A 49,672-nucleotide genomic window follows, 5' to 3' on the forward strand; every position below is an offset into this window, starting at 1 on the left:
CGGCGAAGATGGCCGGCGCGCGGCTCTTCGGCCGCGACTTCGGGGACCAGCGGAACGCCGCCGAACTGATGGCTGCGCTTGGCGGTCTCAAGGGTCCGATGATGAAGCTTGCCCAGCTTCTGTCGACCGTGCCGGATCTGCTGCCGCCGGAATATGCCGCCGAACTCCAGAAGCTCCAGTCCTCGGCGCCACCGATGGGGCCGGCCTTCGTCAAGCGGCGGATGCGGGCGGAACTGGGGCCTGACTGGCGCGGGCGATTTGCGTCTTTCGACGACGCTCCTGCCGCCGCCGCCTCGCTCGGCCAGGTCCACCGCGCCGTCGGCCTCGACGGTCGCGATCTTGCCTGCAAGCTGCAATACCCGGACATGCAGTCGGCGGTGGAGGCGGATCTCGGCCAGCTCGGCGTGATCTTCGCGCTGCAGCGGCGCTTCAATCCCGAGATCGACACCACCGAGATCGCCAAGGAGCTGTCGGAGCGGCTGCGCGAGGAGCTCGACTATCGTCGCGAGGCGCGCAACGCCGCCCTCTACGGCGTGGCGCTCGAGAAGGAGGCCTTGATCCGGGTGCCGGACACCGTTTCCGATCTCTCGACCGGTCGCCTGCTGACGATGACGTGGCTCGAGGGATCGCCGCTCCTGTCCTTTCTCGAACACAGCCTCGACGACCGCAACCGGATCGCCGAGGCGATGTTCCGCGCCTGGTGGCATCCCTTCGCGACGCACGGGATCATCCACGGCGATCCGCATCTCGGCAATTACAGCGTCTTCCAGGAGGACGGCCGCCCCGGCGGAATCAACCTTCTGGACTATGGCTGCATCCGCGTCTTCACCCCGCGCTTCGTCAGCGGCGTCGTGGAGCTTTATCACGGCTTCCTCGACGACGACCGCGACCGGGTCGTCGAGGCCTATCGGCGCTGGGGCTTTGCCAGGCTCAGCGACGAGCAGATCGACATCCTCAATATCTGGGCCCGCTTCATCTACGCGCCGCTGATCGACGACAGGGTGCGGACCATCGCCGACGGCATCGACCCGCAGGCCTACGGCCGCCGCGAAGCCTGGAAGGTCAAGCAGGGGCTGAAGGCCGGCCCGCCGATCACCGTGCCGCGGGAATTCGTGCTGATGGATCGCGCCGCGATCGGGCTCGGTTCGGTGATGCTCCATCTCAGGGCGGAGCTCAATTTCCACCGTCTTTTCGCCGAAGCGATCGGCGATTTCGACGAAGACAAGCTCGCCCGGCGCCAGGCGAGGGCGATCGAATCCGCCGGGTTGCCGGCCTCTTCCTGAGGGGAGCGTCGGGGCGGCGAATACCGGACGCCGTCCGCGTGTTAGATTCTGTGCTGTCGCATTGGAGGAGACCAGTCGATGCGCCTGATCTTTCCAGGACTCGCCCCGATCTACGCCGTCCTGTCCGAGCCGGCCTATGCGTTGACCCGGTTGGTGGCCGGTGCCTTCCTGGTTCCCCACGGCCTGTGGAAGCTCTTCGGCATCACCGGCAGCCAGGAAGAGATGATCGCCTTCTTTCACGCGATCGGCCTGGAGCCGGCGGTGCCGTTGATGATCGCCGTCGGGCTCGTCGAGGTCCTCGGCGGGGCTTGCATCGCGGTCGGCTTCCTGACCCGGCCGGCGGCGCTTGCCGCGGCGGTCACCACCGGGACGGCCGCGCTCACCGTCCACCTGCCGCTGGGCTTCTACGTCGAGCCGGGCGGCGTCGAATTCTCCGGGCTGTGGGCGATCGTCCTGCTCATGTTCGCGGTCAAGGGCGGCGGGCGCATATCCGTCGATGCGCTGGTCGGGCGCGAATTCTAGCGCGCCGCTTCCAGTCTGCTAGTCCCGCCCGGAAAAGGGGCCGACGACGCGACGGCTGTGCTCGATCTGGAAGACATTGGAATTGAGCGCGGCGATCCACTGTTTGCCTTCGGTGGTCAGCTCCAGATAGTGCAGGGCCGGCCCGATATACGGCTGGACGTGGCTCCAGAAGAATTCGGGATATTTGTCGATGAGGTCGGCGGGATTGTCGTAGCCGAGCCGCTTCGCGTCGCCGGTCTCGACGAATTCCAGGTACAGCGCGTTGATCTTGCGGTGGTAGAACGGGTCGGCCATCTGGCCGATCAGGTCGGCGGCGCGGACCAGGGAGCCTTCGGTCTCGGTCGCCGTGTGGATGGCGTCCTCGGGGACGGGAAATCGCGTCATCTCGATCGCGGCCGCTATGCGCTCGGCGTCTATGTAGGGGGAGGGGCCGAACCGCTCCAGGGCGTAGATCTTGCCGCGCTCGACATGCCACGGCGTGAGGAAGGCGTCGGAGGCGCCGCGCGGGGGGCAAACCGTCTTGCCCTTGTCGTTGATGACGATGCAGTCGGCGGTGTCACCCTGGCAGATGCCGCGGACATAGCCGATGTCGTGTATCAGGCAGGCGCAGGTGTAGTGGAGCCAGTCCTCCGGCGCCAGCGCCTGTGCGAGCAGTCGGCCACGGAAAATCTCCTGGCCGACCTGGGTCACCATGATGGTGTGCTCGACGTTGTGGTAGAGCGCGTCGGAATTGCCGATCCTCTGCAGCACGAGCCGCGCCGCGCCGCCCATATAGGTCGCGTATTCCGGGTTCCGGTAGGCGAAATATTGCAGGTATTGGCGCGACAGGTAGTCGCCGAAGCTTTCGGCCAGGATCGAAATAGGGTTCAGCATGCCGAGTTCCCCTGCCACGTCGCTCCGCTCGTGCGGGCCGGTCCTATTCTATTAGCTGCTGTTGATGACGGGTGCATGTTTTGCGATCAGGTCGAGCCTCGCTTACGACTGGCTGCGACCCGATACACGATTGTCGCCCGCCAAGGTTTTGCTATAAAAGCCAGCCTCCCGGGACGCTCTGAAGGAGATCGCCATATGGCTCAGCATGTCACTGCCGAACTGGAAACCGCAACCGGCACCGAATATGCCGACCATCTCCGGACCTATGAAGGGTTCATCCACCTCGCCAAATACGGGACGATCGCCGTCGTCATCATCCTGATATTGATGGCATTTTTCTTGCTGTGATCGGGCGCAGCCATTCTTGTCGCCAATGGCGGACCATCGAAGCCCCGCCCTCCACCATCCGGGCGCGGCCGGAATGAAATGTGCCGCCAGCTCGCCTAGACGGATCGGGAAACGCTTATGAAGATCGTCGTCCCCACGGAAACCGACAAGCATGAGCCGCGGGTCGCCGCGACCCCCGAGACCGTGAAGAAATTCGTTGCGCTGGGCGCGGAGGTCGCGGTCCAGAGTGGCGCCGGGGCAGGGTCCCGCATCCCCGACGAGGACTATGAGGCGGCCGGCGCGACGATCGCGAAGACCGCGCCGCCAATGCTGAAATCCGCGGACATCGTCCTCAAGGTTCGCAGGCCCGGCGCCGGCGAGATCAAGAATTTCCAGTCGGGCGCTATCCTCGTCGGCGCGCTCGACCCCATCGGCCATGACGATGTCGTCCAGGCGCTGGCCGAGGCGGGCGTCGGTGCGTTCGCCATGGAATTCCTGCCGCGAATCACCCGCGCCCAGGGCATGGACGTCCTGTCGAGCCAGGCCAACCTCGCAGGCTACCAGGCGATCATCGATGCCGCCGAGAATTTCGGCCGTGCCTTTCCGATGATGATGACGGCGGCGGGCACGGTGCCGGCGGCGCGGGTCTTCGTCATGGGCGCCGGGGTCGCCGGCCTTCAGGCGATCGCCACCGCGCGCCGCCTCGGAGCGGTGGTCACCGCGACCGACGTCCGGCCGGCGGCGAAGGAGCAGGTCGAGTCGCTCGGCGCCAAGTTCGTCGCGGTCGAGGACGAGGAATTCAAGCAGGCCGAGACGGCCGGCGGCTACGCCAAAGAGATGTCGAAGGAGTACCAGGCGAAGCAGGCCGAGCTGGTGGCCGAGCATCTCAAGAAGCAGGACGTCGTGGTGACCACGGCTCTGATTCCCGGCCGTCCGGCGCCGAAGCTGGTGTCGAAGGACATGGTCGCCTCGATGAAGCCGGGTTCGGTCCTTGTCGATCTCGCGGTCGAGCGTGGCGGCAATGTCGAGGGGGCGAAGCCCGGCGAGATAGCCGAGGTCGGGGAAGTCAGGATCGTCGGTTATCTGAACAGCCCGGGGCGGATTCCGGCGAGCGCCTCAGCGCTCTATGCGCGTAATCTCTATGCATTCGTCGAGACGATGATCGACAAGGAGAGCAAGGCCCTTGCGATCGACTGGGACGACGAGCTGATCAAGGCGACGAACCTCACCCGCGACGGTGCTGTCGTCCACCCGGCCTTTGCCGACAAGGGAGCCGAATGATGGCATCGATGACGCCGGAAGACGCCGCGGCCGCGGCCCAGGCGGCCGCCGACACGGCCAAGTCCGCCGCGCAGACGGCGGGCGAAGCGGCGACCGCCGCCCAGGGATTCGCCGACCAGGCGGCCGACGCCATAGGCGGGGCCGTCCATGCGGCGACCGGCGGCGCGATCGATCCCTTCGTCTTCCGGCTGGCGATCTTCGTGCTGGCGATCTTCGTCGGCTACTACGTCGTCTGGTCGGTGACGCCGGCGCTGCATACGCCGCTGATGTCGGTCACCAACGCCATCTCGTCGGTGATCGTGGTCGGCGCCCTGCTGGCGGTCGGCGTCAGCGTCGCCGACGCGGTTTCGGGCGGAAGCACGCTGTCCAAGGTATTCGGCTTCCTTGCCCTGATCCTCGCCTCGGTCAACATCTTCGGAGGCTTTCTCGTCACCCAGCGCATGCTGGCCATGTACAAGAAGAAAGAGAAGGCCTGATCCGATGTTGCGCGACATGCTGCCCGCGATCTTCCAGCTCGCAACGGGTCTCGGCTTCCTCATCTTCCTCGGGACGGCGATCCTGGCCCCTGCCGCCAAGACCACGACCTGGGGACGACTGCTGCTTGTCGCCTTGCTGCTGGTGCCGCTCGGCTTCCTCTTCATGTCGCAGGGCGTCGGGCAGTCGACCTTGGGGCGCGCGGCGCCGATGCTCGTCGCCGGCGGCGTGGCATTCCTCATCGCGGCGGTGTTGACCGCGGCCGGCGTGCTGGTGCTGGCCCGTAGACCCGAAACCGGGAACCGGACGGCATGAACGCGAATCTCACCGCACTGCTCTATCTGATCGCCGGCGTCTTCTTCATCCTGGCGCTTCGCGGGCTGTCGAGCCCGGAAAGCTCGCGCCGGGGCAATGCCTTCGGCATCGCCGGCATGGCGATTGCCATCGTCACCACGCTGTTCGTCGCGGCGCCGGGATGGGGCTCGTTCTTCCTGATCCTCCTCGGCATCGCAATCGGCGGTGCGATCGGCGCGGTGATCGCGCGCCGCATCCCGATGACCGCCATGCCGCAGCTGGTTGCTGCCTTCCATTCGCTGGTCGGCCTCGCCGCGGTGCTGGTTGCCGCGGCCGCGCTTTACGACCCCTACGCCTTCGGCATCGGATCTCCCGGTGCGATCCACGGGTCGAGCCTGATCGAGATGTCGATCGGTGTGGCGATCGGCGCGCTGACCTTCACCGGTTCGGTGATCGCCTTCCTGAAGCTCGACGGGCGGATGTCGGGAGCGCCGATTCTCCTGCCGATGCGGCATGTGGTGAATGCCGGCCTCGGCGTCCTGCTGGTCGTGCTGATCATCATCTTCGCCAGCAGCGAGAGCCACTTCGCCTTCTGGCTGGTCACCATCGCGGCGCTTGCCCTCGGCGTGCTGATCATCATCCCGATCGGCGGCGCCGACATGCCGGTGGTGATCTCGATGCTGAATTCCTATTCCGGCTGGGCGGCGGCGGGCATCGGCTTCACGCTGGGCAACACGGCGCTGATCATCACCGGCGCGCTGGTCGGCTCCTCGGGCGCGATCCTTTCCTACATCATGTGCAAGGGGATGAACCGCTCCTTCATCTCCGTCATCCTCGGCGGCTTCGGCGGAGAGGCGGCCGCGGCTTCCGACGACGGTGTCGTTCGCACCGTCAAGCAGGGCTCGGCCGACGATGCGGCCTTCATCCTCAAGAATGCGTCGAAGGTGATCATCGTGCCGGGCTACGGCATGGCGGTCGCCCAGGCGCAGCATTCGCTTCGCGAGATGGCCGACGAGCTGAAGGAGGCCGGTGTCGAGGTCAAATACGCGATCCATCCCGTCGCCGGCCGCATGCCGGGCCACATGAACGTGCTGCTTGCCGAGGCGAATGTCCCCTATGACGAGGTCTTCGAGCTCGAGGACATCAACTCCGAATTCGCCCAGGCCGACGTCGTCTACGTGATCGGCGCCAACGACGTGACCAACCCGGCGGCCGAGGACGATCCCTCGTCGCCGATCTACGGCATGCCGGTGCTCCAGGTGTGGAAGGCCGGGACGGTGATGTTCGTCAAGCGGTCGCTGGCCTCCGGCTATGCCGGTATCGACAATCCACTCTTCTATCGCGACAACACCATGATGCTGCTCGGCGACGCCAAGAAGATGACCGAGGGCATCGTCAAGGCGCTGGCCTAGCGGCGGATATTCAACCCAAGGATTTCCGGCACCGTCCTTCGCCGTGATCGACTTCGGGCGGGAAAGCCTTGCCTTGTCGCGCCGGCCGTTCCATCTTCCTTTTCCGCTGGCATGGTTGCATGAGGCGAGAATGAGCCCGTCCGACATCTTCGAGTGGCAACCGATGAAAACCGCCCCGCGGGACGGGTCGCGGATTCTCGTCACTGTCCGGGCGAGCGAGCAGGGACCGGCGGAAGTCGATGTCGTCAAGTGGACACGGCTGCACGGCGCCGTCGAGCCTGGATGGACCGCGACCGACTCTGACGCGGAGGCGCCGGTGATGTACGGCCAGGGTGAGCTTGCCTCGTGGATGCCGCTCCCGACAGCCCTTGCCGGTCGCGCAGCGCGGCCGGTCAGGACTGATTTGCCGCCACCGGATCCGGGCGAGGTCGACGGTTCGGCGATCTGAACGAGACTATCCCTTCGGGTCGATGAACCGCTTCTTGACCCGGGCAGCGAAGGCGCCGGGGTTCCTTGCGGCGTCGGTTTCCCGTGCCATCTGCCTGAGCTCGTCCCGCGTCGCCTCGAGCTTCGGCTTCGCCTTCCGCCAGGATTCGGCGGCGCGCGGCTTGACCTCTTTTTCGAAAACGTCGGCTGCCCTTTCGCGGATGCGCGGGTCGTTTGCCAGACGCGTCGCGGTCGAGATGAACCAGCGGCTGATAATCGCCATGACGGGCAAGTCACCTATTCTCTGGTCGGTTCGCGACTCTCGCACGCCCGTGGTGGCCGCCTCAACCGCGGGGGGGGGGGCAGCAGGCGCTAGATGTCCTTCTCGGGTACCTCGACGATCAACGCGCGCTCGCGCAGGAAGGGATCGATCTCCACGGCCTCACGCAGGATCGCCTGGGCCTGACGGATGCGCCCCTGTTGCGTCAGGATCAGCGCCATCCCGGCCATGGCGCCGAAGTGGCGGGGCTCGCGCTGCAATGTCTCCTCGACGTCGGCGAGCGATCCGGTGAAGTCGCCTTGCATGAATCGGATAGTCGCGCGCTGGTTCCAGGCTTCGGCCCAGTCAGGAGCGGTCACCACCAGTTCGTCGAGGATCTCGACCGCACCGGCGAGGTCGTAGTTGCCGCGCCGTTCCATCGCCTGAGCCATGAGGCTGGCCGCGGTCGGGTCGGGGGCGCGGAACCAGTATCGCCAGATCTCGTCCTCGACCTGCCGGGCCTCGGCTTCGGTGCCGGCCCGGGCGAGGTAGCCGAACAGGCGCCCGCCCTCTTCCCGATAGGCGGCCTCGTCGCCCCTCAGTGGCAGATCGTCTTCCGCCGCTTTCACGGCTCGGAGACCGACGGCGAAGGCCGCCATCAGGGCGAAGGCCGCCATCACGGCGAGGTATTGGCGTGGCAGGGTCTGCGAGGCCATTTTCGGATGCTCCGGCCGGATCGCTTCTCCGGTCGATCTATGTCCGGATCGCCCGGCGTCAAGCGTCTAGAGCGAGCGGACCAGTTCCGGCAGGCCGCCGAGGTCGACGAGCTGGCGGTAGCGCGTGTCGGCTTCCGGCGGCTCTGCATTCTCCAGCACCCAGGTCAGGTCGTGCGGGACATAGACGCCCCAGCTTCCCGCCTCGATCGCCGGCAGGATGTCGGAGCGCAGGGAATTGCCGACCATCATCGCCCGTCCGGCGCCATCGCCGTATTGCGTGAAGATCCGGGTGTAGGTCTCCGCCGTCTTGGCGCTGACGATCTCCACCGCATCGAAGAGCTCGCCGAGTCCGGACTGGGCGAGCTTGCGCTCCTGGTCGAAGAGATCGCCCTTGGTGATCAGGATGATGCGATAGTCGCCGGCGAGGGCTTCCAGGGTCTCCCGCGCATGCGGCAGGGTCTCCACCGGGTGGCACAGCATGTCGCGGCCCGCCGACAGGATCGCGCCGATCACCGAAGCCGGCACGTTGCCGTCGGTTACCTCGATCGCGGTTTCAATCATCGACAGCGTGAACCCCTTGATGCCGAAGCCATAGGCGGCGAGGTTGCGCTTCTCCGCCTCGAGCAGCCGCGCCGACAGGTCGGTGTCGCCGGCATGACCGCCAAGGAGGTCGCGGAACCGTTCCTCGGTCATCCGGTAGAAGGTCTCGTTCTCCCAGAGCGTATCGTCGGCATCGAAGCCTATGGCCGTGAGGCTGTTCGGATGTGTCGGCATTGGAATCCTGGTCCCGCGCGGGCGCCGCGACATGGCGGCGTCACGGGAGTCTGTTTATCAAAGCGGCGGATCGTTTGTCGCGGGTGACCCGCCTGGACCATTTCGCATAATATCCCCCGCGTGCGGCGACATCCGAGTCGCCGAAAGGGGGTGGGCGCGGCCCATCCCGATCTCGAGGACACGAAAGGGGCTGAGATGACATACCCACGATTTCTCACGATTGCGGCCACCGCGGCCGCCGTTTTCGTCGGTGGCGAAGCGGCCCTCGCTTTCGTGGCATTCTCCAACGCCGACCTGAACCTCCGCAGCGGCCCTTCGACCCACTACCCGATCGTCGCGACCACCAACCACAAGGATCGCCTCGACGTCAGCGGCTGCCTGGAGGACGTATCCTGGTGCGTCGTCAGTTGGGGCGGAGTCGAAGGCTGGGCCTCGGCGGAGTATATTGACGTCGATGAAACCGACGGCGTGAAGACCCTGCCGCTCGCCAAGAACGACATGGGTATTCCGGTCGTTACCTACACGGCGGTCGACGCGGTCCAGCCGACCTTCGTCGGCACGGTCACGCCGGTCAGCGCCTATGTCGAGGCGATCAGCCCGCCCGCGGCGGTCACGGCTTTCGTCAGCGCGCAGACGATCGAAACCGTCCATGTCCAGGGCGAGGTCGTGGTTGGCGCGGTGCTGCCCGAGACCGTACCGCTCTTCGCGATCCCGCAGTCGAAATACACCTTCTCGCGGGTCAACGGGCAGAACGTGGTGGTTGACACCAGCAGCCGCCAGGTCGTCTACGTCCATCGCAGCATCTAGCCCCCGCGCGCGTCCGCGGCACGGCCACCCGCGCCGGCCCCGGACGTCCGTCGGACGCTCAGGTGGTGCGCGGATTGCCGCTCGGCGAGGTCCGCTTCATGCCCGCCTTGGCGGGAGCGTAGTTGGGATTGAGATTTGCCGCCTTGGCAAAGGCGGCAAAGGCGCGCTCCCGGTCGCCGAGCTTCTCCAGTGCCAGCCCCTGGTTGGTCCAGGCGGCGTAGGATTCACGATCCAGGGTGACCGCCTCGTTGAAGTCTTCCAGGGCCGCGCGGTAGTCGCCCATTGCCAGATAGGAGAGGCCACGGGCGTCGAACGGCTCGGCGTTCTTGGGCGACATGGCGATCGCCTTGGAGAAATCCTCGACCGCCTGCTTGTGGTTGCCGGACGCCTGATAGAGCAGGGCACGGTTGTGGTAGGCGCGCGGATCCGGCGTATCGAGGGCAATCGCCCGGTTGAGATCGGCGAGCGCGAGGTCGACCTGGTTCCGCTGGCGGTACAGGTTGCCGCGGCCGATATAGGCGACCGCGTAGGCGGGATTGATCTGGAGGGCGCGGTTATAGTCGGCCAGGGCCTTGTCATCCTGGCCGAGCCGGCGCTCGACCAGCGCACGGTTGGCGTAGGCCTGGTAGAAATTGGGGTTGAGCTTGATCGCCGTGTCGAAATCGGCGACCGCCTCGCGCAGCTTGCCGGCCTTGCCGTAAGCGGTGCCGCGGACATTGTAGCCGTTGGCATCCTGCGGGTTCTGTGAAATGACGGTTGACAGGGAGCTGATGTTGACGGCCGAGCCGGTCGCGGGATCGATGTCGGCGCTGGTGAAGGCAGTCGGGCTGGTCTGACAGCCGGCAGCGACCGTCAGGCCCGCGATCAGCAGGGCCGTCGGCACACGTGCAGTCTGATGAATCAATTGCGCGAGCATCCCCGCCGCCGCTCCTCGAGGCTGCTGCTTCCGGACTCTGGTCGGAAGGCGCCCGCCGATTCTGCTTCCACTACGGTATAGCGGAACGTCCAAAGCCGGCGATTTGAGGGCGCTTGCCCGCCGGCCGGCGTCGATCCCGGCAGACAAATGGCCGGATGGTGCCCGTCCAGCGACGACCGAACGGGCGCCGTGCTTTATCAGAACACTTGCGAGACTGTCAAAACGCGGTGTGGTCAAGGGCCGCTTCGCGGACTGATGCGATTGACGTGGCCCATCTTGCGTCCGGGGCGGCTTTCCGCCTTGCCGTAGAGGTGGAGCCGCGCTCCGGACTCGCCGACGATCTCCTGCCACCGCGACGCGTCGTCGCCGATCAGGTTGGTCATGACCGCGTCGCTGTGGCGGGCGGTGTCGCCCAGCGGCCAGCCGGCGATGGCGCGAATATGCTGCTCGAACTGCGAGCAGAGGCATCCATCCGTCGTCCAGTGGCCGGAATTGTGGACGCGCGGGGCGATCTCGTTGACCAGCAGCCGATCGGCGCCGCGTTCCATGACGAAGAGCTCGACCGCGAGGACGCCGACATGGCCAAGCGCCGCGGCAATACGCTCGCCTATATCCATCGCCTGTTTCGTCAGGTCAGGTGCCAGGTTGGCCGGGACGGTCGAGGTGGCGAGAATGCCGTCCTTGTGGACGTTTTCGACGACGTCATAGGCACGCGTCGTCCCGTCGCGGGCGCGGGCCAATACGACGGAGACCTCTCGGGCGAAGGGCACGTGAGCCTCGAGGATGGCGGGCGCCTGGCCGATAGCCCGCCAGGCGCCGACCGGGTCGTCGCCAGCGCGGATCGCCGCCTGCCCCTTGCCGTCATAGCCGAAGCGACGGGTCTTGAGGACGGCCGGACGCCCCGTCCTGGCAAGTGCGGAGTAGATATCCGCCTGTTCCGCGACGGGCGCGAAGGGCGGCACCGGGATGCCGATGTCGACGATGAGCTGCTTTTCGCTGAGCCTGTCCTGGGTCGGTTCGAGCGATGCCGGCCCCGGCAGGACCGTCACCCGCTCGGCCAGGAAGCGGAGCGTCTCCGTCGGGATATTCTCGAATTCGAAGGTGACGATATCCACCGATTCGGCAAATGCCGCGAGCGCGGCCTGGTCGTCATAGGGCGCGATCGTCCGGCTCGCCGCCACGGCGAAGGCCGGGCTCTTCTGATCGGGGCAATATATGTGACAGGAGAGGCCGAGCTCGGCGGCGGCGAGCGCCAGCATGCGTCCGAGCTGACCGCCGCCGAGGATGCCGACGATCATGCCTGGCTTGACAGGCGGCTCGTCATTCATCGTCGATCGGCCGCTCGTCGACCGCGGCCGACTGAGCCATGCGCCAGCCATCGAGCCGGCTGGCGATGTCGTCGTCGGTCAGGGCAAGGACGGCCGTTGCCAGCAGTGCGGCGTTGATCGCTCCCGAACGGCCGATCGCCAGCGTGCCGACCGGCACGCCGGCCGGCATCTGGACGATCGACAGCAGGCTGTCCTGGCCGCCAAGCGCCTTGGATTCCACCGGGACGCCGAAGACGGGAAGGGGCGTCAGTGACGCGCACATGCCGGGAAGATGCGCCGCGCCGCCGGCCCCGGCGATGATCACCTTGTAGCCGGCCCGCCGGGCGCCCTTGCAGAAGGTGATCATCCGGTCCGGCGTCCGATGCGCCGAGATGATGCGGTCGTCATGGGCGATATCGAGGGAATCAAGCGTGTCCGCGGCATGACGCAGCGTGTTCCAGTCCGATTGGCTGCCCATGATGATGGCAACGGGCGGCGTCGGCTCGAGCATGAAATTCCGTGTCCGTTCGAGAAGGTTGACCGGGAGCTATGGATTATAAGGACCGGCCGATGCTCCGCAAGAAATTGCGCTGGGCGGTCCCGGCGATTGTTGCATCGATCAGGCAATGATGTCCGGCAACAGCTGGTCCTCCAGCGCCGCGATCCGGTCCTTCAGGGCGAGTTTCCGCTTCTTCAGCCTCTGGACGCGGATGGTGTCGGGCGACGCCGCCCCGACCATGCTGTCGATGGCGGTGTCAAGATCGCGATGTTCCTGGCGCAATTCCGCCAGCTGGTTACGGATTTGCTGCTCTTCCTCGGACGTTATGCGCCGACTACCCGACGGCATCTTCTTGTTTTCCCGTGCTGTCAGGCGACTTTCGTTGGTCGCCGATCCTTCCACCGAGAATAGCACGAAGCGGGGCAAACCCAACGGTCGTGGCGGCGGCATCTTGAAACTCCGGAATCCGTCCTCAAATCAGAACTGTGAACGACAGTGGAAAAGCGTGTTTTTGCAGCGCAACAACCGCTTCGACATGTTCGACAGCTTTTCGGGCTTATGCCAGACTGTCGTCGTGACTCGGTCAACAGGAGGCCTTGCCGATGCCCATGAATTCGCATCTTGTCGAGCTTGAACGCCGTCATCAGGCGCTCGAAAAGAAAATCGAAGACGCGATAACCCATCCGGGCACCGACGATCTCGAGATCGCCGATCTGAAGAAACGGAAATTGCTGCTGAAGGACGAAATCAATCGCTTGAAGGGCGAAGAGGCGCTGCACTAGGGCGCCGTCCGCGGATCCTCTTTCGGGAAGGACGGAAACGCCGTCTCCCGGCGTTCCCGTCAGGTTACCCATAAACAGCCGGGCGTCATCGCTCGTCCGGGGCAGGCTATGCCATCCTGGCAGCAGCCCCGTTGGCGTAGCGGGCTTTTTCCGTCATCGTCCGTGGACGACTGGCCATTGAGTCGGTCCTGGCGCAGGATGACGGGGACCCCATGGGCTTGGATCTGCAGAACCTCATCAACGAATTCGTGATGATGTATGTGCTGATCGATCCGATCGGCACATTGCCGATCTTTCTCATGGTCACCGCGCATATGAAGCCGGAGCATCGCTCGATGATGGCGGTGCGGGCGACCCTGATCGCCGGTTGCGTCCTTTCCGGCTTCCTGATCGGCGGGAAGCTGCTCCTCCAGCTTCTCGGCATACCGCTGCCGAGCTTCCAGATCGCCGGAGGTATTGTCCTTTTCCTGTTCGCGTTGACGATGATCTTCGGGCCACCGAAGGCGGAGCAGGAGAAGGAGGATGTGGCGACCCTCGAACGGGCGCGCAGCATCGCGGTCTTTCCGCTCGCGATTCCGGCGATCGCAAGCCCCGGCGCCATGCTCGGGGCGGTGCTCCTCAACGATTCCGACACCTTCTCGCTGACCGAAACGGTCGTCGACCTGGGGATCACCTGGCTGCTGCTCGGGATCACCCTGGCGCTGCTCTTCTCGGCCAAGCCCATCCTCCAGACGATCGGCGATTCCGGCGTCAGCGTGCTCAGCCGGATCATGGGGCTGATCCTCGCGGCGGTGGCGGTCGACAGCGTCCTGGTGGCCATCGCCCAGTTCTTCAAGATTTCGGGGATTGGCCAGCAGGGCCTGATGTAGGGGCTCAGAGCGTCCCGTAGATGCTCTGGCCGATCAGGAAGACGCCGACGATGAAGACGATGGCGTAGATCGCCTGATAATAGATCTTCGGATCAGTCCGTCTGACCAGCCAGACGCCGAAGAGGGTCGCCGGGATCGAGATCGGCAGCAGGACGGCGGAAGCCAGGAGGTTCTGCCCGTCGAACTGGCCAAGGAAGAAATACGGGATCAGCTTGATCGCATTGACTATGGCGAAGAATACCACGGCGGTACCGGCGAATATCCGCGGCGGCAGTTTCAGCGGCACGGCATAGACCTGATACGGCGGTCCGCCGGCGTGGCTGACGAAGCTGACGAAGCCGGTCACCACTCCCCAGAAGGCACCCTTGGCGGCGTTCGGCTTGGTCGCCTCGGTCCTGGTCCTGTGCCGGAACCAGTAATCGAGGGCGAAGACGACCGCGACGAGGCCGACGATCAGGCGAATCTGGGATTCGCTCACCCATGCCGCGGTCAGCCAGCCAATGCCGATACCGAGAAGTGCTCCCGGCAGCATGGCGGACAGCACGCCCTTGTCCCACTCGCGCCAATAGGAATAGACCGCCACCAGGTCGCTCAATATCAGGATCGGCAGCGTGATCCCGGCCGCCTGGACCGGAGATATCGCGATCGACAGGATGGGGACCGTCAGAATCCCGACGACGCCGAATCCGCCCTTGGCGAGGCCAAGGATGAGCATTGCCGGCACGGCGGCAGCATAAAACCAGGGGTCGGATATCATCGGATGTGGTGTCGGGGAGACGGACGGGCGGGTTGTGGCGTAATGATACTCCGAGCCACACCCGCGGGACAACCGCGCTACAATCGCGGGCCTGAAGCGCCACATCGGGAGAGCTTTCAATGTTGCTCGAAAACAAGGTCGCGATCGTCACCGGCGGCGCCCGCGGGATCGGATATGCGATCGTCCGGCGCTTCCTCGAAGAAGGCGCCCGGGTCGTCATCGCCGACATCGACCACGTCGCCGGACCCCGCGCGGCGGCGGAATTGTCGACCTTCGGGCCGGTGAACTACTTCGAATGCGATGTCGGCGAACGCCTCGATGTCCGCAACATGCTCGCCGCGACGATCGAGGCCTTCGGCGATGTCGATGTGTTGGTCAACAATGCCGGAATCCTGGTCCAGGCGGATCTGCTCGATCTCGAGGAGGCCGATTTCGACCGCGTGCTGCGGGTCAATCTGAAGGGCGCCTTCCTCTGTTCGCAGGCCGCGGCGCGGCATATGGTCGAACGGATCGAGGCAGGCGGTACCGCGGGCGCCATCGTCAACCTCTCGTCGGTCAACGCGATCTTCGCGATCCCCAACCAGGTTCCCTATTCGGTGTCGAAGGGCGGGCTGAACCAGCTCACCAGGGTCATGGCCCTTTCGCTGGCGCCGCACGGCATCCGGGTCAACGCAATCGGTCCGGGCTCGATTGCGACCGAGATGCTCGATTCGGTCATGGCCGACGCGGAGCAGCGCAACAGGATCCTGTCGCGGACGCCACTGGGACGGATCGGGGATCCGCAGGAGATCGCGGCGATTGCCGCCTTCCTCGCTTCGGACGAGGCAAGCTACATCACCGGCCAGACGATCTATGCCGACGGCGGCCGCCTGCCGCTGAACTACACCGTTCCGGTCGAGGAGTAGCCGTGCGCCGAGCGCGGCCTGTGTCCTGCGCCGAGCTCGTCACGGTCCACGGACCGCGACGGGCTCCTGACAGAATGCTGTCAGGAGGGGTATGAGAGCCTTGCATGGTCCAATCCTGAGGAGAGAGTGCCATGACCAAGCAATCACCACCCAATGTCGCCGTCTGGTTTGAAATCCCGGTCACCGACATGGAGCGCGCCAAGGCCTTCTACAACACGGTCCTGCAGACCGAATTGCGTGACGACAATACCGGCCCGAACCCGATGGCGATCTTCCCGGCGGCGGAGAATTCCGGCGTCGCCGGCCATCTCTATCCGGGCAAGCCGTCGTCCGCCGACAGCGGCAACACCATCCATCTCGCCGCGCCCGATCCGCTCGAGGATGCACTCGTGCGCGTGCGCGAGAATGGCGGCGCGGTGCTCAGCGAGGTGATCACCATTCCGGCCGGACGCTTCGCCTATTGCCGCGATCCGGACGGTAACAGCGTCGGCCTCTTCGGCCGCTGAGCGCCGATGCGTCGCGCCGACCGGCTCTTCGAAATCATCCAGCAACTGCGCGGCAGCCGGTTGGTCACGGCCAACCGGCTGGCCGAGCAGCTCGAGGTGTCGGTTCGCACGGTCTATCGGGACATCCGGGACCTGCAGGCTTCCGGGGTGCCGATCGACGGTGCGGCCGGCGTCGGCTACATCATGCGGCCGGGATATCACCTGCCGCCCCTGATGTTCCTGCCGTCGGAGATCGAGTCGCTGATTGTCGGCGCGCGCATGGTCGAGGCCTGGGCCGGCCGGTCGCTGGCTGCCGCGGCAACCGAGGCACTGGTCAAGATCGGCGCCGTGGTGCCGGCCGAGCGGATGCGCGCGGCCGAGCGCGTGCCGATCTTCGCGACCGGGCGCCAGGTCCAGGAGGAGGAGCGGCGCAATCTCGACGAATTCGCCAAGGCGATCGACGAGCGGCTCAAGGTGGCGTTCGCCTATCGTGACGCGGACGGCGGCGATACCGAGAGGACCGTCTGGCCGCTCGCCCTCCATTTCTGGGGACGTGTCTGGACCCTCGCCGCCTGGTGCGAGCTGAGGGATGACTTCCGGACCTTCAGGGTCGACCGGGCGGAGAGGCTTGCCCTCTCCGAGGACCGGTACCCGCGGGTCGAGGGGCGGATGCTGGAGGACTATCTCGCCCGTGTCACCTGCGCTCCCTGACCCTCAGTCCTGATCCTCTTCGGGCTCGGGTCCCTTCATCGATTTCAGCTTGGCGAAGACCGCATCCGCCTCGGCCTCGGCCTCGCGCTCGACATCGGGGGCCGACGCCGCGGCGGCGGTCGCCAGCGATGCCGGCGTCGCCGTTTCGCTCGCCGAAAGCAGCGTGGCGCCGCCTTCGCTCTCGGCAACCTTCGGCGCGTTCTTGGCAGCCTTCTCGACCTCGAAATCGAGGTCGATCTGCGAGCAGAGGCCGAGCGTCACCGGGTCCATCGGGGTGAGGTTGTTGGTGTTCCAGTGGGTGCGGTTGCGGATCGCCTCGATCGTCGGCTTGGTCGTGCCGACGAGCCGCATGATCTGAGCATCCTTCAGTTCGTCGTGGTTGCGAAGGAGCCAGAGGATCGCGTTCGGCCGGTCCTGGCGACGCGACACCGGCGTGTAGCGGGGGCCCCTCCGCTTGGCCAGCGGCACGCGCACCTTGCTCTCCGCCATCTTCATCCGATAGGCGGGATCGGCCTGGGCCTTCTCGATCTCCTCGCGGGTAAGCTGCCCGGTCAGGATCGGATCGACGCCCTTGATAGTGGTCGCCGATTCGCCGTCGGCGATGGCGCCGACCTCGAGCGGATGAAGCCTGCAGAAGTCCGCGATCTGGTCGAACGACAGCGACGTGTTATCGACCAGCCAAACGGCGGTCGCCTTCGGCATGAGTGGCGTATTCATAAACCTCTCCCGGCTGCTTCGCCGCGAATCAGGCGACAAAGCGTTTGTCCACATTCGGGGTGATGGGGATAGCCGCTTATATAGGGCGCGATTGTGACCGACGCAATCCGCCTCGGGTTTTCGCGTGGATATGTCGACCGGGCTCCCCGCCAGGCCCGTTAGCCGTCGCCCACGGTCAGGACGATCCGGCCGACATGGTCGCCGGCGTCCATCCGGGCGTGGGCATCGGCGGCGCGGGCAAGCGGATAGGTCGAGCCGATAATCGGCGCGATCCGGCGCGCCTCGAAGAGCGGCCAGACCCTCTCGTGCAACGTCTCGGCGATCCGCGCCTTGAAGGCAACCGACCGGGGCCGCGGGGTCGAACCGGTGTGCCGGAGCCGCTTCATCATCAGCCGCCGCACATCCACCTCCGCCCTGGCGCGCTGCATGATGTCTGGCCGGTTGACGCCCGCCGCATGGACCCTGATCAGGATTTCGTTGTCGCCCGGACGCGGCAGCGGCCGTTGTTCGGGGACCAGCATTTCGGGTTCCGCCCGGTGCCCGGATCGCAATCGCGGTCATCGTGTCGGGAAGCACGGCCATGATCGGATGCTCGTCGGTTTGGCTTCCGCCTGTCGATTGGCCCGATCTACCGGTTGCCCGCCGCGATGACAATCGGGCCGCGGTGGATTAGCTTCTCCCGCCGGAGGGGGAGCCGCCCATGACCATGTCCGAGGATGATGCGCCACAGAAGAAGCCCGCCAGGCACCAGGTCGGCGAGGACCTGTCGGCGCTGTCGGTCGACGAGCTGAACGAGCGCATCGCGCTTCTCAGGAGCGAGATCGCCCGGATCGAGGAGGCAATCGGCGCCAAGCGCGCCAGCGCCGATGTCGCGGCGTCCTTTTTCAAGAAATGACGCCTGGGCCCTTCCCGCAATGGGACATGAGCGCATCGGCGCCTTGCCTCGACGGGTGAGATTCCGTTAACCCGTTAACCTGATCTTAAGCTTTACGGGCGTTTACTGAAATTCGTCCAGTCATCTGGATTCGAGTGGCTCCTGTCCACTCTGTTTGACGCCTCCCTGTTTAAACTCTTCAGAGCCGCTTTTGAGCGGCTCTTTTTTTGCCTTGTCACGCCGTGCCCAACGTGGGACGACGGCACGGGGCTTGCGACATGAGCCGGTATGTGTCCCGATCGGGGACGGTCCGGACCTGTTGCGACTAGATTCCAGATGGCCGACAAGCAGACTGACATCAACCAGCCAATCGTTTTCGCCCAGCGGCTTGCGGGTTCGGACGTCTTCCGCGCGCTGTTCAAGGAAGGGATGGCGCTGGTCGAGGAGACCGCCAACTATCTCGACGGAGACGGCCGGGCGGAATCGCGGGCCCTGTCGCGGTCGGGGTCGCTCAGCTATGCGACGGAATCGATGCGCCTGACGACGCGGCTGATGCAGCTTGCCTCCTGGCTTCTCCTGCAACGCGCGGTGAATGACGGGGAGATGTCCGCGGAGCAGGCGAGCCTCGAAAAGGCCAAGGTGAAGCTCGGCGGCATGGCGACGGCGACCGAGGGACCGGGATGGGATGAACTTCCGGAACGGTTGAAGGAGCTGGTCGTCCGCTCGATCACCCTGCGGGAACGGATCCGGACGATCGAGCAAGCCTCCCGCTCGGGCATCCAGACGGAATCGACCGATAATCCCGTGGCGCGGCAGCTCGACCGGATCGCGCGCGCCTTTGGTTCCGAGTAAGGCCGTCCGGCAAGCGCGGCCAACAAAAAAGGACCCGGTTCGCGGGTCCTTTTCTTTTCGGTCTCGAAGCCGTGTCGGGATCAGTTCCCCATCAGCCCCTTGTACCGGTTCTTGAAGCGCGACACGCGGCCACCGCGATCGACCAGGTGCTGACCGCCGCCGGTCCAGGCCGGATGGGTCTTCGGATCGATGTCGAGCGTCAGGGTATCTCCCGCCGAACCGAAGGTCGAGCGGGTGGTGTATTCGGTCCCGTCGGTCATCACGACCTTGATCTCGTGATATTCGGGATGGATGTCTTTCTTCATGGCAAAAGGCCCTTGAATCCGGGGTCGGCGCGGAAGCCGCGCGCGGAGTTGGCGACGATATAGCGGAGCCGGCGCCGCGCGTCTAGCGTTCGGTCAATTTGAGCTCGATCCGGCGGTTCTTGGCGTAGGCTTCCTCGGTATCGCCTTCCTCGATCGGCTGGTATTCGCCGAAGCCGGCGGCGACCAGCCGCTCCGGCGGAATACCCTGGTCGATCAGATGCCGGACCACCGAGATCGCGCGGGCCGCCGACAGGTCCCAGTTCGACTGGAATCGGCCGCCGCTGCTGGTGATCGGCCGCTTGTCGGTATGGCCGTCGATGCGCAGGACCCAGGGGATGTCCTCGGGGATCTCCTGGTTCAGCTCGACGATCGCCGCGGCCAGCTTGTCGAGTTCGGCCAGGCCTTCCGAGCCGATGTCGTCGGAGCCGGTCTGGAAGAACACCTCGGACTGGAAGACGAAGCGGTCGCCGACGATCCGGATGTCGGGGCGGTCGCCCAGGATTTCCCGCAGCCGTCCGAAGAAGTCGGACCGGTAGCGCGACAGCTCCTGGACACGCTGGGCCAGCGCCACGTTCAGCCTGCGGCCGAGGTCGGCGATCTTGGTCTGGCTCTCCCGATCGCGGTCTTCCGACGCGTCGAGCGCCGTCTCCAGGGCCGCGATCTGGCGGCGCAATGCCGAGATCTGCTGGTTGAGAAGCTCGACCTGGGCCAGCGCGCGCTGGCTTACCTGCTGCTCGGATTCGAGCTGGTCGGTCAGCTGCTGGACGCGGCCGCCGGCGTTGGCGGCCGCGTCCGACTGGCTGTCGAGCAGGCCGCGGAGCCGGTCGCGTTCGGTTTCCGCCGCGGCAAGGCTTGCCTGCAGGGTCGAGAGATTGTCGTTGACCTCGCTGTTGCCGGCCCGCTCCAGTGCCAGCAATTCGGTCAGCTCGGCGATCTGGGCATTCAGCCGCGCCAGCACCTCGTCACGGCTCGACACCTCGCGCGTCAGCAGAAACTGCGTGAGGGCGAAAATCGACAGGAGAAATACGAAGACCAGAAGCAAATTCGTCAGAACGTCGACGAAGCTCGGCCAGTATTCCGTGCGGCCCCCCACACGTCTCGACCTGGCTGCGGCCATTACTCACCTGCTGCAGGGGTTTGTAGGGCTCGTGAAATCGTCTCCAGCAACTGCTGCATGTCACGCTGCTGTTCGGATTGGGTCTCGACCCAACTGCGGATCACCTGCTGCTCGGTGCGCATATGCTGGACGAGGCCCTGGATGCCTTCGGCGAGGTTCGCCATGGCGGTGGTCGCCCGCTGGGTCGAGCCGCCGTCCTGCTGCTGCATGCCGCCTTCCTGGATGATCCGCGACAGGCGCTCGATGGCGAGACGGAAATCCTCGGCATTCGACCCGCCACGGCCGTCGAGCAGCTCGGGATCGAGATCGGTGACCGTCGACAGCCAGTCTTCGAGGTCGTTGTAGAACATGTTCTGGGCCTGGCCCGCCTGGAGATCGAGGAAGCCGAGGACCAGCGAGCCGGCGAGGCCGAAAAGCGAGGACGAGAACGCGGTCCCCATGCCGCCCAGCGGTTCGGTCAACCCCGCCTTCAGATCCTCGAAGATGACGCCGGTATTGCCCGAGGAGACATCGAGATTCTGGATGGTGTTGGCGACGGCGGCGACGGTCTGCAGCAGGCCCCAGAAGGTCCCGAGGAGGCCGAGGAAGATCAGCAGGCTGACGAGATAGCGCGACATGTCGCGATCCTCGTCGAGGCGCATCAGGATCGAATCGAGGATCGAGCGCATGGTCTGGGTCGAGATCGCCATCCGGCCGATGCGATCGCCGAGCAGCGTCGCCATCGGCGCCAGCAGCACCGGCGGACGTTCGACCTCGATGCCGGGCTCGGCGACCCGGAAGGTGTTGACCCAGCGTATCTCGGGAAAGAGTCGCAGGACCTGGCGGAAGCTCAGCAGGATGCCGATGATCAGCACCGCGACGATGACGCCGTTCAGTCCCGGATTGGCGAGAAATGCGAGGTAGACCTGACGATAGAGGATAAGCGCGATAAAGCCGGCGATGATCAGGAAGATGATCATCCGCCAGAGGTAAATCTGTGGGGTGGCGAGCTTGTACGGGTCGTACTCGCGCGCGCGGCCTCCTCCAAACAGACGCAAGTTTCCAAGCCCTTTCTCGGTCAGCACGAGTCTTAGCGTGATTTGGCAACAGAGAGAAACGGCAAAATCGCGGCGGTTGCCGAGAAACCCGGAAGAAAGTGCCTGTCAGGGATTATTTCGCGGGCGAGAAGCAGCCGACGCGGTCAGCCGGCCTTGCCGAGGAGGTCGACGAGACCGCGGTGGACCGTCTCGTTTCCGGCAACGATCGACCCGCTTTCGAGCATCGTGTCGCCGCCGTTGGTGTCAGTGACGATGACGCCGGCCTCGCGGGCGATGATGATGCCGGCGGCGATGTCCCAGGCGGATAATCCCCGCTGCCAGTAGCCGTCTAAGCGGCCCGACGCGGTCCAGGCGAGGTCCATGGATGCCGAGCCGTTACACCGGATCCCGGCGATCCGGCTCATCATCGGCGGCAATTCCCTGACGAAGAGGTCCTGGCCGGGGCGGTTAAGCTGCGGCATGGCGGTGGCGACCACGCAATCCGCCAGGTGGCTGCGGCCGGCGGCCCGCATCCGCCTGTCGTTGAAGAAGGCGCCGTTGCCCCGCTCGGCGACGTAGAGCTCGTTCAGGATCGGGTTGTAGATCACCCCCGCCACCATGGTGCCTTCCCGCTCGAGGCCGACCGAGATGGCGAAGATCGGAATGCCGTGCAGGAAGTTCATGGTCCCGTCGAGCGGATCGATGATCCAGCGATGGGCGTTGTCCGAACCCTCGGTCACGCCCGATTCCTCGGCGAGGAAGGAGTAGCTCGGCCGGGCTTTCCCGAGTTCGGCGATCAGCGTCTCTTCCGAGCGCCGGTCGGCGGCGGAGACGAAGTCGCCGGGGCCCTTCAGCGAGACCTGGAGATTCTCGACTTCGCCGAAGTCGCGGGCGAGGCCGCGGCCGGCCTTGAGCACGGCGTTGACCATGACATTGAGCAGCGCCGTGCGGGCCATGAGGGTCTCCCGCCGCGGGAATGCGGCGAGCGCCTGTCGACCATATTTTCAGCGTGGTTTCAAGCCGGAGGCGTCAGTTGGCCGGCCATCGCTGCGCGGCGGCGACGGCGGCCTGCCTCTGCTCGCCGGTAAGGCCGCTGACGAAGGAGTCGAGCCAGTCGTCCTGCTTGCCGGCCTCGACCGCAAGGAAATGCCATTTCGCCGCCTCGACCGGGGCGGCCGGCTGGCCGGCGCCGACCGCGAGGATGCGCGCCAGCCTGTTCTGGGCGATCGGATCGCCGGCATTGGCGGCGCGTTCGAACCACCGCGCGGCGGCGGCCTCGTCCTTGGCGATCCCCTTGCCGTTGAACAGGCGAACCGCATATTCGACCTGGGCCGGCACCACGCCCAGTCGCGCCGCGGAGGCGAGCCAGTCCACGGCGAGTGCCTCGCTGGCCTCGACGCCGAGCCCCTGGCTATAGAGCTGGGCGAGGGTGTATTGCGCGTCGCCGTCGCCGGCCTCCGCCGCGCGTTGCAGGAATTGCGCCGCGAGCTCCGGATCGACCGGCCGTACCGCTCCCTCGAGATAGATGAGGGCGAGGTTGTACATCGCGGCGACCTGGCCCCGTTGCGCCGCCAGCTCGAAATAGTCGGCCGCCTTGTGGCGGTCGATCTTGGTGCCGCGGCCCTGCAGATACATCATTCCAAGGGCGAACTGCGCCTCGCGATCACCGGCCTTGGCCGCGAGCTGGTACCAGCCGAGGGCCTCGACGAAATCCTGCGGCACCCCATAGCCGCCCTCGTAGATCAGGCCGATCAAGGTCTGGGCCGCGACATCGCCGGCCTCCGCCCGCTTGATCGCCAGATCGAAGGCGGTGAGGTAGAGCCCGCGCTGGAAGGCGCCATAGGCGAGGTCGGGTCCTCCCGGCTTCAGCGGCGGTGGCGCGAGCGTCGCGAGATCAACATTGGTGTCCGGCATCTGCTCGGCCACCGGCTGGGCGAGCGGAACGGGCTCGGCGGCGAGATTGGCGGGATCCGGCAGCGGTTCGGAATCGGCGAAGCTGCCGGTGGGCAGGGCAGGGAGGTCCTCGACGCTGGGAAGCGCCGGCAGGTCGGTGGCGGTCGTCGCGATGGCTTCCCCGCCGCCACCCGGCCTCGGGGGAGGCAGAGGTACCGTCGCGGCGGGCGGCGCGCCGCCGGCAATCACCGGCGCGGCGGGCGCTACCGGCGCCGGGGCCTCGACGACGGGCGGTCCGCCCGCCCCGGGTGGCGTCAGCACGATGGGCTCCTGCGCCAGGGCGGCGCCTGAACCGGCGGCCACCGCGAGGAGAAACAGGGAGCCGCGCATCATGCGGCCTCCCGCGCGGCGGCGTCGAGTATCCGGTTGGCTTCGCCGACCGCCTGGGCGGGGCCGGACGGGTGGTCCCAGATCGCGTCGCGGAGGGCGACGAATTCGACGTCCGTCGCCGCCGCCTCGGCGACCGAGTGGAGGGTGTTGCCGCCCATGACCATCGCCGGGACGACGAACATCGAAGACCACCAGGCCGCGAGGTCGAGCGCCTTCGGGAAGATATCGGGGCGGTTGTCGCCGTCGAGGCGGCCGAAGAACAGATAGTCAGGGTCGAATTCGCCGATCAGCATCGCGTCGTGGCGCGTGCGGATGGTCCCCGCACCGACGATCTTGTCGGGTCTGAAGGCCTCGATCGCCGTCTTGAGGTCGGCAGGGCCGGAGTCGACATGCACACCGTCGGCGCGGCTGCGCCCCGCGATCCGCGTGTCGTTGAGGACCAGCGCGGCGACATTGTGGGCCTGGGCGACCGGAACCAGCGCCTCGGCCGTCAGCTGGAGATCCTGGGGACCGCCGGTGATGATCAGCGACGCCACATCACCAGCGCCGAGCGCCGCGTCAAGCAGCGGCCGGAATGCGGCGCCGTCAATATCCGCCGGTGTCACCAGACACAGGCGACACCGGATTTCGTCCGTGTTAGGCATCACGGAATCTGCGGTTCCCTACTCGACCGCAGCCTTACATGCCAGGGCAATGCGGCCAAAATCGACCGCATCGATGTCGATCCTGGCCCATCATATAGCCAAAATCGCTATTTTCGGTAGTTACGCAGCCTTTTTCTCAAGCTCGGGTTTCCAGGTGCCCGTCGCCGCGAGGCTGTTCATGTGGGCGCGGTGAAGGAGAGCGCGCTCGGCAGCGGCCACGTTTTCCGGCTTTCCGCCCCAGGCGGCAAGCGCCGCGGCCTGCAAGGCCCGGCCGTAGGAGAAGGTCACGGCCCAGGGCAGCGGCCCCAACTCGTTGATCAGGCTTAGGTGTTCCGTTGCCGCCTCGTCGCTTTGGCCGCCGGAGAGGAAGGCGATGCCCGGGACCGCGGACGGGACGCAGTTCTTGAGCACCCGCACCGTCTTCTCGGCCACTTCCTCGGGGGCGGCCTGCTTGTCGCACTTGTTGCCGGGCACGACCATGTTCGGCTTCAGCACCATGCCTTCGAGGCGCACGCCGGCATAGTAGAGCTCCTGGAACACGGTCTTCAGCGTCCATTCGGTGACCTTGTAGCAGGTGTCGATATCGTGCGTCGCGATCGCGCCGTCCATCAGCACTTCCGGCTCGACGATCGGCACGATGCCGGCTTCCTGGCAGAGCGCGGCGTAGCGCGCCAGAGCATGGGCATTGGCGTTGATGCAGTCGTGGCTCGGGCGATGCGGCCCGATTTCGATCACCGCCCGCCACTTGGCGAAGCGCGCGCCGAGCTCGTAATATTCCTTCAGCCGCTCGCGCAGGCCGTCGAGTCCTTCGGTGATCTTTTCGTCCGGCATCAGCGCCAGCGGCTTGGCGCCGGCGTCGACCTTGATCCCCGGGACCGCCCCGGCGGCCTTGATGATATCGACCAGCGGCGTGCCGTCCGCCGCTTTCTGGCGGATCGTCTCGTCATAGAGGATCACGCCGGAGACGTATTTCTTCATCGCCTCGTCGGTGCGGAAGAGCATCTCGCGGTAGTCGCGGCGGCTGTCCGCGGTGGATTCGAGGTCGATGGTCGCGAAACGCTTGCCGATCGTCCCGGTGCTTTCGTCGGCGGCCAGCAGGCCCTTGCCCTTCGCGACCATCTTCGCGGCGATGTCTTCAAGTGTCTCGGCCATTGTCGTTCCCTCGTTCAAAGCATGCGTTGATACTGGATGAAGCCGGAGCGGGCTGCCACCTTGTCGTCGACGGCGCGAGCCGCATGGTTGTTTCCCGGGTCAGGCAATAGACCCGGTTGGCGCCGGCCTCAAGGGCCTTCTCGGCGACGTTCAGGTCCTGCCGGGCGTGCCGCCGGCGTCCCGCCGCGCCAGGATCAGGCGTTGCGGCGCAGGACCTCGACGCCCGGAAGCGCCTTGCCCTCGAGCCATTCCAGGAAGGCGCCGCCGGCTGTCGAGACCGAGGCAAAGTCGTCGGCGACACCGGCCTTGTGCAGGGCGGCGACGGTCTCGCCGCCACCGGCAACCGAATTCAGGCCCGCCGAATGCGTCCGCTCCGCCGCGTGCCGCGCGACCGCCACGGTCGCGATGTCGAATGGCGCGATCTCGAAGGCGCCGAGCGGGCCGTTCCAGACCAGGGTCCTTGCCTTGTCGATCCAGGCGTTGACGGCGGCGATCGAGCGCGGGCCGATGTCGAGGATCATGCCGTCGGCGGGAACCGCGTCGGCCTCGACGATCCGGTTCGCCGCGTGCTCCTTGAATTCGGTCGCGACCACCACGTCGACCGGCAGGACGATGGCGCAACCGGTCCTGTCGGCCGCCGCCATGATCTTCGTCGCCGTGTCGACGAGGTCCGGTTCGCATAGCGACTTGCCGACGGCGATCCCCTTGGCCAACAGGAAGGTGTTGGCCATGCCGCCGCCGATCACCAGGGCATCGACCTTGGCGGTGAGGTTCTCGAGCACGTCGATCTTGCTCGACACCTTGGCGCCGCCGATGACGGCGACAACGGGCCGCTCGGGATCGGCAAGCGCCGATTCCAGCGCCTCGATTTCCTTCTGCATCGCGCGTCCGGCATAGGCCGGCAGCTTGTGGGCGAGGCCTTCGGTCGAGGCATGGGCGCGGTGCGAGGCCGAGAAGGCGTCGCTGACATAGACGTCGCCGAGCCCGGCAAGGGCCGAAACGAAGTCCGGCTCGTTCTTCTCCTCGCCGGCATGGAAGCGGGTATTCTCGAGGAGCAGGACGTCGCCGTCCTGCATCTTCGCCACCGCCTCCGCCGCGTCCGGTCCGACGCAATCGGTGGCGAAGGCGACCGGGCGGCCGATGACCGAACTCAATACCGGAACGACGACGCCCAGCGACATGTCGGGATTGGGCTTGCCCTTGGGACGGCCGAAATGGGCGAGCAGGATCACCTTCCCGCCGTTGTCGGCGACCTCGGTGATGGTCGGGGCGACGGCACGGATGCGCGTGTCGTCGCTTACCTTGCCATCCGCCATCGGCACGTTGAGATCGACGCGGACGAGAACGCGCTTGCCGGAAAGGTCGGCATCGTCGAGCGTGCGGAAGGCGGTCATGGTCGCTCCGCTCAGCCGAGCTTGCTCATGGCAACGGCCGTGTCGGCCATGCGGTTCGAGAAGCCCCATTCGTTGTCGTACCAGGACACCACCCGGACGAAGGTCCCCTCGATGACCTTGGTCTGGTCGATGGCGAAGATCGAGGAACGGGGGTCGTGATTGAAGTCGCCGGAGACCAGCGGCTCCTCGGTGAAGCCGAGGATGCCGTTGAGCCGGTCGGAGCCGGCGGCTTCCTTGATCGCGGCGCTGACTTCGTCGACCGTCGTCGCGCGGCTTGCGACGAACTTGAAATCGACCAGCGAGACGTTTGGCGTCGGGACGCGGATCGAGCTGCCGTCGAGCTTGCCCTGCAGGCTGGGGATGACGAGGCCGATCGCCTTGGCCGCTCCCGTCGAGGTCGGGATCGAGTTCAGCGCCGCGGCGCGGGCCCGGTAGAGATCCTTGTGGAGCGTGTCGAGGGTCGGCTGGTCGCCGGTATAGGAATGGATCGTCGTCATGAAGCCATGGTCGATGCCGATGGCGTTGTTGAGAACGAATGCCACCGGCGCCAGGCAGTTGGTCGTGCAGGAGGCGTTGGAGACGACGATATCGTCCTTGGTCAGTTCGTCGTCATTGACGCCGTAGACGACGGTGCGGTCGGCTCCGGCCGCGGGGGCCGATACCAGGACTCGCCTGGCGCCGGCCTCGAGATGGGCCGAGGCCTTTTCCTTGGCGGCGAAGATGCCGGTGCACTCCATCGCGATATCGACGTTGAGCTCCTTCCAGGGAAGCTCGGCCGGGTTGCGGATGGCGGTCACCTTGATCGGGCCGCGGCCGGCATCCATCACGTCGCCGTCGACGGTCACGGTATGCGGAAACTTGCCGTGGACCGAATCGTGGCGCAGCAGGTGCGCATTGGTCTCGATCGGCCCGAGGTCGTTGACGCCGACAACCTCGATGTCCTTGCGCCCGGATTCGACAATGGCGCGAAGAACGAGGCGTCCAATGCGCCCGAAACCGTTGATGGCAACCCTGACGGTCATTTTCTTGTCTCCAGTCCTTGATCAGGCAAGTGCGGTGAGCCGGTCGAACACCGCCCCCGCCGCAGCTTCCGCGGTGATACCGAATTTAGCGTAGAGTTCCTTGTAGGGGGCGCTGGCGCCGAAGCTGTCCATGCCGACAAACACGCCATCGTTTCCGATGAAACGGTCCCAGCCCTGCCGGACCGCCGCCTCGATGGCGACATTGACCATCGCCGTGCCGATCGTTTCGGCCTGGTAGTCCTTGCTCTGTTCGCCGAAGAGCTCGAAGCACGGCACCGACACGACGCGGGTCGGGTGGCCCTTTGCCTCGATCAGCCCCTTGGCCGCGAGCGCGATCTCGACTTCCGATCCGCTGGCGAAGATCGACACCTCGGCGTCGCCCTCGGCCGGTGCGATCTCGTAGGCGCCGCGCGCGCAGAGGTTCTCCTCGCCGTATTCGGGGCGAACCGTCGGCAGGCCCTGGCGGGTCAGCGCGAGGAGGCTCGGGGTCGAATTGCGCTGCAGGGCGAGGTGCCAGCATTCGGCGGTCTCGACGACGTCCGCCGGGCGGAAGACGAGGAGGTTCGGTATGGCGCGGAGCGCGGCGAGCTGCTCGACGGGCTGATGGGTCGGTCCATCCTCGCCGAGCCCGATCGAATCGTGGGTCATGACGAAGACGATGCGATTGCCCATCAGCGCGGCGAGGCGGATCGCCGGCCGGGCATAGTCGCTGAAGACCAGAAAGGTGCCGCTATAGGGAATGACGCCACGATGCAGCGCCATGCCGTTCATCGCCGCGGACATGCCGAGCTCGCGGATGCCCCAGTGGATGTAGCGGCCCGAGAAGTTGTCGGGGGTGACCTCGACCAGGCCGGCCGATCGCGTGTTGTTCGACGGCGTCAGGTCGGCGGAGCCGCCGATGGTCTCCGGCACCACGGCGTTGATCACGTCGAGCGCCATCTCGGAGGCCTTGCGGGTCGCGACCTTCGGCCGGTCGGCGCAGAGCTTCTTCTTGTAGCTTGCCATCGCCTCGTCGAGACCGGACGGCAGGTCGCCCCGTATGCGGCGCTCGAACTCGGCGCGCTTCTCGGCATCGATCGCGCCGAGGCGCTTCTCCCAGTCCTTGCGGAGCTGGCTTGCCTTGAGGCCGGCGATCCGCCAGCTGTCGCGGACATCCGCGGGGATTTCGAAAGGCGGGTGATCCCAGCCGAGCGCCTTGCGGGTGCCGGCGATCTCGTCGGCCCCCAGCGGCGAGCCATGCGACGCGGCCGTTCCGGCCTTGATCGGGGCGCCGAAGCCGATCGTCGTCCGGCAGGCGATCATCGTCGGCCTGGTGTTGCGCTGGGCGGCCTCGATCGCGGCGGCGATCTCCTCGGCATTATGCCCGTCGATGCGCATCGCTTCCCAGCCGGCGGCCTCGAAGCGGGCAACCTGGTCGCCGCTCTCGGACAGCGAGGTCGGGCCGTCGATGGTGATGTGGTTGTCGTCGTAGAAGACGATCAGCTTGGAGAGGCGCAGGTGCCCGGCGATCGAAATCGCCTCGTGGCTGATGCCTTCCATCAGGTCGCCGTCGGAGGCGATGACATAGGTCCGGTGGTCGACGATGTCGTCGCCGAACTCCGCCGCCAGCAGCCGCTCCGCGATCGCCATCCCGACCGCATTGCCGAGCCCCTGTCCGAGCGGTCCGGTGGTCGTTTCGACGCCGGTCGTGTGGATATTCTCCGGGTGGCCGGGCGTCTTCGAGCCGAGCTGGCGGAAATTCCTGAGCTCGTCGATGGTCATCTCCTCGACGCCGAGGAGATGGAGGATCGAATAGAGCAGCATCGAGCCGTGGCCCGCCGACAGGACGAAGCGGTCGCGGTCGGGCCAGAAAGGTTCGGTCGGGTCGAACTTGAGGAAACGCGTGAACAGAACCGTGGCGATATCCGCGGCTCCCATCGGCAGGCCGGGGTGCCCGGAATTGGCTTTTTCCACTGCGTCCATCGCGAGCGCGCGGATCGCGTTCGCCATACGCTGGTGTTTGACGAGGTCGGTCATGGTCAGATGTCGATCCGGTGCCGGACGGAAATGGGCGGCGGTCCACCGGCCCGATTGCAAACGATGACATGCCATCGAGGACCGGTGCGGGCGAGGCCGGGGCGACACATAGCAGGTCGATTCAGCGAGTCAATGCGGGGTCGCCGTTTCGCCCGGCGCTATCGGTGGGGACGCTGCTGGCGCAGCCGTTGACGTTTTCTTCGGGTAATGCCTAATCTCTTCGGTGCAATGCATTGGCCGGCCTTCGATTCTCTTCGGCCCGGTATCGAAGGGCTCTCCCCGGCGAGTGCGATGTTCTGCGGCGTATAGGGGTTCCGGAGGACAACCGATGCCCGGTGGGTCAGTTCTCGAGGATGCGCTGCGGCGCGTGGAGGCCGTCCTCGCGCGCGTGGAAGGCGCGGTCGACCGCCGGCTGGACCATGCCGATCGCGTCTCCGATTTCGAGAGCGAATTGCACCGCCTCGGCAACGACCGGTCGCGCCTGGCGCAGGCGCTGGATGCCGCCGAGGCGCGGGCCAGCCGGGTCGAGGAAGCAAACCATGACGTATCGCGCCGGCTCGTCGCCGCGATGGAATCGATCCGCGACGTGCTCGGCCGCAATGGCGGGTGAGACGGCCCGAAAGGATTAGCGCATGGGGCAGGTCAACGTCACGATCAACGGCAGGACATACCGCATGGCCTGCGACGACGGCCAGGAGGACCATCTGACCGGACTCGGTCAGCAGCTCAGCGAGACGATCGAGGAGTTGCGCGGCCAGTTCGGCGAGATCGGCGACCAGCGCCTGACGGTGATGGCCGCCATCACCATGGCCGACCAGCATTCGGAGACGGAAAAGCGCTTGCGTCAGGTCGAGGGCGAGATCGCCGGCCTCGAGGAGGCGCGTGCCGCGCTCGTCGAGCGGCAGGAGCGCGCCGAGGCGGAAATCGCCGAGTCGATCGAGGCGCTTGCCGACCGGCTGGAAGCCGTCGCCAGCCGATTGGACGGAACCGATCCGCTCGAGGGCTCCGACTGAGCGGAGGAGCATCGTGCGGGCGGATCGCCTCTGGCGCGAGGGGGGAGCCGGCTCTATATCTGTGGCCGGCGAGGCTGTGGGGTCCGGCAGGAGAAGCATTCCCCGGGGCCTTATCGATCCTAAAGGGAGCTGTCCCTGTGCGGGCCCGTGGGCTCGCGCATACGGCGCCCACCTACTCTGTAGGTCTCCGGGATTCGATACTCCACCGGCCTTGCGGCCTCGCTTTTCTCCAATCGGCGGGATGGCCCGACCCGACATGCCCGAAATCCCCGCGACGTCGAAGGCGGGCCTCCGCGCCGCGGCGCTGGCGCGTCGCGATGCGCTCGATGACGAGGCGCGGCGGGCGGCCGACGCGGCTATTGCCGAAAGCGCGATGCGGCTCCTCGAGCCGCTGCGCTTCCAATGCCTGTCGGGGTTCCTGCCGATCCGCAGCGAATGCGATCCACGTCCGGTCATGGACGCGGCGCTGGGGCGTGGCGCCGACGTGGCGCTGCCCGCTTTCATTGACCGGGAGACGATGGTGTTCCGGAGCTATTCTCCCGGCGACCCGCTGGTCGCGGCCGGCTTCGGAACCCGCGAGCCGGGCGCGGGCGCCGCGGTCGTTGCGCCGGATGTCATCCTGATGCCGCTCGCGGCCTTCGACCGTTCGGGAACGCGCATCGGCTACGGCAAGGGCCATTACGACCGGGCGATCGCGACGATGAGGAGGGCGGGGCGCGATCCGCTTCTCGTCGGCCTCGCTTTTTCGGTTCAGGAGGTTGACCGGATACCCGCGGAGCCGCATGACGTGAGGCTCGACCGGCTGGTGACCGACCGGGGCGTGTTCGATTTCCGTGGCGACCAATCCTGAGGCGGCATGCGACTCCTTTTTCTCGGCGATATCGTTGGGCGCAGCGGGCGGAACGCCGTCGTCGAGACGCTTCCCGCCCTGATCGAGGAGCGGCGGCTCGATTTCGTCGTCGTCAATGGCGAGAACGCCGCGGGCGGCTTCGGCATCACCGAGGACATCCACGCCGCCATCCTCGATGCCGGGGCGGATGTCGTCACCACCGGCAACCATGCCTTCGACCAGCGCGAGGCGCTTGTCTTTGCCGAACGGCAGGACCGCTTCCTGCGTCCGACCAACTTCCCGGCCGGCACGCCCGGCAAGGGCTCCGGGCTGTTCACCGCGAGGAACGGCGCGCGGGTGCTGGTCATCAACGTGATGGGACGGGTCTTCATGGACGCGCTCGACGATCCCTTCGCGGCGATCGACCGCGAGCTCGCCGCCTGTCCGCTCGGCGAGCAGGCCGACGCGCTCGTCATCGATTTCCATGCCGAGGCGTCGAGCGAGAAGCAGGCGGCGGCCTTTCATGTCGACGGCCGGGCGACGCTGCTGGTCGGCACCCACACCCACGTACCGACCTCGGACTATCGCGTGCTCGCGGGCGGCACCGCCTATCAGACCGATGTCGGGATGTGCGGCGACTATGATTCCGTCATCGGCATGGACAAGGAGGAGCCCTTGCGGCGCTTCCTGACCAAGGTGCCGGGCGAGCGCTTTTCCGCCGCACGGGGCGAGGCGACTCTCGCCGGTCTCGCGGTCGAGGTCGACGACAATACCGGGCTCGCGACCGGGGTCGCCCCGTTCCGGCAGGGCGGCGTGCTCGCGGAGACGATCCCGTCTTTCTGGGTCGATTGACCAGGCGGCGGAATCGTCCCCGGCGACCGGTAGCGCTGTAAGATGGCTGCATCGGGCGCGATTCGAATGAAGCCTCCAGTCCTGCTCCTTCACGGCGCGTGCAGCCAGCCGGCCCATATGCGGGCGTGGGAAGCCTATTTCGCGTCCGCCGGCCACCAGTGTCTCGCGCCGGCCCTGCCGGGCCATGCGCCCGACGACACGGCGGCGCTCGCCCGCCTCGGGATGAAGGATTACCTCGCCGCCGTCGTCGCGGCGCGGAACGCGTTCGACCGGCCGCCGATCGTGATTGGCCATTCGCTCGGCGGTCTTCTCGCGCAACAGCTCGCCACGAGGACGGCTTGCGCCGCGATCATATTGGTCGCGTCGTTGCCGCCCGGACGCTTGCCGGTCACCGCCGTGGCCCTCCCGCATTTCCTGCCGCTCGCGCCGCTGGTCCTGCTCGGACGGCCGATACGTCCGACCCGGATCGGCCTGGAGATGCTGACCCTGCACGATCTGGCGGTGGCCGAGCGCGAGGAGATCCTCCCCGATTTCGTTCATGAATCGGGCCGTGTCTATCGGTCCCTGGTCTTCGGTCTGGCGCGGGTCGACGCGCGGGCGGTGCGCTGTCCGGTCCTGGTGCTGCACGGCAGGTCGGACCGCCTGGTCCCGCTTTCGGTCGGACGGACGCTCGCAAGGCGCTACGACGCGGAACTGATCACAGTCCCTGGTCAAGGCCACTGGCTGATAGCGGGGTCGCTTCTCGAAATCGCCGCCGCGCCGGTTCTCGACTGGATCGACGGGCTCGGCTAGCCGCAAAAGTCGGCGCGCCCGGCCTTCCTTTCCACCGGTCCCGGACGTATAACGCGCGGCAAATCAACCACACCCAGGGGACTCCCGCCTTGTTCAGGTGCGGTGTCCCGTTCGCATATTCCCGGAGCAGCCCATGGCCGGCCATTCGCAATTCAAGAATATCATGCACAAGAAGGGCGCCGCCGACGCGAAGCGCTCCAAGGTCTTCTCCAAGCTCGCGCGCGAGATCACGGTGGCGGCAAAGCTCGGCTCGCCCGATCCGGGGATGAATCCGCGGCTGCGCCTCGCCATCCAGAATGCGCGTGCCGAGAACATGCCGAAGGACAATATCGAGCGCGCCATCAAGAAGGCGTCCGGCGGCGACTCGGAGAATTACGAGGAGATCCGCTACGAGGGCTATGGGCCGGGTGGCGTCGCGGTGGTCGTCGAGGCGCTGACCGACAACCGCAACCGCACGGCCAGTGCCGTCCGCTCCTGTTTCACCAAATACGGCGGCGCGCTTGGCGAGACCGGTTCGGTCTCCTTCATGTTCGATCGCGCCGGACAGATTTCCTACAAGCCCGAGGTCGGCTCGGCGGATGAGGTGCTCGAGGCGGCGATCAATGCCGGCGCGGACGATGTGCAGAGCGACGCGGACGGCCACGTCATCACCTGCTCGTTCACCGATCTCGGCGATGTCGCCAAGGCGCTCGAGGAGACGCTTGGCGAGGCCGAGACGGTGAAGGCGGTCTGGGTGCCGCAGACGACGACCGAGCTCGACGAGGAAAAGGCGGGCACCATGATGAAGCTGGTCGCCGCGCTCGACGACGACGACGACGTCCAGACGGTCTATTCCAACTTCGAGGTCTCGGACGAGGTCATGGAGCGCCTGACCGCGGCGTGAGGCCGGGTCCGTGGCGCCGACCGGTGCCGGCGTTCTCGCGATCGTCGGCTGGTTCGCGGTCGTCGGCCAGTATTTCGCGACCGATGTCGAAGGCTTCGCCGGCACGGTCAACTACTTCAGCTATTTCACGATCCTCAGCAATATCCTGGTCGCCGCGACGCTGACAGCGGCGGCGCTGGCGCCCGATTCGCGGGTCGGCCGTTTCCTCTTGCGGCCGCCGGTCGCCATGGCGACCATGGTCTACATCACCGTGACCGCGCTCACCTATTACGTCATGCTGGCGAGCCTCTATCGTCTCGAGGGCTGGGCCCGGCATTTCGACCACATCCTGCATTACGCAATGCCGCCGGCCTTCCTTTTGTTCTGGCTCGTGGCGGTGCCGAAGGGCGGCCTGCGTTTCGGCGCCATCGTCTGGGTGCTGGTCCCGCCCTTCGTCTACGGCGCATGGACGCTGCTGCACGGGGCGTTGTCGGGTTTCTGGCCGTATCCCTTCGTCGACGCGGCGAAGATCGGCTACCTGGATTTTTTCCGCAACGTCGCGATCTTCGGCGTCTTCTTCGCCGTGGTCGCGACATTCTATATCCTGATCGATCGATTGCTCGGTCGGCACGGGTGGTCACGATCCGCCTGAGACCTGCCTATCCGAGCAAGCCATCGAAGACGGGCATGCTGGTCAGCACGGCGAGCGCGATCACGGCATAGGCGAAGGGGCGGTAGGCGGCGCCGGCGGTCCTGCGGAAGACGAGCGCACCGATGCCGAGGGCGATCGCATAGACGGGCGCCAGCAACAGGAAGAGGTCGATGACCTCGCTCGAATAAAGGCCGTTCCAGAGATAGGCGGCGAACGACGAAAGGCTGATCACGGCGAAGAAACAGAAGAGGTTCGCCCGGATCACCGTGGTCTTGTCGGGCCCGCCGATCCAGTAGGCGACGACCGGCGGGCCGGAGACCTGGCCGATGCCGCCGAGGAAGCCGGCGGCGGCGCCGACGCCGAGCGAGGGGAGCGGCTGCGGCTCGCCCGGGTAGCGCCAGCCCGACATCAGCAGGATGAGGAGCGCGAGGACGATGGCCGATATCGCCCAGCGCAGGATCAGCGGGTCGCCGTGGGCGAGGGCATGGGCGCCGAGGGGCGTGGTGAGGATCGCGGCGATCGCCGCCGGCAGCACCGTCCGCCAGCGGACCTCGCGAAAGGCGGCGACGACCAGCGGGATGCCGAGGATGAAATCGGTGATCAGAAGCACCGGCGCGGCAAGCTGGGGCGAGAAGGCGGCGCTTGCCAAGGGCATGAAAATCAACGCGGAACCGAAACCGGTGAAGCCGCGGACGAAGGCCGCGACGAAGGTTGCGGCGATGGCGACCAGATGGGCGGAATCGAGGGGCATGGGAGGCCGGCAGGTGGTGTCGATGACCGGCAGGTCGTGCCAGATTATTGCCTCCGCGTCGACCATGGGCGGGCCGCGGGCGGGCGATGGGCGGGGCATGGGATGATCATAGACACCGGCAGGACCACGCGGGACGCGGCCGGGCGCCTCAGGGACGCCGGCGTCTCGACGGTGTTTCGCTACTATGCGCGGCGGACCCGGCTGCCGGAGAAGCGGCTGACGCGTCCCGAGGCGGAGGCGCTGATTTCCGCCGGCATCGCGATCGGCGCCGTCTTCCAGAATGCCGGCGACAGCGGCGATTGCTTCTCGGCAGCCCTCGGGGAAGCCGACGGGGCTTGTGCCCGCGACTATGCGACAGCCGAGATCGGCCAGCCGGCGGGGTCGGCGATCTACTTCGCGGTCGACTATGACGCGAGCGACGCCGACATCGCGGCGCGTATCCTTCCCCATTTCGAGGCCGTGCGGCGTGAGATTGCCGGGGCCGGCAATCGCCCCGGCTACCGGCTCGGGGCCTACGGCACCGGACGGGTCTGCGAAGCGCTCCATAAAGCCGGACTTGCCGACCTGACATGGCTGTCGAACAAACCCGGCGACGTCGCCTTCGACGCCTGGACGCTCCGTCAGGACCCGCCCGACAGCCTTTGCGGACTGCCGGTCGACCGCAGCCACCCAGGCGAAGGCATCGCCGACTTCGGCGCCTTTGCACGGCTGGACGTGCCGATCGCCGGACCCGGCTAGGCGGACGGGGCGCCGGCGGCCTTGGCGTCCGGGCCTCTTCGGGGGTACCGGTTGGATCTGATGAACGCGCCGATTCGCATCCTCGGGGTCGATCCCGGTCTCCGCCGCACCGGCTGGGGGGTCGTCACCATGCGCGGCAACGAGCTCGGCTTCGTCGCCTCGGGGACGATCAAGGCGCCGCTCGACGGCGAGCTGGCGGGCCGGCTGCTGGCGCTCCATGCCGGACTCTCGGAGGTGGTCAGCGCCCATGCCCCGGACGAGGCGGCGGTCGAGCAGACCTTCGTCAACCGCGACGGCTCGGCGACGCTGAAGCTCGGCCAGGCGCGGGGCATCGCGCTGCTGGTGCCCGCCCAGGCCGGCCTCGCCGTCGCCGAATACGCGCCCAACGCGGTGAAGAAGACGATCGTCGGCGCCGGTCATGCCGAGAAGGGACAGATCCGGGCGATGGTGCGGGTGCTCCTTCCCCGCGCCACATTCGACAGCGACGACGCGGCGGATGCGCTCGCCATCGCCATCTGCCACGCCCATCACCGCACCGCCCGCGTCCTCGCCGGAGTATCGTGAGCCATGTCGGGGCGCGCGCCCGCCAACCCGTGCTAGCGAGACGTCATGATCGGCAAGCTCAAGGGCATCATCGATTCCTACGGCGAGGACTGGGTGATCGTCGACGTCGGCGGCGTCGGCTATCAGGTCCATTGCTCGGCGCGCACCCTCCAGACCCTGCCGCAGCCGGGCGAGGCGGCGACGCTGTCGATCGAGACCTATGTCCGCGAGGACATGATCCGGCTGTTCGGCTTCGCCAGCGACGTCGAGCGCGAATGGTTCCGCCTGCTCCAGACCGTGCAGGGCGTCGGGGCGCGGGTGGCGCTCGGGGTGCTCGGGACGATGACTCCGGGTGATCTCGCCACGGCCATCGCGCTCCAGGACAAGGCGCAGGTGGCGCGGGCGCCGGGCGTCGGCAAGAAGGTCGCCGAACGCATCGTCGCCGAGCTGCGTGACAAGGCGCCGGCCTATGCCAGCGCCGACCCGGCGGTGATCCATCTCCAGTCCGATATTGCCGACAGGCGCGCGCCGCAGCCGGTTGCCGACGCGGTCTCGGCGCTGGTCAATCTCGGCTATGCCCAGGTCCAGGCAAGCGCGGCGATCGCGGCGGCCGCCCGCGCCGCCGGCGATGATGCCGACACAGCGGAACTCATCCGCCTCGGCCTCAAGGAACTGGCGCGGTGAGTCTATCCCCGAGCGCAGTCGACGCAGAGCGTCGCGGCCGGGTCGATCCCGAGCCGCGCCGCGGCAATGTCCTCGCCGCAGCGCAGGCATTCGCCGTAGCTGCCGTCGTCGATCCGGGCGAGTGCCGCGTCGATGCGCGCCATCTCCGTCGCCCGGCGCTGCTCCGCCGCAAGCGCCATGGCCTGGCCCTGCATCGCGTCCATCCGCGACAGGCGGCCGACGCTCTGCTGGTCGAGGGTCACCGTCCGCCGGCTTTCGGCGCTCTGTTCGCGGAGGTCTTCAAGCTCGGCACGGGCGGCGAGCAGGATTTCGCGGGCGTGGTCGAGGTCCATCGTCGCGAGCATAGGCGGGTCGCGTCCCATGGTCGATGACCAGGGCGCGCCCGGGCAGGATTCACCACCGGGGACGGGTCAAGGGACGGCCCGGAGAACCTCGCCGGGCATCAGAGCCTTGTTCACCATGCTGGTCTTCGCGGCCCTCGGGCCGGCGATCGGCGGGCTGGTGGTCATCGCCACGCTGGTGTTCCTCGGCTTCAACGTCACCACCCATGATGCGAGCGTGTGGTTTCTTTCCGCGACGATCTGGGGCCTGTGGCTCGCCTATCCGATCGGCGCCTTTCCGGCACTGCTGGTCGGCGGGATATTCGCGGTGGTTGACTATGACCGCCAGCGCAGCACCCTGCTGGCGGCCGCGTTCGTCGGTCTGATGGCCGGCGTGGTATGGGTGCTTTCGATGGGGCACAGTCCGGGCGATTCCCTGATGAGCAATGCGATCGTTGCCGGCAGCGGCATCGCGACCGTCTGCTGCTGGTGGCTCCGCCGACGGCGTGCGTCATGACGGGACCTGGTCACATGGCGCGAACACCGTGGCGCTTCGGCTGGATGCAGCGACAGCCGTATTATCCGTTGGCGATCGGCGTGTTCGGCGTGTTGGGGCCGGTCGCTGCGCTGTTTGTGTTCTTTTTCGCAATGCCGCGCGTTCTGGTCTATCTTACCCTTCCCTGGCCGTTAGCGGTCCAGACGTGGGCGATCGCTTTGGTCAGCGCCTACAAGCTCGGCATCCTGCCGGCATTGATCATCGCGGTCGTGATTGAAACCCTCCGGGCAATCGGCCTTCGGCCGGTCTGGCTTGTGATCGTTGCCGCCGCTGTCGGCGCCGCCGTCACCCTGGCCTGGCATTCCGCGCAGATTGCCGCTTCCGAGGAACCGGGATTCACGATGATCATGACGGTGGTGGGTGCCGTGCCCGCCGTCATCTGTGCAATCGTATTGCTGTTGACCATTCGATGGACGGATGCCGCGACATGAGCCGCATGGTCTCTCCCGATCTGCGCGACGACGACGCTCCGGACGCGACGCTGCGGCCGCAGCTTCTCGCCGACTTCGTCGGCCAGCCGCAGGCCTGCGCCAATCTCAAGGTGTTCATCGAGGCGGCGCGCTCGCGCGGCGAGGCGCTCGACCATGTCCTCTTCGTCGGACCGCCCGGCCTCGGCAAGACGACGCTTGCCCAGATCGTCGCCCGCGAACTCGGCGTCAATTTCCGCGCCACCTCCGGTCCCGTCATCGCCAAGGCCGGCGACCTCGCGGCGCTGCTCACCAATCTCGAGCCGCGCGACGTCCTGTTCATCGACGAGATCCATCGTCTCTCGCCGGCGGTCGAGGAAATCCTCTACCCGGCGCTGGAGGATTTCCAGCTCGACCTGATCATCGGCGAGGGGCCGGCGGCGCGCTCGGTCAAGATCGAGCTCGCGCCCTTCACGCTCGTCGGCGCGACCACCCGGCAGGGGCTGCTGACCACGCCGCTCCGCGACCGTTTCGGGATTCCGATCCGGCTCAACTTCTATTCGGTCGCCGAGCTCGAGCACATCGTCACGCGCGGCGCGCGCATCCTCGGCATGCCGCTGACCGAGGACGGCGCGACCGAGATCGCCCGCCGCTCGCGGGGCACGCCGCGCATCGCCTCGCGGCTCCTCCGCCGGGTCCGCGACTTCGCCATGGCCGACGGGGTCGAGGCGGTCGACGCCAAGGTCGCCGACCGGGCGCTGCAGCGGCTCGAGGTCGATTCCCTCGGTTTCGACGCGCTCGATCGCCGCTACATGGACCTGATCGCGATGAGCTTCGGCGGCGGGCCGGTCGGGATCGAGACCATCGCCGCGGCGCTCTCCGAACCGCGCGACGCGATCGAGGAGATCGTCGAGCCCTTCCTGATCCAGCAGGGCTTCGTCCAGCGGACGCCGCGCGGCCGGCTGCTGACCACGGGCGCCTTCCGTCACCTCGGCCTCGAAGCGCCGGCCAACCCGGCGGCGCAATTTGGCCTGTTCGGCGATGGAACGGATGGCGATAGCTAGTTATACGCGTTTTGCAGATTGCGTATAACGCCGTTGTCGCAGCAACGGCTGTATGTTATACGCATTCCGCAGGTTGCGTATAACGATGGAGCCTCCGGTGCCGGCCCCCGCCCTCGTCCTTCAGACGACCTACGCCGAATTGCTGGAACGCTGTGCCTCAGCGGCCTTCTCCGACGATTTTCCCGAGGATGGCGCTTTCATCAAGAAAACGGTGCGGGGCCGCATCTACTGGTATTTCCAGCTTCCGTCGTCCGAAGGCCGATCGCAGCGGTATGTCGGCCCGGAAACGCCGGAATTGCTCGAACGTATCGCTCGCCACAGGGAAGCGCGGGATGACGAGCGGGAACGTCGTTCCCTGATCTCGACGCTTGTCCGCTCCTTCGGCATGTCCCGCCCGCCGCCGGAACTGGCAAACGTCGTTGCCGGGTTGGCAAAAGCCGGCGTATTCCGGCTCCGTGGCGTCCTTGTCGGGACCGTCGCCTACCAGACCTATTCGACAATGCTCGGCGTGAAGCTGCCAGATCAAGCCGCGCGAACAGGTGACATCGACATTGCGCAGTTCACGAATGTTTCGGTCGCGGTCGAGGACGAAACGCCACCAATGCTCGAAATCCTGAAGGAGATTGAACCGACGTTTCAACCTGTTCCAAATCTCCATGCAGGAAGGATCGTCAGCTACCAAGCCAAGGGCGGCCTGCGAGTCGATTTCCTCACACCGAACGAGGGTCCCGATACCGATATCCCGGAGCCGTTGCCGTCATTCCATACGGATGCCCTGCCACTTCGATTCCTCGACTACCTCATCCATGATCCGGAGCCTGCTGTTCTCTTGCATGATGCAGGTGTGTACGTGCTCGTCCCCGCGCCGCAACGGTATGCCCTTCACAAGCTCATTGTTTCGCGCCGTCGTGCTGTCGGGGCAGCGAAGCAGGATAAGGACATCCACCAAGCGGAAACCCTGCTCAACGTGCTCGCCACGACCCGCCCCCGTGATCTGGCGGCAGCATGGACAGAGGCTGTCGAGCGGGGCAGGACCTGGCGATTGCTTGTGACAGAAGGCCTGGGACAGATCGAGGCCGATACGAGAGATCGTGTTCTCATCGCGGTCCGCGGCCTGCGCAACCTCCTCCCCGGGATCGGTCTGTCATTTCGCGCGCCGATGCCACGATATGATTTCGATCGCGACGTTGTCGCCTTCAAAGGAGAGACCGCCGGAGGCGCTGTCCTGTGCGAGATTACCGGCGAGGCGCTGGAGGATCATTTCGGATCTGCTGGCACCGAGAAACAGGCGCGTCTTGACGCCTTCCTCAAGAACCGCTCAACCATCGAGGCGCTGGCACGCGCGAAATACCTCGATCGGCCGATCGAAGAACCCGGACATATCCTGATAGGATCACTGGAAATCGAGCAGTCCGGGAAGGATGTCCAGCTCCGCTCCAGCTGGGCGACACCGGGAGACAACAGGGCCGCACCGTGACCGACCTCGATCCGAAATGGCCCGATCTCGCCGGCCGCCTCATCCCCGGCGGTCACCTGCTGCCGGTCAGGATCTATTTCGAGGACACAGACTTCTCCGGCGTCGTCTATCACGGCAGCTACATCCGCTTCATGGAGCGCGGGCGCTCGGACTTCGTCCGGCTGATCGGCGTCGGCCATACCGGGCTCGGCCAGGGCGACCATGGCGAGCCGCTGGTCTTCGCGGTCCGGCGGATCAACATCGATTTCCTCAAGCCGGCCCGGATCGACGACCTGCTGGAGGTCCGCACGACCGTCAGGGGGATGGGCGGGGCGCGGCTGGAGCTTCGCCAGACCATCGATCGCGACGGCCAGCCGCTGGTCGAGGCGGATGTCACCATCGTCCTGATCAACCGCGAGGGCAGGGCCCGGCGCATACCGGATTCGGTGCGCGCGGTGTTCGAGGGGGCGGCCGGGGAATAACCCTTCGTTAACTGTAACAAGTCTAGAAATGCCAAGGGTTTGCGAGGGTGGATCGGCGTCCGGCGGCCCTCGTTTTGACAAAATTCACGGCGAGACACCGGACCCCGAGCAAACGCCCGGCCCGATGGCTTGAAGAGCCCGGACGCGATTCGACTGCGGCATGCGGCGATTTGCCTTCGCCGTTCCGCCTGTGCCGCAGGAATTCATGGTCCGAAAGGTAACGTGTTCATGCCGATTGATGGGGTGACGGAGGCGGTTCTTGTCTCGCCCGCTGGCGATATCTCCCTGGTGTCGCTGTTCCTCCAGGCGCATATCGTCGTCAAGCTGGTCATCATCGGCCTGATCCTCGCCTCGGTATGGTGCTGGGCGATCATCGTCGACAAGTCGATCCTCTATTCGCGCGCCCGGCGTCAGATGGACCGGTTCGAGAAGGTCTTCTGGTCGGGGCAGTCGCTCGAGGAGCTCTATCGCTCGCTGAGCGGGCGGACGCCGTCGGGCATGGCATCGATTTTCGTCGCGGCGATGCGCGAATGGAAACGCAGCTTCGAGGCCGGAGCCCGTTCGCCGATCGGCCTCCAGACCCGGATCGAGAAGGTCATCGACGTGACCATCGTCCGCGAGACGGCGCGGCTCGAAAGGCGGCTGCTGTTCCTGGCGACGGTCGGTTCGGCCGGGCCCTTCGTCGGCCTGTTCGGCACCGTCTGGGGCATCATGTCGAGCTTCCAGGCGATCTCGGCCTCGAAGAATACCTCGCTCGCGGTCGTCGCTCCCGGCATCGCCGAGGCGCTGCTGGCGACGGCGCTCGGCCTTCTTGCCGCCATACCGGCAGTGATTGCTTACAACAAGCTGTCGAATGACGCGGGCAGGATCGGCGAGCGGCTGGAAGGCTTCGCCGACGAATTCTCCGCCATTCTGTCGCGACAGGTCGACGAAAGGGCTTGAGCCAATGGCCATGGCAACGGGATCGGGAGGCAGCATGCGCGGCCGGCGCCGCCGCCGCCACGCCCGGCCGATGAGCGAGATCAACGTCACGCCCTTCGTCGACGTGATGCTGGTGCTGCTGATCGTCTTCATGGTCACCGCGCCGCTGCTTTCCGCCGGCGTGCCGATCGACCTGCCGAAGGCGCCGGCAAGCCCGCTGGCGCTGGAAAAGGAGCCGCTGACGGTCACCATCGATCCCGAGGCGCGGATCTTCGTCGGCGAGGAGGAGGTCACGATCGACGAGCTCGTGCCGCGCCTGACGGCGCTCGCCCCCAACGGACTCGACGAGCGCATCTATGTCCGCGGCGACCGGACCGCGAGCTACGGCACGATCATGAAGGTGATGGGCACGATGAACGGCGCCGGCTTCAAGCGGATCGGGCTGGTCGCGCTGAAGGACCCGGACGGCTGATCGCGCCATGCGGACCGGGCTCGCCGTTTCGGCCGTCTTCCACCTGGTCCTGATCGGCTGGGGGCTCATCTCGCTGAGCGCCTTCGAGCCGCTCGACGCCAGCGATTTCGAGGCGCTGCCGATCGAATTCGTCGAGATCGACGAGGAAAGCAGCACGCCGCTCGGCATCAGGGATGCCGAGGTCGCCGAGGACCCGGCGCCCAACGATCCGACCGACCAGGTCGCCGAGATAGCCCAGCCGGCGCCCGAGCCGCCGGCCGAGGACCCGGTCAAGCCGACCCCGCCGCCGCCGCCGCCCTCGCCGGACCCGGAGCCCGTGCCGGACCAGGCCGACCCCAACCAGGCGCTTCAGGACGCCGAGCCGCTGCCCGACCCGACCGAGGCGGACGCGGCCCCCGAACTCGATCCCGCGGCCGAGGAGACGCCCAAGCCGGAAAACGTCCTCGACGCGCCGAAGGAGGTCGCCGTCGCGACGCCGCTGCCGCGCGTGCGGCCGCCGCACCAGGCGCCGCCCTCGGAGGCCAGGGAACGCTCCGACGACATCGCGGCGCTGCTCGACACCACCAAGCCGAGCTCGGCCCCGGCGGAGTCGGACCGGCAGGCGGCGATCGGCGCGGTCACCGGCTCGCCCTTCAAGCAGCTCAGCGTCAGCGAGATCGATGCGCTCCGGGCAAAGCTCGCCGCCTGCTGGGACATCCCGCCGACGCGGGTCGATCCGGCCGAATTGCGCGTCAAGGTGAAGGTGTTCCTCAGTCAGGGCGGGACGCTGCTGCGCACGCCGGAAGTCGTCGAATACAAGCCGACCCAGATCGGGCAGGTCGCCGCCGAGAGCGCGCTGCGCGCCGTGCAGCGCTGCGCGCCCTTCAATCTTCCGGTCGAGAAATACGACAGCTGGAAAGAGATCATCATGACGTTCGATCCGAGGGAGATGTTCGGTGGTTGACCTGGTTCGCGGGGGGAAGCGGGCGGTGCGCGCCGTCCGGCGCGACACTGCGTGGCTCGCGGTGGTTCGCGGCCTCGTCGTGCTTCTCGCCCTGGCGCTGCCGGCGCGCGCCCAGCTCGAGCTCGACGTCACCCGCGGCAACATCCAGCCGGTGCCGATCGCGATTCCGGCCTTCCTGTCGCTCGCCGGGAACCCGCAGCTCGGGCCGGCGATCGCCGAAGTCGTCACCTCGGATCTCCAGCGCTCCGGTCTCTTCCTGCCGCTCGACCCGTCCGCCTTCGTCGAACGTTCGGCGTCGGCCGATGCGGTGCCGAATTTCGCCAACTGGCGGCTCGCCAATGCCCAGGCCCTGGTGATCGGCGGCGTCGAGCAGCTCGCCGACGGGCGGCTGCGAACCGAGTTCCGGCTGTGGGACGTCTTCGGCGGCGACCAGGTCGCGGGCCAGCAATTCTTCACCAGTCCCGAGAACTGGCGGCGCGTCGCGCATATCATCGCCGACGCCATCTACGAGCGGCTGACCGGCGAGCGCGGCTATTTCGATACGCGGATCGTCTTCGTCGACGAGAGCGGCCCCAAGGACAACCGGACCAAGCGGCTGGCGATCATGGACCAGGACGGTGCCAATATCCGCTACCTGACCGGCGGCAGCGACCTCGTGCTGACGCCACGCTTCAGCCCGTCGACGCAGGAAATCACCTACATGTCCTATGACGGCGGCACGCCGCGCGTCTATCTGCTCAACATCGAGAGCGGCCAGCGCGAACTGGTCGGCGACTTCCCGGGCATGACCTTCGCGCCGCGGTTCTCGCCGGACGGCCAGCAGGTGATCATGAGCCTGCAGCAGGACGGCAACGCCAATATCTACACCATGGACCTGCGCACCCGCCGGACCACGCGGCTGACCGACGACGCGGCCATCGACACCAGCCCGTCCTACTCGCCGGACGGCTCGAAGATCGTCTTCGAATCCGATCGCGGCGGGTCGCAGCAGCTCTATGTGATGGAGGCCAACGGTGCCAATCCGCAGCGCATCACCTTCGGCGAGGGCACATATTCGACGCCGGTCTGGTCGCCGCGCGGCGACTATATCGCCTTCACCCGCCGCCGCGCCGGACAGTTCGGGATCGGCCTCATCCGGCCCGACGGCAGCGGCGAGCGCATGCTCACCGAAGGGTTCCATAACGAGGGTCCGACCTGGGCGCCCAACGGGCGGGTCCTGATGTTCTTCAGGGACACGCCGGGAGGCAATGGCGGGCCGCAGCTCTGGACCATCGACGTCAGCGGCTACAACGAATTCCGCGTGCCGACACCGGGCTTCGCGTCCGACCCCGCCTGGTCGCCCTTGATCAACTGATCGCGCGGCTCTAGGTTCCGGTCGCGGGCGAGGGGCACCGGACGACGCGACTTTCGAGCGTCGCGGCGGCGCGGACGGCGACATGACGGGCGCGACCCTTGACGTTTGATTAACCAAGTCGCTGAACCTGTGCTTAACCACATGCCGGTTAGATGGCCGGTATGGTAGACGGGGACTTAAAGAGAATGCCGCAAGTTTCGCGCTTGGGCCGGATGGCCCTTATCGTCGGGGTAGCCCTGGTTCTTGCGGCCTGTTCGGGACAGAAGAACCTGACCGGCGCGGACCTCAGCATCACCGGTGCCGCGGCGACCCCCGGGAGCCCCCAGGACTTCGTCGTCACGGTGGGCGATCGCGTCTTCTTCCAGACCGACTCCGTCGAATTCACGCCGCAAGCCGTTTCCACCCTGAACCGCCAGGTCCAGTGGCTCAACCAGTATCCGCGCTACACCTTCGTCATAGAAGGTCATGCGGACGAGCGGGGAACGCGCGAATACAACATCGCGCTGGGCGCGCGGCGCGCGACAGCGGTCCGCGACTATCTCGTCGCGCGCGGCATCGCCGCCAACCGCATGCGGACGATCTCCTACGGCAAGGAGCGGCCGGTAGCGGTGTGCAACGACATCTCCTGCTGGTCGCAGAACCGGCGCGCCGTCATCGTCCTCAACAACGCCGGCGTCTGACGGTGGGCTGACCGCCCCGGCCGGGCCCGCGTGGAGCGGGTCCTGCCTGCCGGGCGCCGCGCGGCGCCCAAATTTGGCCGAACTCGCCCTGCCAATCTGCCGCTTCGCAGCGGGCGAATTCAGCCGGCTTTCTGGCGACGGGCCGGGGTCGAGGGGATGCTAGAGCAAGTGAAGACCAGACCAGGTATCGTATTGTTGACCGCGCTGCTCGTCGCGGGCGGCCCGCTTTCGCCGATCGCCGTCGATGCCGCGTGGCGCCCTTTCGCGAAGAAGCAGGGAACCGAGGAGGCCCGGCCCGCCGGCGATCCCACCACGGTTGCCCAGGCCGACGTCAGCGAGCGGCTGAACCGGGCCGAGGCCCGGATCCGCGAGCTGACCGGCCAGGTCCAGGAGCTCGACTACAAGCTTCGCCAGATCGAGCAGGAGCTCGGCATCAAGCCAGGCGAGGGCGCCGTCATGGCGGCGCCGGACGCGGAGACGGGTGCCGTGCCGGTCGAGCCGGAGCCGTCCGGCCGCCTGGTGATCGATGCGCCGGTGGCCGCCGACCAGCCGATCGACCTGACCGCGCCGGGCGCCGCGCCGCGCGCGGCCGAGGGCGACGGGCGCGCCAAGACCCAGGTCGTGTCGCTCGGCGATCCGCGCGCCGACTATGAGCGAGCCTATTCCAGCATCCTGTCGGGCGACTACGAGCTCGCGGAGGCGGCCTTCCGGAATTTCCTCGCAACCTATCCCGCCGACGATCGCGCGCCCGACGCGCAATACTGGCTTGGCGAGAGCCTGTTCGCGCGAGGCCAGTACAGCGAAGCGGCGGACGCATTCCTCGCCGGCTACAAGGCCTATCCGACCAGCGCCAAGGCGGCCGACACGCTGCTCAAGCTGGGATTGGCGCTTGCCGGACTTGGCGAACGCGAGGCGGCCTGTTCGACCTATACGGAGGTGCTGAGGAAGTTCCCCAATTCGTCGAATGCGCTCCGCCAGCGGGTCGAGAGCGAACAATCCGTTGCGGGCTGCTGAGCAGTCCCAACCGCTGACAGCCGACGAGGCCGAGGTCCTTCTCGCGCCGATTGCCGGCACGGATATCATCGCGCTGGCGGTTTCCGGCGGCGCCGATTCCCTCGCCCTCCTCGACGTGGTCGATCGCTGGCGGCGCGGGCCGAACCGGCCGATGGCGGTCGTGCTCACCGTCGACCATCGCCTGAGGCCGGGGTCCGATCGCGAAGCCGCCGGTGTCGCGGCCACCGCCGAGGCGCGGGGCATGCCGGCCCGCCATCTGAGCGTTTGCGACCTTCCGCCCGACAGCGACGAGGCGGCGGCGCGCGACGCCCGCTATCGATTGCTGGTCGGGGCCGCAAGAAAGGAGGGGGCGTCTCATCTCCTGCTTGCCCATCATCGGGACGACCAGGCCGAGACCTTCCTGATCCGGCTGCAACGGGGCTCGGGAATCTTCGGCCTGGCGGCGATGCGTCCCCTTGTCGAAACCGATGGCCTGACGCTCTTCAGGCCTTTCCTCGGCATTCCGCGATCACGGCTGGCCGCGACGACGGCGGTGGCGGGGCTCGTCCCGGTCGACGATCCGATGAATCGCGATCCGCGCTTCGTCCGCGCGCGCATCCGAAAGGACATGCCGCGCCTGGCCGCCGCTGGCCTGGGCCCGGCCGAGCTGGCATCCGTGGCGGCCTGCTTCGCTTCCGCTGCCGATGCGATCGAGGCCGCGGCGGACAGCTTCATTGCCGACCGCGTCACGGTGGACGACCTCGGCACCGTCCGGATGCCGCTTGCGCCCTTCGCGGCCGGATCCGAGGCAGTACGCCAGCGCTTGCTGGTCCGGGCGCTGCTCGCCGTCGGCGGCGAGGCCTATCCGCCGCGTTCCGGGCGGCTGGAGGCGCTGGATCGCGCGATCGAAGGATTCTCCGCCGGACGCTTCAAGCGGACGCTTGCCGGGGCGGTGATCGAGATCAGGGGCGATGCCATCCTCGTCTATCGCGAGACGGGCCGGGACGGCCTGCCGGAAATCGTCGTCGCCGGCGGCTTCAAGGGCGCGTGGGACGGGCGGTTCAGGATCGAGGTCGATTCGGGAGCGCCCGCCGATCTCGTCCTCGGCGCGCTTGGCGAGGACGGCCGGCTGGCGATCGGGGCGCGGCGGCCTTCGATTCCGGCCGCCGCGCTCGCGGTCCAGCCGGCATTCCGCAGGCATGGCGCGCTGTTGCTCGCGCCGACGCTCGGTTTCGCCGCCGAGACCGCCAAAGGGCTGGCCGCCCGGGTCGATCAGACCGTCAGCGCGAGCCTCGCCAGGCCGCGCCGATTCCCGATCTATGACGAATTGTGACCAATGGCTGTTCACTCTGCCGTAATTTCAGCATGATAGAGAAACAGTCTCCTGTTGGATTTCCGCCATTCGGCACCTATCTTAGCGCCTGAGAAACGGGCCTGCGCGGGTGCCGGGCCGCCGAGGGACGAGAATGAACGCCAATTTCCGTAATTTCGCGTTGTGGGTGATCATCGGATTGGTGCTCATCGCCCTGTTCAACCTGTTCCAGAATTCGAGCCAGCGAACGGCGGGCCAGGACATCTCCTACTCGCAATTCCTCTCCGACGTGGATCAGGGCCGGGTGCGCAACGTCGTCATCTCCGGCCAGCAGATCGCCGGTGTCTATACCGATGGCGGCGCCTTCCAGACCTTCGCTCCGGAGGATCCGGAGCTGGTGAAGCGGCTCGAGGACCGCGGCGTCGCGATCAGTGCCAAGCCGCCGGTCGAGGCCGGGCAGTCCTTCATCGGCATGCTCGTCTCCTGGCTGCCGATGTTCCTGATCCTCGCCGTGTGGATATTCTTCATGCGCCAGATGCAGGGGTCGGGCGGCAAGGCGCTGGGATTCGGCAAGTCGAAGGCCAAGCTGCTGACCGAGGCGCATGGCCGCGTCACCTTCGAGGACGTCGCCGGCGTCGACGAGGCGAAGGAAGACCTGCAGGAAATCGTCGAGTTCCTGCGCGACCCGCAGAAATTCCAGCGGCTCGGTGGCCGTATTCCGCGTGGCGTGCTGCTCGTCGGCCCGCCCGGTACCGGCAAGACGCTGCTCGCCCGCGCCATCGCCGGCGAGGCCAATGTTCCGTTCTTCACCATCTCCGGCTCGGACTTCGTCGAGATGTTCGTCGGTGTCGGCGCGAGCCGCGTCCGTGACATGTTCGAGCAGGCCAAGAAGAATGCGCCCTGCATCATCTTCATCGACGAGATC

The 49,672-nt window shown here is 66.7% G+C and carries 62 protein-coding genes and 1 other RNA gene; 40 read left to right on the forward strand and 23 right to left on the reverse strand.

What is annotated here, in order from left to right; all coding sequences use genetic code 11:
- Both KDJ86_RS09975 and KDJ86_RS09980 read left to right on the forward strand, forming a co-directional pair.
- Nucleotides 1-1,283 (forward strand): ABC1 kinase family protein (locus KDJ86_RS09975; protein ID WP_291745153.1); only part of this gene is annotated, 1,283 nt, incomplete at its 5' end.
- Nucleotides 1,284-1,361: 78 nt separating this feature from the next.
- Complete coding sequence (locus tag KDJ86_RS09980; RefSeq protein ID WP_291745155.1) at nt 1,362-1,805, forward strand: DoxX family protein; 444 nt, start codon at nt 1,362-1,364, stop codon at nt 1,803-1,805.
- An 18-nt stretch (nt 1,806-1,823) separates the two neighbouring features.
- Here KDJ86_RS09980 and KDJ86_RS09985 read toward each other — a convergent pair whose 3' ends face one another.
- Nucleotides 1,824-2,678, reverse strand: a complete 855-nt coding sequence (locus tag KDJ86_RS09985) for an HD domain-containing protein (protein WP_291745156.1) — start codon at nt 2,676-2,678, stop codon at nt 1,824-1,826.
- 195 nt (nt 2,679-2,873) lie between these two features.
- Here KDJ86_RS09985 and KDJ86_RS09990 point away from each other — a divergent pair, with 195 nt between their 5' ends.
- The 6 genes from KDJ86_RS09990 (at nt 2,874) to KDJ86_RS10015 (ending at nt 6,914) form a co-directional block, all read left to right on the forward strand.
- On the forward strand, nt 2,874-3,026 hold the full coding sequence (locus KDJ86_RS09990) for an aa3-type cytochrome c oxidase subunit IV (protein ID WP_291745158.1): 153 nt from the start codon (nt 2,874-2,876) through the stop codon (nt 3,024-3,026).
- A gap of 117 nt (nt 3,027-3,143) precedes the next feature.
- Complete coding sequence (locus tag KDJ86_RS09995) at nt 3,144-4,286, forward strand: Re/Si-specific NAD(P)(+) transhydrogenase subunit alpha (protein WP_291745160.1); 1,143 nt, start codon at nt 3,144-3,146, stop codon at nt 4,284-4,286.
- Nucleotides 4,286-4,762 (forward strand): NAD(P) transhydrogenase subunit alpha part 2, encoded by a 477-nt coding sequence (locus KDJ86_RS10000; protein ID WP_291745162.1) that lies wholly within the window; start codon nt 4,286-4,288, stop codon nt 4,760-4,762. Before KDJ86_RS09995 ends, KDJ86_RS10000 begins: the two co-directional genes overlap by 1 nt.
- 4 nt (nt 4,763-4,766) lie before the next feature.
- On the forward strand, nt 4,767-5,075 hold the full coding sequence (locus KDJ86_RS10005) for a hypothetical protein (protein ID WP_291745163.1): 309 nt from the start codon (nt 4,767-4,769) through the stop codon (nt 5,073-5,075).
- Nucleotides 5,072-6,466, forward strand: a complete 1,395-nt coding sequence (locus KDJ86_RS10010) for an NAD(P)(+) transhydrogenase (Re/Si-specific) subunit beta (protein ID WP_291745164.1) — start codon at nt 5,072-5,074, stop codon at nt 6,464-6,466. The genes KDJ86_RS10005 and KDJ86_RS10010 overlap by 4 nt, the downstream gene beginning before the upstream one ends.
- Before the next feature lie 130 nt (nt 6,467-6,596).
- Complete coding sequence (locus tag KDJ86_RS10015; RefSeq protein ID WP_291745165.1) at nt 6,597-6,914, forward strand: hypothetical protein; 318 nt, start codon at nt 6,597-6,599, stop codon at nt 6,912-6,914.
- Between the two features lie 6 nt (nt 6,915-6,920).
- Here KDJ86_RS10015 and KDJ86_RS10020 read toward each other — a convergent pair whose 3' ends face one another.
- The 3 genes from KDJ86_RS10020 to KDJ86_RS10030 all read right to left on the reverse strand — a co-directional run bounded on the left by KDJ86_RS10020 (nt 6,921) and on the right by KDJ86_RS10030 (nt 8,641).
- Nucleotides 6,921-7,175, reverse strand: a complete 255-nt coding sequence (locus KDJ86_RS10020; protein WP_291745167.1) for a hypothetical protein — start codon at nt 7,173-7,175, stop codon at nt 6,921-6,923.
- Between the two features lie 89 nt (nt 7,176-7,264).
- Nucleotides 7,265-7,867 (reverse strand): tetratricopeptide repeat protein, encoded by a 603-nt coding sequence (locus KDJ86_RS10025; protein ID WP_291745169.1) that lies wholly within the window; start codon nt 7,865-7,867, stop codon nt 7,265-7,267.
- Between the two features lie 66 nt (nt 7,868-7,933).
- Entirely contained in the window at nt 7,934-8,641 is a 708-nt protein-coding gene (locus KDJ86_RS10030) for an HAD family hydrolase (protein ID WP_291745171.1), read from the reverse strand.
- A 195-nt stretch (nt 8,642-8,836) separates the two neighbouring features.
- On the opposite strand from KDJ86_RS10030, the gene KDJ86_RS10035 reads away from it, so the two are divergent.
- Nucleotides 8,837-9,448 (forward strand): DUF1236 domain-containing protein, encoded by a 612-nt coding sequence (locus KDJ86_RS10035; protein ID WP_291745172.1) that lies wholly within the window; start codon nt 8,837-8,839, stop codon nt 9,446-9,448.
- Nucleotides 9,449-9,506: 58 nt separating this feature from the next.
- On the opposite strand, the gene KDJ86_RS10040 is transcribed toward KDJ86_RS10035, so the two are convergent.
- From KDJ86_RS10040 to KDJ86_RS10055, 4 genes are all read right to left on the reverse strand, one after another.
- Nucleotides 9,507-10,364, reverse strand: a complete 858-nt coding sequence (locus KDJ86_RS10040; RefSeq protein WP_291745173.1) for a tetratricopeptide repeat protein — start codon at nt 10,362-10,364, stop codon at nt 9,507-9,509.
- A gap of 233 nt (nt 10,365-10,597) precedes the next feature.
- A complete protein-coding gene (locus KDJ86_RS10045; RefSeq protein WP_291745176.1) occupies nt 10,598-11,692 on the reverse strand; it encodes a 5-(carboxyamino)imidazole ribonucleotide synthase in 1,095 nt (364 codons plus the stop codon).
- Nucleotides 11,685-12,182 carry a 5-(carboxyamino)imidazole ribonucleotide mutase gene (purE, locus tag KDJ86_RS10050; protein ID WP_291745178.1) on the reverse strand — a complete coding sequence of 166 codons (498 nt, stop codon included), beginning with the start codon at nt 12,180-12,182 and terminating at the stop codon, nt 11,685-11,687. The genes KDJ86_RS10045 and purE overlap by 8 nt, the downstream gene beginning before the upstream one ends.
- Nucleotides 12,183-12,290: 108 nt before the next feature.
- Nucleotides 12,291-12,497, reverse strand: a complete 207-nt coding sequence (locus tag KDJ86_RS10055; protein ID WP_291745265.1) for a YdcH family protein — start codon at nt 12,495-12,497, stop codon at nt 12,291-12,293.
- Between the two features lie 275 nt (nt 12,498-12,772).
- Between KDJ86_RS10055 and KDJ86_RS10060 the strand changes: the two genes are divergently transcribed.
- Nucleotides 12,773-12,952: a YdcH family protein gene (locus KDJ86_RS10060; protein ID WP_291745267.1), complete on the forward strand. Its 180-nt coding sequence runs from the start codon at nt 12,773-12,775 to the stop codon at nt 12,950-12,952.
- Nucleotides 12,953-13,164: 212 nt separating this feature from the next.
- A complete protein-coding gene (locus tag KDJ86_RS10065) occupies nt 13,165-13,821 on the forward strand; it encodes a MarC family protein (protein WP_291745180.1) in 657 nt (218 codons plus the stop codon).
- 4 nt (nt 13,822-13,825) lie between these two features.
- On the opposite strand, the gene KDJ86_RS10070 is transcribed toward KDJ86_RS10065, so the two are convergent.
- Entirely contained in the window at nt 13,826-14,536 is a 711-nt protein-coding gene (locus KDJ86_RS10070) for a sulfite exporter TauE/SafE family protein (RefSeq protein WP_291745182.1), read from the reverse strand.
- A gap of 161 nt (nt 14,537-14,697) precedes the next feature.
- Here KDJ86_RS10070 and KDJ86_RS10075 point away from each other — a divergent pair, with 161 nt between their 5' ends.
- From KDJ86_RS10075 to KDJ86_RS10085, 3 genes are all read left to right on the forward strand, one after another.
- On the forward strand, nt 14,698-15,483 hold the full coding sequence (locus KDJ86_RS10075) for an SDR family NAD(P)-dependent oxidoreductase (RefSeq protein WP_291745184.1): 786 nt from the start codon (nt 14,698-14,700) through the stop codon (nt 15,481-15,483).
- A 131-nt stretch (nt 15,484-15,614) separates the two neighbouring features.
- Complete coding sequence (locus tag KDJ86_RS10080; RefSeq protein ID WP_291745186.1) at nt 15,615-15,989, forward strand: VOC family protein; 375 nt, start codon at nt 15,615-15,617, stop codon at nt 15,987-15,989.
- Between the two features lie 6 nt (nt 15,990-15,995).
- Nucleotides 15,996-16,679, forward strand: a complete 684-nt coding sequence (locus KDJ86_RS10085; protein WP_291745188.1) for a helix-turn-helix transcriptional regulator — start codon at nt 15,996-15,998, stop codon at nt 16,677-16,679.
- A 3-nt stretch (nt 16,680-16,682) separates the two neighbouring features.
- Here the strand turns inward: KDJ86_RS10085 and KDJ86_RS10090 are convergent, their stop codons facing one another.
- Both KDJ86_RS10090 and KDJ86_RS10095 read right to left on the reverse strand, forming a co-directional pair.
- On the reverse strand, nt 16,683-17,396 hold the full coding sequence (locus tag KDJ86_RS10090) for a DUF1013 domain-containing protein (RefSeq protein ID WP_291745190.1): 714 nt from the start codon (nt 17,394-17,396) through the stop codon (nt 16,683-16,685).
- Between the two features lie 158 nt (nt 17,397-17,554).
- Entirely contained in the window at nt 17,555-17,917 is a 363-nt protein-coding gene (locus KDJ86_RS10095; RefSeq protein WP_291745191.1) for a zinc-binding dehydrogenase, read from the reverse strand.
- A 179-nt stretch (nt 17,918-18,096) separates the two neighbouring features.
- Between KDJ86_RS10095 and KDJ86_RS10100 the strand changes: the two genes are divergently transcribed.
- A complete protein-coding gene (locus tag KDJ86_RS10100; protein WP_291745193.1) occupies nt 18,097-18,291 on the forward strand; it encodes a DUF1192 domain-containing protein in 195 nt (64 codons plus the stop codon).
- 315 nt (nt 18,292-18,606) lie between these two features.
- On the forward strand, nt 18,607-19,122 hold the full coding sequence (gene rcdA, locus KDJ86_RS10105) for a protease adaptor protein RcdA (protein WP_291745195.1): 516 nt from the start codon (nt 18,607-18,609) through the stop codon (nt 19,120-19,122).
- 80 nt (nt 19,123-19,202) lie between these two features.
- Here rcdA and rpmE read toward each other — a convergent pair whose 3' ends face one another.
- The 10 genes from rpmE to tkt form a co-directional block, all read right to left on the reverse strand.
- Complete coding sequence (rpmE, locus tag KDJ86_RS10110) at nt 19,203-19,427, reverse strand: 50S ribosomal protein L31 (protein ID WP_291745197.1); 225 nt, start codon at nt 19,425-19,427, stop codon at nt 19,203-19,205.
- Nucleotides 19,428-19,509: 82 nt separating this feature from the next.
- The gene (locus tag KDJ86_RS10115; protein WP_291745199.1) at nt 19,510-20,544 is read right to left on the reverse strand and encodes a peptidoglycan -binding protein; all 1,035 of its coding nucleotides are present in this window, start codon (nt 20,542-20,544) and stop codon (nt 19,510-19,512) included.
- Nucleotides 20,544-21,503 carry a flagellar motor protein MotA gene (locus tag KDJ86_RS10120; protein ID WP_291745269.1) on the reverse strand — a complete coding sequence of 320 codons (960 nt, stop codon included), beginning with the start codon at nt 21,501-21,503 and terminating at the stop codon, nt 20,544-20,546. The genes KDJ86_RS10115 and KDJ86_RS10120 overlap by 1 nt, the downstream gene beginning before the upstream one ends.
- Before the next feature lie 221 nt (nt 21,504-21,724).
- On the reverse strand, nt 21,725-22,516 hold the full coding sequence (locus KDJ86_RS10125; RefSeq protein ID WP_291745201.1) for an inositol monophosphatase family protein: 792 nt from the start codon (nt 22,514-22,516) through the stop codon (nt 21,725-21,727).
- Between the two features lie 73 nt (nt 22,517-22,589).
- Nucleotides 22,590-23,843, reverse strand: a complete 1,254-nt coding sequence (locus KDJ86_RS10130; RefSeq protein WP_291745202.1) for a tetratricopeptide repeat protein — start codon at nt 23,841-23,843, stop codon at nt 22,590-22,592.
- A complete protein-coding gene (locus tag KDJ86_RS10135; protein ID WP_291745204.1) occupies nt 23,843-24,487 on the reverse strand; it encodes a thiamine phosphate synthase in 645 nt (214 codons plus the stop codon). The genes KDJ86_RS10130 and KDJ86_RS10135 overlap by 1 nt, the downstream gene beginning before the upstream one ends.
- 120 nt (nt 24,488-24,607) lie before the next feature.
- Nucleotides 24,608-25,639, reverse strand: coding sequence for a class I fructose-bisphosphate aldolase (locus tag KDJ86_RS10140; protein ID WP_291745206.1), 1,032 nt, complete (start codon nt 25,637-25,639; stop codon nt 24,608-24,610).
- 194 nt (nt 25,640-25,833) lie between these two features.
- Entirely contained in the window at nt 25,834-27,033 is a 1,200-nt protein-coding gene (locus KDJ86_RS10145; RefSeq protein WP_291745208.1) for a phosphoglycerate kinase, read from the reverse strand.
- Between the two features lie 11 nt (nt 27,034-27,044).
- The gene (gene gap / locus KDJ86_RS10150) at nt 27,045-28,055 is read right to left on the reverse strand and encodes a type I glyceraldehyde-3-phosphate dehydrogenase (protein ID WP_291745210.1); all 1,011 of its coding nucleotides are present in this window, start codon (nt 28,053-28,055) and stop codon (nt 27,045-27,047) included.
- A 21-nt stretch (nt 28,056-28,076) separates the two neighbouring features.
- A complete protein-coding gene (gene tkt / locus KDJ86_RS10155; protein ID WP_291745212.1) occupies nt 28,077-30,071 on the reverse strand; it encodes a transketolase in 1,995 nt (664 codons plus the stop codon).
- 328 nt (nt 30,072-30,399) lie between these two features.
- Here tkt and KDJ86_RS10160 point away from each other — a divergent pair, with 328 nt between their 5' ends.
- From KDJ86_RS10160 to KDJ86_RS10190, 8 genes are all read left to right on the forward strand, one after another.
- Complete coding sequence (locus tag KDJ86_RS10160; protein WP_291745214.1) at nt 30,400-30,681, forward strand: DUF4164 domain-containing protein; 282 nt, start codon at nt 30,400-30,402, stop codon at nt 30,679-30,681.
- 22 nt (nt 30,682-30,703) lie between these two features.
- On the forward strand, nt 30,704-31,084 hold the full coding sequence (locus tag KDJ86_RS10165; RefSeq protein WP_291745216.1) for a cell division protein ZapA: 381 nt from the start codon (nt 30,704-30,706) through the stop codon (nt 31,082-31,084).
- A 68-nt stretch (nt 31,085-31,152) separates the two neighbouring features.
- Nucleotides 31,153-31,308, forward strand: a non-coding RNA gene (gene ssrS, locus KDJ86_RS20635) — 6S RNA.
- Between the two features lie 32 nt (nt 31,309-31,340).
- A complete protein-coding gene (locus KDJ86_RS10170) occupies nt 31,341-31,934 on the forward strand; it encodes a 5-formyltetrahydrofolate cyclo-ligase (protein ID WP_291745218.1) in 594 nt (197 codons plus the stop codon).
- A 6-nt stretch (nt 31,935-31,940) separates the two neighbouring features.
- On the forward strand, nt 31,941-32,765 hold the full coding sequence (locus tag KDJ86_RS10175; protein ID WP_291745220.1) for a TIGR00282 family metallophosphoesterase: 825 nt from the start codon (nt 31,941-31,943) through the stop codon (nt 32,763-32,765).
- A gap of 66 nt (nt 32,766-32,831) precedes the next feature.
- Nucleotides 32,832-33,557: an alpha/beta hydrolase gene (locus KDJ86_RS10180; RefSeq protein WP_291745222.1), complete on the forward strand. Its 726-nt coding sequence runs from the start codon at nt 32,832-32,834 to the stop codon at nt 33,555-33,557.
- Nucleotides 33,558-33,690: 133 nt separating this feature from the next.
- Entirely contained in the window at nt 33,691-34,440 is a 750-nt protein-coding gene (locus KDJ86_RS10185; RefSeq protein WP_291745224.1) for a YebC/PmpR family DNA-binding transcriptional regulator, read from the forward strand.
- Nucleotides 34,441-34,450: 10 nt separating this feature from the next.
- Nucleotides 34,451-35,071: a Pr6Pr family membrane protein gene (locus KDJ86_RS10190; RefSeq protein WP_291745226.1), complete on the forward strand. Its 621-nt coding sequence runs from the start codon at nt 34,451-34,453 to the stop codon at nt 35,069-35,071.
- Between the two features lie 7 nt (nt 35,072-35,078).
- On the opposite strand, the gene KDJ86_RS10195 is transcribed toward KDJ86_RS10190, so the two are convergent.
- Nucleotides 35,079-35,921 carry a sulfite exporter TauE/SafE family protein gene (locus tag KDJ86_RS10195; RefSeq protein WP_291745228.1) on the reverse strand — a complete coding sequence of 281 codons (843 nt, stop codon included), beginning with the start codon at nt 35,919-35,921 and terminating at the stop codon, nt 35,079-35,081.
- Nucleotides 35,922-35,924: 3 nt separating this feature from the next.
- Between KDJ86_RS10195 and KDJ86_RS10200 the strand changes: the two genes are divergently transcribed.
- The 3 genes from KDJ86_RS10200 to ruvA are packed head-to-tail and all read left to right on the forward strand — an operon-like array spanning nt 35,925 to nt 37,787.
- Entirely contained in the window at nt 35,925-36,560 is a 636-nt protein-coding gene (locus KDJ86_RS10200) for a DUF1906 domain-containing protein (RefSeq protein WP_291745230.1), read from the forward strand.
- A gap of 60 nt (nt 36,561-36,620) precedes the next feature.
- Entirely contained in the window at nt 36,621-37,124 is a 504-nt protein-coding gene (ruvC, locus tag KDJ86_RS10205) for a crossover junction endodeoxyribonuclease RuvC (RefSeq protein WP_291745232.1), read from the forward strand.
- Between the two features lie 45 nt (nt 37,125-37,169).
- Complete coding sequence (gene ruvA / locus KDJ86_RS10210; RefSeq protein ID WP_291745234.1) at nt 37,170-37,787, forward strand: Holliday junction branch migration protein RuvA; 618 nt, start codon at nt 37,170-37,172, stop codon at nt 37,785-37,787.
- Between the two features lie 2 nt (nt 37,788-37,789).
- Here the strand turns inward: ruvA and KDJ86_RS10215 are convergent, their stop codons facing one another.
- Nucleotides 37,790-38,131: a TraR/DksA family transcriptional regulator gene (locus tag KDJ86_RS10215; protein WP_291745238.1), complete on the reverse strand. Its 342-nt coding sequence runs from the start codon at nt 38,129-38,131 to the stop codon at nt 37,790-37,792.
- Between the two features lie 106 nt (nt 38,132-38,237).
- On the opposite strand from KDJ86_RS10215, the gene KDJ86_RS10220 reads away from it, so the two are divergent.
- The 13 genes from KDJ86_RS10220 to KDJ86_RS10280 form a co-directional block, all read left to right on the forward strand.
- Complete coding sequence (locus KDJ86_RS10220; protein ID WP_291745240.1) at nt 38,238-38,624, forward strand: hypothetical protein; 387 nt, start codon at nt 38,238-38,240, stop codon at nt 38,622-38,624.
- A gap of 14 nt (nt 38,625-38,638) precedes the next feature.
- A complete protein-coding gene (locus KDJ86_RS10225) occupies nt 38,639-39,094 on the forward strand; it encodes a hypothetical protein (protein ID WP_291745242.1) in 456 nt (151 codons plus the stop codon).
- A complete protein-coding gene (gene ruvB / locus KDJ86_RS10230; protein WP_291745244.1) occupies nt 39,073-40,134 on the forward strand; it encodes a Holliday junction branch migration DNA helicase RuvB in 1,062 nt (353 codons plus the stop codon). The genes KDJ86_RS10225 and ruvB overlap by 22 nt, the downstream gene beginning before the upstream one ends.
- Before the next feature lie 97 nt (nt 40,135-40,231).
- Entirely contained in the window at nt 40,232-41,611 is a 1,380-nt protein-coding gene (locus KDJ86_RS10235; RefSeq protein ID WP_291745246.1) for a GSU2403 family nucleotidyltransferase fold protein, read from the forward strand.
- Nucleotides 41,608-42,072, forward strand: coding sequence for a YbgC/FadM family acyl-CoA thioesterase (locus KDJ86_RS10240; RefSeq protein WP_291745248.1), 465 nt, complete (start codon nt 41,608-41,610; stop codon nt 42,070-42,072). Before KDJ86_RS10235 ends, KDJ86_RS10240 begins: the two co-directional genes overlap by 4 nt.
- A 228-nt stretch (nt 42,073-42,300) precedes the next feature.
- Nucleotides 42,301-43,014: a protein TolQ gene (tolQ, locus tag KDJ86_RS10245; RefSeq protein ID WP_291745250.1), complete on the forward strand. Its 714-nt coding sequence runs from the start codon at nt 42,301-42,303 to the stop codon at nt 43,012-43,014.
- Nucleotides 43,015-43,018: 4 nt separating this feature from the next.
- On the forward strand, nt 43,019-43,465 hold the full coding sequence (locus KDJ86_RS10250; protein ID WP_291745252.1) for an ExbD/TolR family protein: 447 nt from the start codon (nt 43,019-43,021) through the stop codon (nt 43,463-43,465).
- Between the two features lie 7 nt (nt 43,466-43,472).
- On the forward strand, nt 43,473-44,408 hold the full coding sequence (gene tolA, locus KDJ86_RS10255; protein ID WP_291745254.1) for a cell envelope integrity protein TolA: 936 nt from the start codon (nt 43,473-43,475) through the stop codon (nt 44,406-44,408).
- 25 nt (nt 44,409-44,433) lie between these two features.
- Nucleotides 44,434-45,762 (forward strand): Tol-Pal system beta propeller repeat protein TolB, encoded by a 1,329-nt coding sequence (gene tolB / locus KDJ86_RS10260; RefSeq protein WP_521085278.1) that lies wholly within the window; start codon nt 44,434-44,436, stop codon nt 45,760-45,762.
- 185 nt (nt 45,763-45,947) lie between these two features.
- Nucleotides 45,948-46,442 (forward strand): peptidoglycan-associated lipoprotein Pal, encoded by a 495-nt coding sequence (gene pal, locus KDJ86_RS10265; protein ID WP_291745256.1) that lies wholly within the window; start codon nt 45,948-45,950, stop codon nt 46,440-46,442.
- A gap of 168 nt (nt 46,443-46,610) precedes the next feature.
- Entirely contained in the window at nt 46,611-47,456 is an 846-nt protein-coding gene (ybgF, locus tag KDJ86_RS10270) for a tol-pal system protein YbgF (protein ID WP_291745258.1), read from the forward strand.
- A complete protein-coding gene (tilS, locus tag KDJ86_RS10275) occupies nt 47,443-48,768 on the forward strand; it encodes a tRNA lysidine(34) synthetase TilS (RefSeq protein ID WP_291745261.1) in 1,326 nt (441 codons plus the stop codon). Before ybgF ends, tilS begins: the two co-directional genes overlap by 14 nt.
- A 133-nt stretch (nt 48,769-48,901) precedes the next feature.
- On the forward strand, nt 48,902-49,672 hold a 771-nt coding region (locus KDJ86_RS10280; protein ID WP_291745263.1), incomplete at its 3' end, for an ATP-dependent metallopeptidase FtsH/Yme1/Tma family protein.

Origin of the sequence: Bauldia sp. (genome assembly GCF_020442045.1) — a bacterium.
Lineage (GTDB): Bacteria > Pseudomonadota > Alphaproteobacteria > Rhizobiales > Kaistiaceae > Bauldia.

Bases quoted from the DNA above. Each gene is read 5' to 3' on its own strand.
- KDJ86_RS09980 (WP_291745155.1), top strand. From the start codon at position 1,362: ATGCGCCTGATCTTTCCAGGACTCGCCCCGATCTACGCCGTCCTGTCC.
- KDJ86_RS09985 (WP_291745156.1), bottom strand. From the start codon at position 2,678: ATGCTGAACCCTATTTCGATCCTGGCCGAAAGCTTCGGCGACTACCTG.
- KDJ86_RS09990 (WP_291745158.1), top strand. From the start codon at position 2,874: ATGGCTCAGCATGTCACTGCCGAACTGGAAACCGCAACCGGCACCGAA.
- KDJ86_RS09995 (WP_291745160.1), top strand. From the start codon at position 3,144: ATGAAGATCGTCGTCCCCACGGAAACCGACAAGCATGAGCCGCGGGTC.
- KDJ86_RS10000 (WP_291745162.1), top strand. From the start codon at position 4,286: ATGGCATCGATGACGCCGGAAGACGCCGCGGCCGCGGCCCAGGCGGCC.
- KDJ86_RS10005 (WP_291745163.1), top strand. From the start codon at position 4,767: ATGTTGCGCGACATGCTGCCCGCGATCTTCCAGCTCGCAACGGGTCTC.
- KDJ86_RS10010 (WP_291745164.1), top strand. From the start codon at position 5,072: ATGAACGCGAATCTCACCGCACTGCTCTATCTGATCGCCGGCGTCTTC.
- KDJ86_RS10015 (WP_291745165.1), top strand. From the start codon at position 6,597: ATGAGCCCGTCCGACATCTTCGAGTGGCAACCGATGAAAACCGCCCCG.
- KDJ86_RS10020 (WP_291745167.1), bottom strand. From the start codon at position 7,175: ATGGCGATTATCAGCCGCTGGTTCATCTCGACCGCGACGCGTCTGGCA.
- KDJ86_RS10025 (WP_291745169.1), bottom strand. From the start codon at position 7,867: ATGGCCTCGCAGACCCTGCCACGCCAATACCTCGCCGTGATGGCGGCC.
- KDJ86_RS10030 (WP_291745171.1), bottom strand. From the start codon at position 8,641: ATGCCGACACATCCGAACAGCCTCACGGCCATAGGCTTCGATGCCGAC.
- KDJ86_RS10035 (WP_291745172.1), top strand. From the start codon at position 8,837: ATGACATACCCACGATTTCTCACGATTGCGGCCACCGCGGCCGCCGTT.
- KDJ86_RS10040 (WP_291745173.1), bottom strand. From the start codon at position 10,364: ATGCTCGCGCAATTGATTCATCAGACTGCACGTGTGCCGACGGCCCTG.
- KDJ86_RS10045 (WP_291745176.1), bottom strand. From the start codon at position 11,692: ATGAATGACGAGCCGCCTGTCAAGCCAGGCATGATCGTCGGCATCCTC.
- purE (WP_291745178.1), bottom strand. From the start codon at position 12,182: ATGCTCGAGCCGACGCCGCCCGTTGCCATCATCATGGGCAGCCAATCG.
- KDJ86_RS10060 (WP_291745267.1), top strand. From the start codon at position 12,773: ATGCCCATGAATTCGCATCTTGTCGAGCTTGAACGCCGTCATCAGGCG.
- KDJ86_RS10065 (WP_291745180.1), top strand. From the start codon at position 13,165: ATGGGCTTGGATCTGCAGAACCTCATCAACGAATTCGTGATGATGTAT.
- KDJ86_RS10070 (WP_291745182.1), bottom strand. From the start codon at position 14,536: ATGCTCATCCTTGGCCTCGCCAAGGGCGGATTCGGCGTCGTCGGGATT.
- KDJ86_RS10075 (WP_291745184.1), top strand. From the start codon at position 14,698: ATGTTGCTCGAAAACAAGGTCGCGATCGTCACCGGCGGCGCCCGCGGG.
- KDJ86_RS10080 (WP_291745186.1), top strand. From the start codon at position 15,615: ATGACCAAGCAATCACCACCCAATGTCGCCGTCTGGTTTGAAATCCCG.
- KDJ86_RS10085 (WP_291745188.1), top strand. From the start codon at position 15,996: ATGCGTCGCGCCGACCGGCTCTTCGAAATCATCCAGCAACTGCGCGGC.
- KDJ86_RS10090 (WP_291745190.1), bottom strand. From the start codon at position 17,396: ATGAATACGCCACTCATGCCGAAGGCGACCGCCGTTTGGCTGGTCGAT.
- KDJ86_RS10095 (WP_291745191.1), bottom strand. From the start codon at position 17,917: ATGCTGGTCCCCGAACAACGGCCGCTGCCGCGTCCGGGCGACAACGAA.
- KDJ86_RS10100 (WP_291745193.1), top strand. From the start codon at position 18,097: ATGACCATGTCCGAGGATGATGCGCCACAGAAGAAGCCCGCCAGGCAC.
- rcdA (WP_291745195.1), top strand. From the start codon at position 18,607: ATGGCCGACAAGCAGACTGACATCAACCAGCCAATCGTTTTCGCCCAG.
- rpmE (WP_291745197.1), bottom strand. From the start codon at position 19,427: ATGAAGAAAGACATCCATCCCGAATATCACGAGATCAAGGTCGTGATG.
- KDJ86_RS10115 (WP_291745199.1), bottom strand. From the start codon at position 20,544: ATGGCCGCAGCCAGGTCGAGACGTGTGGGGGGCCGCACGGAATACTGG.
- KDJ86_RS10120 (WP_291745269.1), bottom strand. From the start codon at position 21,503: ATGATCATCTTCCTGATCATCGCCGGCTTTATCGCGCTTATCCTCTAT.
- KDJ86_RS10125 (WP_291745201.1), bottom strand. From the start codon at position 22,516: ATGGCCCGCACGGCGCTGCTCAATGTCATGGTCAACGCCGTGCTCAAG.
- KDJ86_RS10130 (WP_291745202.1), bottom strand. From the start codon at position 23,843: ATGCGCGGCTCCCTGTTTCTCCTCGCGGTGGCCGCCGGTTCAGGCGCC.
- KDJ86_RS10135 (WP_291745204.1), bottom strand. From the start codon at position 24,487: ATGCCTAACACGGACGAAATCCGGTGTCGCCTGTGTCTGGTGACACCG.
- KDJ86_RS10140 (WP_291745206.1), bottom strand. From the start codon at position 25,639: ATGGCCGAGACACTTGAAGACATCGCCGCGAAGATGGTCGCGAAGGGC.
- KDJ86_RS10145 (WP_291745208.1), bottom strand. From the start codon at position 27,033: ATGACCGCCTTCCGCACGCTCGACGATGCCGACCTTTCCGGCAAGCGC.
- gap (WP_291745210.1), bottom strand. From the start codon at position 28,055: ATGACCGTCAGGGTTGCCATCAACGGTTTCGGGCGCATTGGACGCCTC.
- tkt (WP_291745212.1), bottom strand. From the start codon at position 30,071: ATGACCGACCTCGTCAAACACCAGCGTATGGCGAACGCGATCCGCGCG.
- KDJ86_RS10160 (WP_291745214.1), top strand. From the start codon at position 30,400: ATGCCCGGTGGGTCAGTTCTCGAGGATGCGCTGCGGCGCGTGGAGGCC.
- KDJ86_RS10165 (WP_291745216.1), top strand. From the start codon at position 30,704: ATGGGGCAGGTCAACGTCACGATCAACGGCAGGACATACCGCATGGCC.
- KDJ86_RS10170 (WP_291745218.1), top strand. From the start codon at position 31,341: ATGCCCGAAATCCCCGCGACGTCGAAGGCGGGCCTCCGCGCCGCGGCG.
- KDJ86_RS10175 (WP_291745220.1), top strand. From the start codon at position 31,941: ATGCGACTCCTTTTTCTCGGCGATATCGTTGGGCGCAGCGGGCGGAAC.
- KDJ86_RS10180 (WP_291745222.1), top strand. From the start codon at position 32,832: ATGAAGCCTCCAGTCCTGCTCCTTCACGGCGCGTGCAGCCAGCCGGCC.
- KDJ86_RS10185 (WP_291745224.1), top strand. From the start codon at position 33,691: ATGGCCGGCCATTCGCAATTCAAGAATATCATGCACAAGAAGGGCGCC.
- KDJ86_RS10195 (WP_291745228.1), bottom strand. From the start codon at position 35,921: ATGCCCCGCCCATCGCCCGCCCGCGGCCCGCCCATGGTCGACGCGGAG.
- KDJ86_RS10200 (WP_291745230.1), top strand. From the start codon at position 35,925: ATGATCATAGACACCGGCAGGACCACGCGGGACGCGGCCGGGCGCCTC.
- ruvC (WP_291745232.1), top strand. From the start codon at position 36,621: ATGAACGCGCCGATTCGCATCCTCGGGGTCGATCCCGGTCTCCGCCGC.
- ruvA (WP_291745234.1), top strand. From the start codon at position 37,170: ATGATCGGCAAGCTCAAGGGCATCATCGATTCCTACGGCGAGGACTGG.
- KDJ86_RS10215 (WP_291745238.1), bottom strand. From the start codon at position 38,131: ATGCTCGCGACGATGGACCTCGACCACGCCCGCGAAATCCTGCTCGCC.
- KDJ86_RS10225 (WP_291745242.1), top strand. From the start codon at position 38,639: ATGGCGCGAACACCGTGGCGCTTCGGCTGGATGCAGCGACAGCCGTAT.
- ruvB (WP_291745244.1), top strand. From the start codon at position 39,073: ATGGACGGATGCCGCGACATGAGCCGCATGGTCTCTCCCGATCTGCGC.
- tolQ (WP_291745250.1), top strand. From the start codon at position 42,301: ATGCCGATTGATGGGGTGACGGAGGCGGTTCTTGTCTCGCCCGCTGGC.
- KDJ86_RS10250 (WP_291745252.1), top strand. From the start codon at position 43,019: ATGGCCATGGCAACGGGATCGGGAGGCAGCATGCGCGGCCGGCGCCGC.
- tolA (WP_291745254.1), top strand. From the start codon at position 43,473: ATGCGGACCGGGCTCGCCGTTTCGGCCGTCTTCCACCTGGTCCTGATC.
- pal (WP_291745256.1), top strand. From the start codon at position 45,948: ATGCCGCAAGTTTCGCGCTTGGGCCGGATGGCCCTTATCGTCGGGGTA.